Origin of the sequence: Pseudomonas sp. 43(2021) (genome assembly GCF_017490805.1) — a bacterium.
In the GTDB taxonomy this organism is placed as follows: Bacteria; Pseudomonadota; Gammaproteobacteria; order Pseudomonadales; family Pseudomonadaceae; genus Aquipseudomonas.
The window spans coordinates 56221-113891 of sequence record NZ_JAFGYJ010000019.1 but is presented as its reverse complement, the minus strand read 5'-3'; the positions used below and the strand labels follow the sequence as shown (position 1 = coordinate 113891).

The following is a 57671-nucleotide window of genomic DNA, read 5'->3' as shown; positions in this document are numbered from 1 at the left end:
GACCAGGTGATCGAGCAGATTCGCCAGCGCCTGCCTGGCCTGTAAGCTCAGCGTTTTCCTGGGCCGGCCTCATCGCGGGTGAACCCGCTCCCACAAGGTTATCTGCAAGCCTCACGACTGACGCAGTACCTGTGGGAGCGGGCAAGCCCGCGAAGAGGCCGGCACAGGACATCTCGTCGCCCCCGATGGCAAAAGGCCGCGCATTTCCTAACCCCCGCTACACTCCTCTCTGACCTGCTCGCGATTTATCCCCCAATCCCCGTTCAGCCATCGCAAGGAGGCTCGATGAACGATGAATTGCAGCATCTGAAGAACCTTGGCAAGACCTCTGCGCAGTGGCTGCATGCAGCCGGCATCCACAGCGCATCGGATCTGCGCCGCCTGGGCGCGGTGGGTGCGTACCAGGCCGTGAAGACACGAGGGTTCCGCGCATCGAAGGTGCTGTTGTATGCCATTGAAGGCGCCCTGCTGGACATGCACTGGAACGATTTGCCGCTCGAACGCAAAGAAGCGCTCAACCAACAACTGGATGCGAAAAGCCCTGCGCAAAAAAATAAAAAATAATCACAGGAAAGGGATTGACGCCGAAATGAGAATCGTTATGATTATCATAACTGGTCGCGAGACTGGTTGGATAAGCTAAGAGCCCCTGGTTCGGACTCTCAGATTATCTCCTCATCAGGCTAATCACGGTTATTGACCCGGCAATTTGCCGGGTCTTTTTTTGCCCTTTGCAGCCCTGTCACCGCAGTTGCGCGCAATAGTCCTGCTCCGGCATCGCTGCTGTGTACCACACATAATCAGCCTCGCCCGTGTCGACCTGCTCACCCACCTCGGCCAGCAGCAGTACCTTGCTCTCCCCTTGTGCTTGCAGGTCAGCCAGGTGCAACGGCACCCCCAGGTCCTTGCGCACGTGATAAGCCCCGGCCAACAGCAGTGCCGGCTGCGGCGCCGCCAGCAAGCGCTCGGCCATTCGCCGGTCGCGCTGCTGCTGCACGGCCAGCATTGCCGGCAACTGGCTTTCTGGCAGCATCCCGCAATGCCCGACGCGCACCTGCTCCAGCAGGGCGGCCTTGACCGTCGGCGCATTGGACCGTTCGCCCGGTAACGAAGGCGGCTGTCGATAGGCCTGGCGCATCTCGCCGGGTGAGAGGTTGGCGGCCAGCAAAGGCACCCGCTGCTGCAAGGCTTCAGTCACGATTGGCCCGTACAGCTGCCAATCCCAGCCATCCTGCCAGGCCAGGGCCTTGGGCAGGTCTGCCGGCCAAGGTTGCCCCGCGAGCTTGTCCAGCAGCGGTTGCTGCTCGGGCTGCAGCATTTCCAGCAGCAGGCTGCCCTGCGCGCGTTGGCCTTGCAAGGCGCGCAGCAGCCATAGCTGCAGCGCGTGATGGTCGGGGTTGTCGTGTTTCTCGCCGACCAGCACCCGGGGGGCGGCAGACAGGTGCTGCACGAGCTGCTCAGGGCTGATCAGCTGGCCACTGGCAAGATCGACGATATGTCCCAGCTCGGCATGGCTGCGCCCTTCACTGCTCTGCCAAGCGGGCAGCGGTGGCAGGCTGGCCTGGCAGCCACCCAGTACCAGTACCAGGCCCAGCGAGAAAGCGGACAGCAGCGGATGTCGCATTGGGCAGTACCTCCATGTCATTCAACAATGTATAGGCCTGCACCAGCTCTTGAGGGAGCGCACGCCTCGGCGTCTTGAATACCCACATCAACGGGTGATGATCAGCGGATGGCCACGCTCCGGGTGCGCCTGAACCAGTACATCGATCCCGTATACCGCCTTCAACGCCGCCGGCGTCAGCACGGCTTCGGGCGCTGCAAAGGCATGGCAGCGCCCCTGCTCCAGCAGCAGGATACGGTCACAGTAGCGCGCCGCCAGGTTCAGGTCATGCAGGATCACCAGCACCGCGGCGCCACGGTCGGCAAAGCGGCGCACGGCTTCCAGGGTGGTGTGCTGGTGCAGCGGGTCGAGCATCGAGGTCGGCTCGTCGAGCAGCAGCGTAGTGCCTGCTTCGCCCGGCCACAGCTGCGCCAGCACCCTGGCCAGGTGCACCCTTTGCCGCTCGCCGCCAGACAATGCCAGGTAACTGCGCTCTACCAGGTGCCAGGCATCCGCCGCCCGCAAGGCCGCCTCGACGATTTCCGCGTCGCGCCGCTGCCCGGTGCCATGGGGCATGCGCCCCATGCCCACCACTTCCTCGACCCGGAACGAGAACCCCAGGCTGGACACCTGCGGCAACACCGCCAGGCGCCTGGCCCGTTCCGGCCCGGCCCAGTCGGCCAGTGGCCTGCCCTGTAGCGTCACCCGCCCGCGATCGGGCGCCAGCTCACCACACAGCACACCCAGCAGGCTGCTCTTGCCGGCACCGTTGGGGCCGAGCACGCCTACCACCTGCCCCGGGCTCAGCTGCAGATGAATGTCATGCAGCACTTCGTTGCTGCCCCGCCGCAAGTGCAGGCCCTCGGCTTGCAACATCAGCTGCGTCCTCGTATCAGCAAGAAAAGGAAGAACGGCGCACCGATAAAGGCCGTGACGATGCCAATCGGCAGCTCGGCAGGCGCCAGCAGCAGCCGCGCCGCCAAATCGGCGAACAGCATCAGCACGCCACCGGCCAACAAGGAAGCTGGCAGCACCACACGATGATCAGGCCCGGCCAGCAGGCGTACCAGGTGCGGCACCACCAGGCCGATGAAGCCGATCAGCCCGGCAGCGGCCACCGCCGCACCCACACCCAGCGCCGTGCAGAACACCAGCTCGCGCTTGAGTCGCTCCACATCGATGCCCAGGTGGCGCGCCTCCGACTCACCCAGCAGCATGGCATTCAGCGCCTTGGCCCGGCGTGGCAGCCATACCGCCACACCCGCTGCCACCAGCAGCAACGGCCATAGCCGCTGGTAACTGGCACCGTTGAGGCTGCCCAGGTTCCAGAAGGTCAGCGTACGCAGGGTGGCATCGTCGGCCAGGTAGGAAAACAACCCCACGGCAGCACCGCCCAGCGCGGTCATGGCCACACCGGCCAGCAGCATCGTGGCAACGTTGGTCTGGCCGTCGCGCCGCCCCAGGCGATAGACCAGCGCAGTCACACCCAGCCCGCCGATGAAAGCGCACAGCGACAACAGGTAAGGGGCAAGCATATCCGGCATGCCGCCCAGCCAGCTGCCGCCAACGATGGCCACCGCCGCGCCCACCGCCGCACCGGCGGCAACCCCTACCAGCCCGGGGTCGGCCAACGGGTTACGGAATAGCCCCTGCATGGCCACCCCGGACAACGCCAGCACCGCGCCCACCGCCAACCCCAGCAAGGTGCGCGGCAGGCGGATCTGGCCGAGGATCATCTCGGCCTGCTGCAGGCCATCAGCGGCGATGGGCAGCCCGAGCAGGCGCAGGCCGGCACGCAGGGTATCGAACAGCGGCAGGCTGACCGGCCCCAGGGCCAATGACAACCAGACCGCCAACAGGCACAACAGGCTCAGGCAGATTAACAGCGTGCGTGGCTGGACCCGCTGCTTCATTGAGCGAGGCTGGCCTTGGCAGCCGGGTAGAAGGTGGCCGCCAGCGACTGCAGGGTTGCCGGCAGGCGCGGCCCGAGCCCGCCGACCAGCAGCGTCGGGTCAAGCGACACCAGGCGCTTTTCGCGCACGGCGCGCGAGGCCGCCAGTGCGGGGTTCTCTTTCAGCAACGCCTGCAAGGCCTGCTCATCGGCCAGCGCCCGGTCGGAAAACACGATCACATCCGGGTCCAGCGCCGCCAGTGCTTCGCTGGAGAAATTCCTGTAGCCCTGATGTTCTGCCAGGTTGCGCCCGCCTGCCTGGCTCAGCAGCCAGTCACCGGCGGTGCCCTGCCCGGCGATCAGCGGCCTGGCCCCGGCATGCCCGACCAGTAGCAACACCCCTGGCGCCTTCTGTCCGGCCTGGGCCTGCCTGACCTTGGCCTGCAAGGCATCGAGCTTCTGGTGGTAGCCCGACGCCAACACCGCGGCTTGCTGTTCGGCGCCCAGCAACTGCCCCAGGTGCTTGAGGTTGTCATCCACCGCCGCCAGTTCGGCCTTGCTGGAGAACAGTTCGACCCGCACGCCAGCCTTGCGGATTTGCGCCAATACTGGTGGCGGGCCCATTTCCTCGGTGCCTACCAGCACATCCGGGCGCAGGCTGAGAATGCCTTCCGCCGACAGCTGCCGCTGGTAGCCAACGCTGGGCAGTGACTTGAGCGATGACGGGTGCTGGCTGGTGGTGTCCACCCCCACCAACCGCGCCTCACCGCCCAACGCGCTGATCCATTCGCTCAGTGCGCCACCAGCGCTGACCCAACGCTGCGGCGTCTCGGCCGCCAAGGCCTGGTTGGAGAGCACAAGGCTTGCGCACAGGACGAGCAAGGCGACAGGATGGCGCATCATCGGGTTCCTTCTGCAGGCGGGCCGCACGCCTTGTGGCGGGCGACGGAACTGCGCACCATAGGCAGCCGGGCGCAGCGAATGCGGGCAATTTGATAATTATTCGCATTGATGCGTCAAGCCACCCCTTGTTTCACGAGTCGTCGTTGCCATGCACTTCCTTTGTACCTCCCACGGCCTGGCCGAAGGCCAAGGCCGCGCCTTCAGCGTAGACGGCATCGAACTGTTCGGTGTGCGCCGCCAGGGCCAGGTGTACCTCTACCGCAACCGTTGCCCGCACCGTGGCATCCCGCTGAACTGGGCAGAGGATGCGTTTCTCGATGACAGCGCCAGCCTGATCCATTGCGCCCATCATGGCGCGCTGTTCCTGATCGAAAGCGGCGAATGCGTGGCCGGGCCGTGCGAGGGCGAGCAACTGCAGGCCCTGGGCTGCCACGAGGACAGCCAGGGCATCTGGTTCAAGGGGTCAGCAGCACCGGCAGGCGGCGGTCGATGACGATGCCTTCGGCGTCCAGGCGCGTACCGTAGGCCAGCACCTCCACCCCTTCCGCCACCGCCGCGCGCAGGGCCTGGGCATAGGCCGCATCGATTTCCTCGGCCGGGCGCACGGCGTCGACAGCGGTCAGGTTCACGCAATACAGCTGCACCGCCCGTACGCCCTGCCTGGCCAGCTTCGCCAGCTCGCGCAGGTGCTTGGCACCGCGCTGGGTCACCGCATCAGGGAAGGCCGCGACCGTGCTGTCGGGGTAACCCAGGGTCACGCTCTTGACCTCGACATAGGCCGGGGCACCGTCGAACTCCAGACGAAAGTCGATGCGGCTGCCCTCCTCACCGTAAGCCACCTCACGCCTGAGCGCGCTGAAACCGGCCAGTTCGGCGATGATGCCGGCACGCAGGGCCTCTTCGACCAGCGGATTGGCCCGCCCGGTATTCACACAGGCCAGCCGCCCCTGCGGGGTTTCGCTGATTTCCCAGGTGCCCGGCAATTTGCGCCTGGGGTCGTTGGAGCGGCTGAACCACACCTGCCCGCCTTCACGCATGCAGTTGAGCATGGAGCCGGTGTTCGGGCAGTGAATGGTCAGCTGCTCGCCGCCGGGCAGTTCGATATCCGCCAGAAAGCGCTTGTAGCGGCGCAGCAGGCGGCCCTGTTCGAGTGGGGGATGGAATTGCATCAGCCTTGCCAGCTCCGCAGGCCGCGGGCAATCCGCTGCACCGCCTCCTCCAGGCGCGGCAGGCTCTGGGTGTAGGCAAAACGCACATGGTGCCCGGCCAGGTGGCGGCCGAAGTCCAGGCCCGGGGTGAAGGCCAGGTGCTCGGTCTCCAGGAAGTGCCGGCAGAAGGCGAACGCGTCACCGCCAAAGGCACTGATGTCAGCATACAGGTAGAACGCCCCCTGCGGCTCGACGGCAATGCGGAAGCCCAGTTCGCGCAGGGCGGGCAACAGGTAGTCGCGACGGCGGGCGAACTCGGCGCGGCGCTCCTCGAAAATGGCCAGGGTTTCGGGCTGGAAACACGCCAGCGCGGCATGCTGGGCCATGCTTGGCGCACTGATGTACAGGTTTTGTGCCAGCTTCTCCAGGTCGGCCACCGCGCCAGGGGGCGCTACCAGCCAGCCGAGGCGCCAACCGGTCATGCCGAAATACTTGGAAAAACTATTCAGGACGAATGCCGAGTCGTCCACTTCCAGCACGCTGGGTGCGTCCATGCCATAGGTCAGCCCGTGGTAGATCTCGTCCACTACCAGGTGGCCATGCCGTTCGCGGGTAGCGTGGGACAGGCTGGCAAGCTCGTCACGCCCCAGCACGGTGCCGGTCGGGTTGGCCGGCGAGGCGACCAGGGCACCGACCGTGTCCTTGTCCCAGTAGCGGTCGACAAGGTCGGCGGTCAGCTGGTAGTTCACATCCGGGCCCACCGGCACCAACTGCGCCCCGCCCTCGACCAGACGCAGGAAGTGGCGGTTGCACGGGTAGCCCGGGTCGGCCAGCAGCCAGTGCTTGCCCGGGTCGACCAGCAGGCTGCTGGCCAGCAATAGCGCACCAGAGCCACCCGGGGTGATGAGGATGCGTTCAGGGTCGATACTCAGGCCATAACGCTGACCATAGAAGCCGGCAATGGCTTCGCGCAGCGCCGGCAGGCCGCGTGCGGCGGTGTAGCGGGTGTGCCCGGCGGCCAGTGCCGCCTGGCCCGCGGCAACGATGGGCGCGGCCGTGGTGAAGTCCGGTTCGCCGATTTCCAGGTGAATCACGTCGTGTCCGGCCGCCTGCAGCTCGTTGGCCCGGGCCAGCAACGCCATGACGTGGAAGGGTTCGATGGCGCGGCTGCGCGCACTGTAGGGGTGGGCCATGACCTTCTCTCAAATGGGTCTAAACTGGAGATTCTACCTCTGCACGCTACCGAACGTGCGGCTCACGCCGCTGTCAATTACCAGGATAGGGCGGGGTAGCGCACCCCTGATCTATCTGGTAAGTTCGGCGGCTCGCAGTCGCAGGGCCGGCGGGTGCCGGAGATGGAGCAGCCTGCGCATTGGATCAGATGAGTGAGAGGCGGTCTATTCATGTCCACCGTAGAAAAGCAAAAAGCCCAGACCATGTACGGTGTCGAGCCCTACGTAGAAACCAAGGGTGAAGAGTACATGGGCGAGCCCATGAAAAAGCACTTCACCAAGCTTCTCGGCGCCTGGAAGCAAGAGCTGATGAACAGTGTCGACCGCACTGTGGACCACATGAAGGACGAGGCAGCCAACTTCCCCGACCCGGCCGACCGCGCCAGCCAGGAAGAAGAATTCGCCCTGGAGCTGCGCAACCGCGATCGCGAGCGCAAGCTGATCAAGAAAATCGACAAGACCCTCGACAAGATCAAGGCCGACGAGTACGGCTGGTGCGAATCGTGCGGCATCGAGATCGGCCTGCGTCGCCTGGAGGCACGCCCTACCGCCGACCTGTGCTTCGACTGCAAGGAAATCGCCGAGAAAAAGGAAAAAACGGTCGGCAAAGGCTGATCTTTCTTTCCACCTGAACGGGGCGCATCATGCGCCCCGTTTCATTTATATGCCCAGCCTGACCATGACCGACTCCAGCTACATCGGGCGTTTTGCCCCCACCCCCAGCGGCTTCCTGCACTTCGGCTCGCTGGTCGCCGCCCTCGCCTCCTGGCTCGATGCCCGCGCCGTCAACGGCCGCTGGCTGCTGCGCATGGAAGACACCGACCCACCCCGGGAAATGCCCGGTGCCCGTGATGCGATCCTGCAGACCCTGGAGCGCTACGGCCTGGAGTGGGATGGCGAAGTGGTGTTCCAGAGCCAGCGGCACGATGCCTATGCCGCGGTGGTCGACCGCCTGTTCAACATGGGCCTGGCCTACGCCTGCACCTGCTCGCGCAAGCAGCTGGAGGGTTACAACGGTATCTACCCAGGCCTGTGCCGCAACGCCGGGCATGCCCGTGAAGGTGCGGCAATCCGCTTGCGCGTGCCGGAGCTGATCTACCGCTTTACCGACCGGGTGCAGGGCGAGTACCAGCAACACCTGGGGCGTGAGGTGGGCGACTTCGTCATCCAGCGCCGCGACGGGCTGTATGCCTACCAGCTGGCGGTGGTGCTGGACGATGCCTGGCAAGGTGTTACCGACATCGTGCGTGGCGCCGACCTGCTCGACAACACCCCGCGCCAGCTGTACCTGCAAGAGTTGCTGGGCTTCTCGCAGCCGCGTTACCTGCATATTCCGCTGATCGTGCAGCCGGACGGGCACAAGCTGGGCAAGTCGTACCGCTCGCCGCCGCTGCAGGCAGACCAGGCGACACCGCTGTTGCTGCGGGCGTTGCGGGCGCTGGGGCAGGAAGCAGACCCCGAGTTGTTGCTGGCAACGCCGGCTGAAGTGCTGGCGGTGGCGCGCAAGCAGTGGCGGCCCGAGGCGATTGCGCAGCGGACCACGGTGCCAGAGGCTGATTTGCGCTGAGGCAGGCCCGGCCCTTTCGCGGGTAAACCCGCTCCCACAGGGTCCTCACCAAACCTGAGGAAAGCGCATTACCTGTGGGAGCGGGTTCACCCGCGAAGAGGCCGGCACAGGTAGCCCACCCCTCAAAAACAAAAGCCCAATAAATTCAACCTCTTGGCGAACCCCATGGATTCCCGCTAGCATCCCCCCAGCCATTTGCGCCAATAATAAGTCCAAGCCCGCAGCGCCCAACCATCGAGGCCAGCATGTACATCTATCGTTTGGTCCTGCTTCTGGTCGTGGGGATCTACCTGTTCTCCCCGGCCATCATGGACTGGTGGATCGAACCGACCGGAGCCTGGTATCGCCCTTACCTGCTCTGGCTGATCCTGATCGTCGTCACCTTCATCCTGCAGAGCCAACGAGATGCCGATGAGCTTTAGCCTGACCCAGATGATCCTGATCAGCGCCGCGTACCTCATGGTGCTGTTCGGCGTGGCCTGGATCAGCGAGCGGGGGCTGATCCCGCGTTCTATCATTCGCCACCCGCTGACCTACACCCTGTCGTTGGGCGTGTACGCCAGCGCCTGGGCCTTCTATGGTTCGGTGGGCCTGGCCTACCAGTACGGCTACGGCTTCCTTGCCTGTTACCTGGGGGTGTCCGGCGCGTTCCTGCTGGCGCCAGTGCTGCTCTACCCGATCCTCAAGATCACCCGTACCTACCAGCTCTCCTCGCTGGCCGACCTGCTGGCGTTCCGCTTCCGCAGCACCTGGGCCGGGGCGCTGACCACCATCATCATGCTGATCGGCGTGCTGCCCTTGCTGGCCCTGCAGATCCAGGCGGTGGCCGATTCGATCAGCATCCTCACCGGCGAGCCGGTCAAGGCCCGGGTGGCCTTCGCCTTCTGTACGCTGATCATCCTGTTCACCATCTTCTTCGGCTCGCGGCACATCGCCACACGCGAAAAGCACGAAGGGCTGGTGTTCGCCATTGCCTTCGAGTCGGTGATCAAGCTGCTGGCCCTGGGCGGTATCGGCCTGTACGCCTTGTATGGCGTGTTTGGCGGCCCGCACGAACTGGAAGTGTGGCTGTTGCAGAACCAGACCGCCCTGGCTGCCCTGCATACCCCACTGCAGGAAGGCCCATGGCGCACCCTGCTGCTGGTGTTCTTCGCCTCGGCCATCGTCATGCCGCACATGTACCACATGGCCTTCACCGAAAACCTCAACCCGCGCTCGCTGGTCAGCGCCAGCTGGGGCCTGCCGCTGTTCCTGCTGCTGATGAGCCTGGCCGTGCCGCTGGTGCTGTGGGCCGGCCTGCGCCTGGGCGCCAGCACCAACCCCGAGTACTTCACCCTGGGCCTGGGCATTGCCGCCAACAACCAGGCACTGGCACTGCTGGCCTACATCGGCGGCTTGTCGGCCGCCAGCGGGTTGATCATCGTCACCACCCTGGCGCTGTCAGGCATGGCCCTCAACCACCTGGTGCTGCCGCTGTACCAGCCGCCGGCCGAAGGCAACATCTACCGCTGGCTGAAGTGGACCCGCCGTGCGCTGATCGTCGCCATCATCACCGCCGGGTTCATGTTCTACCTGACCCAGAACAACCACCAGAGCCTGGCCAACCTGGGCATCGTCGCCTTCGTCGCCACGTTGCAGTTCCTGCCGGGCGTGCTGTCGGTGCTGTACTGGCCGACTGCCAATCGCCGCGGCTTCATCGCCGGCCTGCTGGCCGGCACCCTGGTGTGGATGGTGACCATGCTGCTGCCGCTGCTGGGCAACCTGCAGGGCTTCTACATCCCGCTGCTGGACATGATCTACGTGCTGGACGACACCAGCTGGCACATGGCGGCCATCGCCTCGCTGGCGGCCAACGTGCTGTTGTTCACCCTGATTTCGCTGTTCACCAACGCCAGCAACGAAGAGGTCAGCGCCGCCGAAGCCTGCGCGGTGGACAACGTGCGCCGCCCGCAACGCCGCGAGCTGCATGCCGCCTCGCCACAGGAGTTCGCCACCCAGCTGGCCAAGCCGCTGGGCGCCAAGGCCGCGCAGAAGGAAGTGGAGCAGGCCCTGCGCGATCTCTACCTGCCGTTCGACGAGCGCCGCCCCTATGCCTTGCGCCGCCTGCGCGACCGCATCGAGGCCAACCTGTCCGGCCTGATGGGGCCAAGCGTGGCCCAGGACATGGTCGAGACCTTCCTGCCGTACAAGTCCGGTAACGAAAACTACGTGACCGAGGACATCCACTTCATCGAAAGCCGCCTGGAAGACTACCACTCGCGCCTGACCGGCCTGGCCGCCGAGCTCGACGCCCTGCGCCGCTACCACCGCCAGACCCTGCAGGAACTGCCCATGGGCGTCTGCTCGCTGGCCAAGGACCAGGAAATCCTGATGTGGAACAAGGCCATGGAAGAGCTCACCGGCATCGCCGCCAAGCACGTGGTCGGCTCGCGCCTGGTCACCATCGACGAACCTTGGCGCGGCCTGCTGCAAGGCTTCATCAACGTGCCCGACGAGCACCTGCACAAGCAGCGCCTGGCGCTGGACGGCCAGCCGCGTTGGCTGAACCTGCACAAGGCCGCTATCGACGAGCCGCTGGCCCCGGGTAACAGCGGCCTGGTGCTGCTGGTGGAGGACCTTACCGAAACCCAGGCGCTGGAGGACAAGCTGGTGCACTCCGAGCGCCTGGCCAGCATCGGCCGCCTGGCCGCCGGCGTGGCCCACGAGATCGGCAACCCGATCACCGGCATCGCCTGCCTGGCGCAGAACCTGCGCGAGGAGCGTGAGGGCGATGGCGAAATCATCGAGCTATCCAGCCAGATTCTCGAACAGACCAAGCGGGTATCGCGCATCGTCCAGTCGCTGATGAGCTTCGCCCATGCCGGCGGCAGCCACCAGAACAGCGAAGAGCCGGTATGCCTGGCCGAAGTGGCGCAGGACGCCATCGGTCTGCTGGCGTTGAACCGGCGCAATTTCGAAGTACAGTTCTTCAACCTCTGCGACCCGGAGCACTGGGCCGAAGGGGACCCGCAGCGCCTGGCCCAGGTGCTGATCAATCTGCTCTCCAACGCCCGCGATGCCTCGCCGCCCGGCAGCGCCGTGCGCGTGCGCAGCGAAGTCAGCGAACACACCGTCGACCTGATCGTCGAGGATGAGGGCAGCGGGATACCGAAGAACATCATGGACCGCCTGTTCGAACCCTTCTTCACCACCAAGGACCCGGGCGAAGGAACCGGACTGGGGCTCGCTCTGGTCTATTCCATCGTGGAAGAGCATTATGGGCAAATCACCATCGACAGCCCGGCCGATATCGAACGGCAACGTGGCACCCGGATCCGCGTGACCCTGCCCCGGCATGTCGTAGCGACGTCCCCTGAAATTCGAGACCGTCGAGAGAATTGAATCAATGCCGCACATTCTGATCGTCGAAGACGAAACCATCATCCGCTCGGCCTTGCGTCGTCTGCTCGAGCGGAACCAGTACCAGGTCAGCGAAGCCGGCTCGGTGCAGGAAGCCCAGGAACGCTTCAGCATTGCCACCTTCGACCTGATCGTCAGCGACCTGCGCCTGCCAGGCGCGCCCGGCACCGAACTGATCAAGCTCGGCCAAGGCACCCCGGTGCTGATCATGACCAGCTACGCCAGCCTGCGCTCGGCGGTAGACTCGATGAAAATGGGCGCGGTGGACTACATTGCCAAGCCCTTCGACCACGACGAGATGTTGCAAGCCGTGGCGCGCATCCTGCGCGATCGGCAGAATGCCCCGGCCACCGCACCGGCGGCCGAGCCACGCGCCACCAATGGCAAGGCCGCCCCGGCCGACAAAGGCAGCGCGGCAGCCGCCAATGGCGAAATCGGCATCATCGGCTCGTGCCCGCCGATGCAGGACATGTACAGCAAGATCCGCAAAGTCGCGCCCACCGACTCCAACGTGCTGATCCAGGGTGAGTCGGGCACAGGTAAAGAGCTGGTCGCACGCGCCCTGCACAACCTGTCGCGCCGGGCCAAGGCACCGATGATTTCGGTGAACTGCGCGGCTATCCCCGAGACACTCATCGAGTCCGAACTGTTCGGCCACGAAAAAGGCGCGTTCACCGGCGCCAGCGCCGGGCGTGCCGGCCTGGTGGAGGCCGCCGATGGCGGTACGCTGTTCCTCGACGAAATCGGCGAACTGCCGCTGGAAGCCCAGGCCCGCCTGCTGCGCGTGCTGCAGGAAGGCGAGATTCGCCGGGTAGGTTCGGTACAGTCGCAAAAGGTCGATGTGCGCCTGATTGCCGCGACCCACCGTGACCTGAAGAACCTGGCCAAGGCCGGCCAGTTCCGTGAAGACCTGTATTACCGCCTGCACGTGATCGCCCTGAAACTGCCTGCACTGCGCGAGCGCGGCAGCGACGTAAACGAGATCGCCAGCGCCTTCCTCGCACGCCAGAGTGCGCGCATCGGCCGCGACGACCTGCACTTCTCGGCCGAAGCCGAGCAGGCCATTCGTCACTACAGCTGGCCGGGTAACGTGCGAGAGCTGGAAAACGCCGTTGAGCGTGCGGTGATCCTCAGCGAGAGCGCAGAAATTTCCGCCGACCTGCTGGGCATCGACATCGAACTGGGCGACCTGGAGGACGACGAAATCCTCGACAACGCCCTGGCCGTGGCCAGTGCGGCCAATGCCAGCCATGAGCCGACCGAGGACTTGTCGCTGGAGGACTACTTCCAGCACTTCGTGCTCGAGCACCAGGACCACATGACCGAGACCGAGCTGGCCCGCAAGCTCGGGGTCAGCCGCAAGTGCCTGTGGGAACGTCGCCAGCGCCTGGGCATCCCGCGGCGCAAGAGCAACGCTACCAGCGAGTAACTCAACCTGCCCGCCACCGTACGCCGCAGCCTATGTGGCGCCTGTGAGATCGAGCGCCGCCCGCGCGGCGCTTCGCGGGGCAAGCCCGCTCCCACATCTGTTTCGGGCCAATCATTCCTGTGCCAGATGGGTTGCAGCCTTGGTGCATGGCTGAAGATTGATGAAGAGCTGTCGCGCCCCCCCCTTGATATCGAATGGAACAGACAAGGCGGGCAGAGGAGACCTCACAGGAGTGACTGGCCCGAAACAGATGTGGGAGCGGCCTTGTGCCGCGAAGCGCCGCGCGGGCGGCGCTCGATCTCACAGGCGCTGAACGTGTCACGGCGAACACCCAGGTAACACCTCAGTCCCCGCAAAAATCTGTTACCCACCCTTTCCGCCGTAACAGTTCCCGAGGCGTACGGTAACGAAATTTCGACATTTTCGACCCCTGAAAAACTGTTCACCACCTCCAACCCATTGATTTTACTGGGCTTGTAAAAGTTGGCACGGCACCTGCTATATGTCTGGTACAAGAACAATAACAAGCACTGCAACTCAGAATAAGAACAAGACGAAACGGCTCACGCACAATAAAAACAAGACGGCGGAGGCGCAGCTAACTGATTCTTTTGGAGAGGATGCGTGTTTGGGGCTTGCCCCACAACCAGGCAGAGAACAACAAAAACTGCACTAAAAAGCAGCGCCTGAACTGGTTGGATCGACAGATCAACGTGACATCAGCGACCAAAGCAATCCGTTTGCTCTTAACCCCTGGATTGGGGGTCGTCCACAAGCTTCGAGATTTGTGGACAGGGCACTCAACAAAAACAAGAAGCCCAGCAAAAAAACAATAAGAGCACGCAACGACTTCTTGGGGAGCTTAGGCTCCCCTTGTCGTTTCTACCCTTCCGGCAGGCATCCCGCTACCCGCCTACACCATTCCTTGAGTAAATGCTAGAATCCCCGCCCATCATGCGGCCATTCTCCTATTCTTGGCCGAACATTCCTTCAAACAGTGCATCCCATGCTGAAGAAGCTGTTCCAGTCGTTTCGCCCGCCCGTACCGGGCCCGCACCACAGGCGCACCACGCCTGAGGTGATCAACAAGAGCCAGCACTCGCTGCAGCGCCACCAGTTCAGCCGCCACGCGGTGAACATCGTGGAGCGCCTGCAGAGCGCCGGCTACCAGGCTTACCTGGTCGGTGGCTGTGTCCGCGACCTGATGCTGGGCATCACGCCGAAAGACTTCGACGTCGCCACCAGTGCCACCCCCGAACAGGTCCGTGCCGAGTTCCGCAACGCGCGCATCATTGGTCGCCGCTTCAAGCTGGTCCACGTGCATTTCGGCCGTGAGATCATCGAAGTCGCCACCTTCCGCGCCCACCATTCGGAAGACGACCAGGGCGACAGCCACCGTTCGTCGCACAATGCCAGTGGCCGCATCCTGCGTGACAACGTATACGGCACCCTGGAAGAAGACGCGCAACGTCGCGACTTCACCATCAATGCCCTGTACTACGACCCGGTCAGCGAGCGCATCCTCGACTACGCCAATGGCGTGCACGATATCCGCAACCGTCTGCTGCGCCTGATCGGTGACCCTACCCACCGCTACCAGGAAGACCCGGTGCGCATGCTGCGCGCGGTGCGTTTCGCCGCCAAGCTCGACTTCGGCATCGAAAAGCACACGGTCCAGCCGATTCGCGAACTGGCCCCGCTGTTGCGCGAGATTCCGCCAGCGCGCCTGTTCGAAGAGAGCCTCAAGCTGTTCCTTTCCGGCCAGGGCGCCATCGTTTTCGAAATGCTGGTCGACCTGCAGTTGTTCGAGCCGCTGTTCCCGGCCAGTTCGCATGCCCTGGACGAGCGCCCGACCTACACCCACACGCTGATCAGCCAGGCGCTGAACAACACCGACCTGCGCGTGAAGCAAGGCAAACCGGTAACTCCGGCGTTCCTCTTCGCCGCGCTGCTGTGGCCAGCCCTGCCGGCCCGCGTGCTGCACCTGCAGAACCAGGGCGTGCCGCCGATCCCGGCCATGAACGGTGCGGCCCACGACCTGATCGCCGAGCAATGCGCGCGCATCGCCATCCCCAAGCGCTTCACCCTGCCGATCCGCGAGATCTGGGACATGCAGGAGCGCCTGCCACGCCGCAGCGGCAAGCGCGCCGACGTGCTGCTGGACAACCCGCGCTTCCGTGCCGGTTACGACTTCCTGCTGCTGCGGGAAAGCGCCGGGGAAGAAACCGACGACCTCGGCCAGTGGTGGACCGACTACCAGGATGCCAACGACAGCGAGCGCCGCGAGATGATCCGCGAGCTGGGCAGCCGCGACGAAGGCACCGGCGCCGGCCCGCGCAAACGCAAGCGTAGCGGTGGCAAACGCAAGCGCAGTGGCGACGAGGCGTTCGAGTGAGTACCCGCGCCTATATCGGCCTGGGCAGCAACCTGGACGCACCTGCCGAGCAGCTGCGCAGCGCCTTGCAGGCCCTCGACCAGGTCGAAGCCACGCGGCTGGTGGCTGCCTCGGCCCTGTACACCAGCGATTCGCTGCTGCCCGGCCAGCCGCGCTATACCAACGCCGTCGCTGCGCTGGACACTGCCCTGCCGCCGCTGGCCCTGCTCGATGCACTGCAGGCCATCGAGAACGGTCAGGGCCGCGTGCGCAAGGAGCGCTGGGGCCCGCGCACACTGGACCTGGACATCCTGCTGTTCGGCGACCAGGTGCTCGACGAGCCGCGCCTGAAAGTGCCGCATTACCACATGCATGCCCGGCCTTTCGTGCTGTACCCACTGGCCGAACTGGTACCGGGCGATTTCCGTCTGGCCGATGGCCGCGCCCTCGCGCAACTGCTCGACAACTGCCCGTTCGTCGGCCTGGAACGCCTGTAAACCGGGCGTTCCAGCCTTGCACACTGCCGCGGTAACGCCAGTAACACCCTGATCGTAACAATGCGGTAACAGGGTGATTGACTTCCCCCACCTCGCTCACGACTATAGGCGTCCCGTGTGGCACCAAAGTGCCGCATACCCGTATTTAGGCCCGGACGGACCTGTGCCCGAACATCACGCGCGATGATGTGCCGCTCCGGAAGATGACTACACGCGTTGAATGCAGTCGTTTTTTACAGCGCCTGAACGAGGAATTTCCTACATGCCTGAAGTAACCCTGACCACCCTCAATGGCCTCAAGGCCAAGGGTGAAAAAATCACCATGCTGACCTGCTACGACGCGACCTTCGCCAGGGCCGCCAGCCAGGCCGGTGTCGAAGTGTTGCTGGTGGGCGACTCGCTGGGAATGGTCCTGCAAGGCCACGACAGCACACTGCCGGTGACCACCGCGGACATGGCCTACCACACCGCCAGCGTCAAACGTGGCAACGACGGCGCACTGATCCTCGCCGACCTGCCGTTCATGGCGCATGCCACCCCGGAGCAAGCCTTTGCCAACAGCGCCACGCTGATGCAGGCTGGCGCCCACATGATCAAGATCGAAGGCGCTGCCTGGCTGGCCGAGACCATCCGCCTGCTGGCCGAGCGTGGCGTGCCGGTGTGCGCACACATGGGCCTGACCCCGCAAACTGTCAACGTGCTGGGCGGCTACAAGGTCCAGGGTCGCCAGGAAGCCCAGGCCCGGCAGATGCGCGCCGACGCCATCGCCCTGGAACAAGCCGGAGCGGCCATGCTGCTGCTCGAATGCGTACCCAGCGAACTGGCGGCGGAAATCACCAATGCCGTGGGCATCCCGGTGATCGGCATTGGCGCCGGCAGCGGCACCGATGGCCAGGTACTGGTCCTGCACGACATGCTCGGCCTGTCGCTGAGCGGCCGGGTACCGAAGTTCGTGAAGAACTTCATGCAAGGCCAGCCGGATATCCACAGCGCCCTCGTCGCTTACGTCGAGGCAGTCAAGCAGGTCAGCTTCCCAGGCAGCGAACACGGGTTCAGTGCATGAATACAGTCAAGACCGTCCGCGAACTGCGCGCCGCAGTCGCCCGCGCCCGCGGTGAAGGCAAGCGCATCGGCTTCGTACCGACCATGGGCAACCTGCACAGCGGCCATGCCGCCCTGGTGACCAAGGCCGCGCAGCGCGCCGATTTCGTGGTCGCCAGCATCTTCGTCAACCCGCTGCAGTTCGGCCCCAACGAAGACCTCGACAAGTACCCGCGCACCCTGGCCGCCGACCAGGAGCGCCTGCTTCAGGCCGGCTGCAATTTGCTGTTCGCGCCTACCGTCGAAGAGATGTACCCCGACGGCATGAGCGTGCAAACCCGCGTCAGCGTGCCCCACCTTTCCGAAGGCCTGTGCGGCGCCAGCCGGCCCGGGCATTTCGAGGGCGTGGCCACCGTGGTCAGCAAGCTGTTCAACATGGTCCAGCCCGACCTTGCCGTGTTCGGCGAAAAGGACTTCCAGCAGCTGGCGGTGATCCGTGCCATGGTGCGCGACCTGAACATGCCGATCCAGATCATCGGCGAGCCCACCGTGCGGGCCGAGGACGGCCTCGCGCTGTCGTCGCGCAATGGTTACCTCACGCCTGAACAGCGTGCTACGGCGCCAGTGGTGTACCGCACCTTGCAGCAGATCGGCGAGGCTATCGGCCATGGCCAGGTTGATTTCCCGGCGCTGACCGAGCAAGGCAAGGCGCAGCTGACCGCTGCCGGCCTACGCCCGGACTACCTGGAAATTCGCCATGCGTTGACCCTGCGCCCGGCAAGCTTTGGCGACCGCGACCTGGTGATCCTGGTGGCGGCCTACCTGGGTAACACACGGTTGATCGACAACCTGTACCTGCATCTGGAAGAGAAGACCGCGTAACGGCCTGGGGCTGCCTTGCAGCCCATTCGCCGGCAAGCCAGCGTCCACCTCGAGCGCATCGGTCTCGAACCATGCGCTATCCCTGTGGGAGCTGGCTTGCCAGCGATGAGGCCAGTACCGGTAACACAAAGACCACTGCGCCCCCCAAATTCCCCCGCCTACCCATTCCCTGCAAGTGGCCTTTGCCTATAATGGTGCCAGCCTGAACCCGGCAATGGCTGCCGTGTCCAAGGCCTCATCACGCACCAAGGGAACCCCGCGCAATGGCGTATTACCGTACACCCCACGATGTGACGGCCCTGCCCGCCTGGCAGGCGCTCCAGCAACACCGCGACGCCATGCAAGGTTTCAGCATGCGCGAAGCCTTCGCCGCCGATGCCAAGCGCTTCGACCAGTTCTCCCTGAGCTGCTGCGGCCTGTTCCTCGACTATTCGAAAAACCTGATCACCGAACAAAGCCGCGACCTGCTGGTCAACCTGGCCAACGAAGTGGGCCTGCAGGACGCCATCAAGTCGATGTTCAGCGGCGAAATCATCAACGCCTCCGAAGGTCGCCCGGTACTGCACACCGCCCTGCGCCGGCCGGTAGGCGACAAGCTCAGCGTCAACGGCGTGAACGTCATGCCGGAAGTGCACAAGGTGCTCAACCAGATCACTGAACTGGTCGGCCGCATCCACGACGGCCTGTGGCGCGGCTACAGCGAAAAACCGATCACCGACGTGGTCAACATCGGCATCGGTGGCTCGTTCCTCGGCCCCGAGCTGGTCTCCGAGGCGCTGCTGCCCTACGCCCAGCGCGGCGTGCGCTGCCACTACCTGGCGAACATCGACGGCAGTGAGTTCCACGAGCTGTCGGCCAACCTGCGCGCCGAAACCACCCTGTTCATCGTCTCGTCGAAGTCGTTCAACACCCTCGAGACCCTGAAGAACGCCATGGCCGCGCGTACCTGGTACCTGGCCCAGGGCGGCTCGGAAGCCGAGCTGTACCGCCACTTCATCGCCGTCTCCAGCAACAAGGCCGCCGCCGTGGCCTTCGGCATCCGCGAAGAAAACATCTTCCCGATGTGGGACTGGGTGGGCGGGCGCTACTCGCTGTGGTCGGCGATCGGCCTGCCGATCGCCCTGGCCATCGGTACCGCCAACTTCAAGGAACTGCTGTCCGGTGCCTACACCATGGACCAGCACTTCCAGACTGCGCCGTTCGACAAGAACATGCCGGTGCTGCTGGCCCTGCTGGGCGTGTGGTACGGCAACTTCTGGGGCGCCCAGAGCCACGCGATCCTGCCGTACGACCACTACCTGCGCAACATCACCAAGCACCTGCAACAGCTGGACATGGAGTCCAACGGCAAGAGCGTGCTGCAGGACGGCACCCCGGTGAAGACCGATACCGGCCCGGTGATCTGGGGCGGCGTCGGCTGCAACGGCCAGCACGCCTACCACCAGTTGCTGCACCAGGGTACCCAACTGATTCCGGCCGATTTCATCGTGCCGGTGGTGAGCTTCAACCCGGTGGCCGACCATCATCAGTGGCTGTACGCAAACTGCCTGTCGCAGAGCCAGGCGCTGATGCTGGGCAAAACCCGCGAGGAAGCCGAAGCCGAGCTGCGTGGCAAAGGCCTGAACGAAGCGGACATCGAAAAGCTCGCCCCGCACAAGGTGATCCCGGGCAACCGCCCGAGCAACACCCTGGTGGTGGAACGCATCAGCCCGCGCCGCCTGGGCGCGCTGGTGGCGATGTACGAGCACAAGGTCTTCGTACAGAGCGTGATCTGGGGCATCAACGCCTTCGACCAGTGGGGCGTGGAACTGGGCAAGGAACTGGGCAAGGGCGTTTACCAGCGTCTTGTAGGAAGCCTGGAAGACAGCGCCGAAGACGGTTCCACCCAAGGCCTGATCAACTACTTCCGCGGCCGTCACCGCGGTTGATCTGAAACCTTCGACAGCTTCTTCGCGGGCTTGCCCGCTCCCACAGATACTGCACAGGCCTCAAGAACTGTTCAGTACCTGTGGGAGCGGGCAGGCCCGCGAAGAGGCCGGCACAGGTTGAACACCTCTCCCAGCTACACTGTCCTATCGAATAGCCGTTGCAGTCCATCGCCCCTTACAAGAGCAGGACCACCCGCCATGTTCGATATCCGCAACTACCCCCAGGCCCTGGCCGTCAGCCAGTCCGCCGCCCTCACTCCCGACGAGTACCGCCGCCTCTACCGCCAGTCGGTGGACGACCCCGATACCTTCTGGGCCGAACAAGCCAAACGCCTGGACTGGATCAAGCCCTGGTCGAGCGTGCAGCAATGCGACCTGAAGACCGGCAACGCCCGCTGGTTCGATGGCGGCCAGCTCAACGTCAGCTACAACTGCATCGACCGCCACCTGGCCCGACGCGGCGAACAGACCGCCCTGCTGTGGGAAGGCGACGACCCCAAGGATTCCAAGGCCATCACCTACCGCGAACTGCATCGCCAGGTCTGCCGCCTGGCCAATGCGCTGAAAGCACGCGGGGTGAAGAAAGGCGACCGGGTGTGCATCTACATGCCGATGATCCCCGAGGCTGCCTTCGCCATGCTTGCCTGCACCCGTATCGGTGCCATCCACTCGGTGGTGTTCGGCGGCTTCTCGCCCGACGCCCTGCGCGACCGCATCCTGGATGCCGACTGCCGCACGGTAATCACCGCCGATGAAGGCGTGCGCGGCGGCAAGCGCATCCCGCTGAAACAGAACGTCGACAAGGCCCTGGCCAGTTGCCCTGCGGTCAGCAGCGTATTCGTGGTGCGCCGCACCGGTGGCGATGTTGCCTGGGCCGAGGGCCGTGACCTCTGGTACCACGAGGCAACGGAAAAGGCCGGCGACGACTGCGCTGCCGAGCCAATGGGCGCCGAAGACCCGCTGTTCATCCTCTACACCTCCGGCAGCACCGGCAAACCCAAGGGCGTGCTGCACACCACCGGCGGCTACCTGCTGCAGGCAACCCTCACCTTCAAGGTGGTGTTCGACTACCGTGAAGGCGAGGTGTTCTGGTGCACTGCCGATGTCGGCTGGGTCACCGGCCACAGCTACATCGTCTATGGCCCGCTGGCCAATGGTGCGATCTCGCTGATGTTCGAAGGCGTGCCCAACTACCCGGATACCTCGCGCTTCTGGCAGGTGGTGGACAAGCATCAGGTGAACATCTTCTACACCGCCCCGACCGCCCTGCGTGCCTTGATGCGCGAAGGCGACGGGCCACTGCAAGGCACCTCACGGCAGAGCCTGCGCCTGCTGGGCAGCGTCGGCGAGCCGATCAACCCCGAAGCCTGGGAGTGGTACTTCGAGGCTGTCGGGCAGCAGCGCTGCCCCATCGTCGATACCTGGTGGCAGACCGAAACCGGCGGCATCATGATCACCCCGCTGCCCGGCGCGCAGGTGCTCAAGCCCGGCTGTGCCACCCAACCCATGTTCGGCGTGCAACCGGTGCTGCTGGACGAAAAGGGCAAACTCATCGAAGGCCCCGGTGCCGGCCTGCTGGTCATCAAGGCCAGCTGGCCCGGGCAGATCCGTAGCGTCTATGGCGACCATCAGCGCATGGTCGACACCTACTTCAAGCCGATGCCCGGCTATTACTTCACCGGCGACGGTGCCCGCCGCGATGCCGATGGTGACTACTGGATCACCGGGCGTATCGATGACGTGATCAACGTTTCCGGCCACCGCATCGGTACCGCCGAAGTGGAAAGCGCGCTGGTGCTGCATGACAGCGTCGCCGAAGCGGCCGTGGTCGGTTACCCCCACGACCTCAAGGGCCAGGGCGTGTATGCCTTCGTCACGCCCATGAATGGCGTAACGCCGGACGACGCGCTCAAGGCCGAGCTGCTGGCGCTGGTCAGCAAGGAAATCGGCAGTTTTGCCAAGCCCGAGCTGATCCAGTGGGCCCCGGCGCTGCCCAAGACACGCTCTGGCAAGATCATGCGGCGTATACTGCGCAAAATCGCCTGCAACGAGCTGGAAAACCTGGGCGATACCTCGACCCTGGCCGACCCCAGCGTGGTGCAGGGCCTGATCGACAAACGCCTCAACCAGTAACCGGCGGCCGCTGTTCATGGCCGCCCTGAACCACAGGTCGCCATGGAAGCCCTTCGCCGTCGCATCGAAACCCAGGTCATGAGCCTCACCGGGCTGGCCCTCGGCCAGCTCGACCTGGAATCGCCCAAGGGCGACCCCGGCCTGTTCGGCCCGCACAGCATCAGCTGGCAGGTACATGGCGACTTCCCGAGCATGCTGGTCGGTGGCATCAGTGCCCTCATGCTGCAGTTGCTGCACCCGCTGGCACTGGCCGGGGTGTGGGACCATTCCAACTTCCGTGAAGACCTGCTCGGCCGCCTGCGCCGCACCAGCCAGTTCATCTCTGGCACCACCTTCGGCGCCACCCGCGATGCCGAGTGGCTGATCGACAAGGTGCGCACCATCCACCTGCAGGTGACCGGCACCGCGCCGGACGGCCGCCCGTATGCGGCCAGCGACCCGGACCTGCTGACCTGGGTGCATGTGGCGGAAGTCAGCAGCTTCCTCGCCGCCCACCTGCGTTACCGCAACCCGCACCTTGCGCGTGCCGAGCAGGATGCCTACTACGCCGAGATCGCGCTGATCGCCGAGCGCCTTGGTGCCCGCGACGTGCCGCGCTCGTGCCAGCAGGTCGAGGACTACCTGCAGCGCATGCGCCCGCAGTTGCAATGCGATGCCCGTAGTCACCAAGTGGTCGACATCCTGCTCGACGCCCCGGCTCCCAGCCGCCTGGCACAGCCAGTGGGCAAGCTGATGCTGCACGCCGGCATCGACCTGCTGCCGGCCTGGGCCCAGGCCATGCTCGGCCTGCAGCACGGCCCTTTGCAGCGGCGCATGATCCGCCTGGGCCTGCAACGCACCGCACCGATACTGCGCTGGGCGATGCGCGACGGCTCGGCACACCGGGCCAAACGGCGCATGGGTATCGAATGAGATCAAATGGTCGCCTCAGCGGAACTGATTTAACGTGCCATACTCCAAGCTCTCCTGCTTAGACAGACGAAGCGACACATGTACAAAGGATTGACTCGCGCCGCTGGCGCACTTCTGGCCCTCGTAGCCCTCTACAGCCTTCTTGGCTTTCTCATACTCCCCGGTGTCGCGCTGCGCATCGCCAACCAGCAGTTGGCCCAGTACGCAACCGTGCCTGCCCACCTCGAACGGATCGAGCTCAACCCCTTCAGCCTCGAGCTGACGCTGTGGGGCCTGCAGATCGGCGAGCCGGGCAAGGAGCAGGTCGGCTTCGACCGGCTGTACGCCAACCTCTCGCTCGACAGCCTGTGGAGCGGTGCCCTGCACCTGGACGCAGTGGAACTGGTCAAACCACGCAACGAAGTGCTGTTCGCCAAGGACGGTACCCTCAACCTGACCCGCCTGTTCAAGTTGCCCCCAAGCGAAGCCAAGCCCGACGAGCCGCCCAGCGACCCGTTCCCGCTGCGCATCGGCAGCATCAAGCTCAGCGACGGTTACCTGCACTTCGAGGACCTGCGCCCGAGCGAGCCGATCGAGTTCCTCTACGACAACATGAACCTGGAGCTGAATAACCTCAGTACCTTGCCCAACGACAATGCCGACATGAACCTGGTGGCCATCGGCCCCAACGGCGGGCGCATCGACTGGAAAGGCACCCTGAGCCTGGCGCCGATCGCCTCTGAAGGCACACTGAAGGTCACCGACGGCAACATGAAGGCGTTCTGGCCCTATGTACGCGATGCCGTACCACTGGTGCTGGAAAACGGCGTGGTCAGCCTCGACACCCACTACAAGCTCAACCTCGCCAAGCAGACCGAACTGTTGCTGGACAACGCGTCGGTGCGCATTGCCCCGTTCGCCATCAAGGCTCCGGATGGTCGCCCGCTGGCGCGCCTGGCCAGCCTGGAAGTGAGCGAGACCTCCGTCGACCTGGTCAAGCAACTGGTCACCGTGGGCAAGCTCCGCAGCGAAAAACTGGAAACCTGGGCCGCACTGGAAAAGGACGGCCAGCTCGATTGGCAGAAGCTGTTCGCCAGCCAGCCGGCCAAGGCCACACCGAAGGAAAAGGCCGAGCCGGCCGCCGCCGAGCCCACACCGGAACAGCAAGCCGCCAAGGAGCCGGGCAAGCCCTGGCAGGTGCTGCTCAAGGACGTGCAACTGCGTAACTATCTGGTGCACCTGGCAGACCGCACCCAGAAAGAGCCGGTGGCCCTCGACGTCGGTCCGCTCAACGCCGACCTGCAAGGTTTCGACAGCCTCAACCAGTCGCCCTTCACCCTCAAGCTCGATACCGGCGTGGGCAAGCAGGGCAAACTGCAGGCGGCCGGCCAGGTCAACCTGGCACCCATATGGGCCAAGCTGGACGTGAGCAGCCGCGACATCGACCTGCGGGTGGCCCAGGCCTATATCAGCCCGTTCATCCTGCTGGAGCTGCGCAGCGGCATGCTCGCCAGCGACCTCAAGGTCGACCTGAAGAACACCGCACCGCTGGCCTTCAGCATCACCGGCAAGGCGCAGGTCAGCCAGTTGCACACCCTCGACACCATCAAGAGCCGCGACTTCGTCAAATGGCAGCAGGTGAACGTCGATGGCCTGTCCTACGTGCACGGCGATGCGCTGTCGATCGACAAGGTAACCCTGCTGCAGCCCTATGCGCGCTTCATCATCAATGAAGACCGCACCACCAACATCAATGACCTGCTGATCCCGCAGCCGGCCGGCGCCCCGGCGACCAGCCAGGCCAGGCCGACCGCAGCCAGCAACGACAAGCCGCTGGGTATCCACATCGGCCAGATCGACATCAACGACGGCTCGGCCAACTTCGCCGACCTGTCCCTTACCCCCAACTTCGCCACGGCCATCCAGCAGCTCAACGGCCAGATCGGCACCATCGACAACCGCAAGCCGGTGCCGGCCAAGGTCAACGTCAAGGGCAAGGTCGACCGCTATGCGCCGGTCACCATCAAAGGCGCCCTCAACCCGTTCAACCCGCTGGCCAGCCTGGACATCGCCACCAGCTTCAAGCGGGTCGAGCTGACCACACTGACACCCTACTCCGGCAAGTTCGCCGGCTTCCGTATCCGCAAGGGCCGGCTCAACCTCGACCTGCACTACCTGATCACCAACGGCCAGCTGAAGGCCGAGAACAAGGTGGTGGTGGAGCAGTTGCAGTTGGGCGAGAAGGTCGACAGCCCGGACGCTGTGGACTTGCCGATCCGCCTGGCGGTGGCGCTGCTGAAGGATACCGAAGGCAAGATCTCGATCGAGCTGCCGGTGTCCGGCGACCTCAACAACCCGCAGTTCAGCGTGATGCCGATCGTCTGGCAAACCCTGCGCAACCTGGTGTTGCGCGCGGCACAGGCGCCGTTCAAGTTCATTGGCGGGCTGGTTGCCGGCAGTGGCTCGGAAGACCTGGGCAACGTGGCCTTCGCCCCAGGCTCCAGCGAGCTCAGTGGCGACGCCCAGGCATCGCTGGACAAACTGGCATCGGCCCTGAAGGAGCGCCCGGAACTGCGCCTGGAAATCGAAGGCACCAGCGCCCAGGCCAGCGATGGCCCGCTGATCGCCCAGCAGCGCCTGGAGCGTGAGTACCAGGCCACCTGGTACAAGATCCTGCAACGTCGCGGTGACAAAGTGCCGGCCAATGCCTCGATGCTGGTGGTCGACGACAGCGACAAACCGGCGATGCTCGAAGGCATCTACCGTAACCGCCTGAAGCAGCAGCCGCCTGCCGAATGGGAGCAACTGGGCCGCGACGAGCGCACCGCCAAGCTGCGCGAGGCGGTGATCAAGTCCTGGGCCGAGAGTACCGCGCTGCTGCGCACACTGGGCCAGGAGCGGGCCAGCAGCATCAAGGACTACCTGGTGGACAAGGGCCAGCTGGAAGATGACCGGGTGTACTTCATCGATACCAACCTGGGCCAGGCCGAGAGCGATGGGCGGGTGGTGACGCCGATGCATCTGGATGCCGAATAATCTCTACCAGCAGGTCTGGCCTCTTCGCGGGTAAACCCGCTCCCACAGGGAATGCGCCCGCCTTGAGCTGTGCGCTATCCCGGTGGGAGCGGGTTCATCGGGGCGCCGAACCGCCGCGAATAGGCCGGTACAGGCTTCACACCAACCGCTGCCCCGACACCGCCGGGTGATACAACGGCTGCACCTTGTTCCCCGCCGGGTCCAGCAGGTGGAAGCTGCGCGCCCCGTCACCATGGTTGAACGGCCGGTCCAGCAAGGTCACGCCGTGCGCCTTGAAGTACTGGTACCAGGCCTCCAGCTCCTCCACGCTATCGACGATGAACCCATAGTGGTCCAGGGTCTGCAAACCATTGGCCGCCCCTGCCCCGCGCCCCAGCGACAGGTTGTCGTTACCACAAGTGAGATACACCAGGTCTTCGTTGGCGCGGTTCAGCACCTCCATGCCCAGCACATCGACATAGAAGCGTTCGCACTCCTCGAGGTTGGGCACCAACAAGGCAATATGACGCAGGCCATTCAGGCGACCAGGGCGTGCAGGCAATTCGGACATTGGCGAGGCTCCATTTTTGTATACAATTCGCAATAGAATTTAAAACAAAAGGAGAGCCTTGTGTATAGCCTGTTCATCAAGACCCGTGTGAAGCCCGGTTGCGCCGAGGGTTTTCTGACCGCGATCAAGGTCAATGCCGCTGCATCCGTCGCCACCGAACCTGGCTGCCTGGTGTTCGATGTGTCGCAGGACCGGGTCGACCCGGAGGTGATCTACCTGTACGAGATCTACCGTGATGATGCGGCGTACGAAGCGCATACCCAGACCGCGCATTTCCGCGACAGTCGGCCGTTGGTTGAGCCCTTGATCCTTGAGCAGGAATGCTTCGAGAGTGATGTGATTGCGCGGAATCCGGTGTTTTAAGTGAAGAGGGGCTGCTGTGCAGCCCCTTTTTGAATGGGTGGCCAAATCCGTTTGGCCGACGGGACATTCCTTATTCGGACTTCAGGCCATCAGCCGACACGGCCTGCACGCCCTTGATCTTCTTGGCGATGGCAATGGCCGCCTCTTTCTGTGCTGCGGTCACCGCCGTGTCAGAAGACAGCGACACGACACCCTTGTTGGTTTCGACCTTGATATCGCCACCAGGCACACCTTTCTCGGTCATCAGGTCAGCCTTTACCTTGGTAGTGATCCAGGTATCGGAGGCTGCTTCCTTGGTCTTGGTCACCTCACCGGCCGCCAGCGTCATCGGGGCCTGGGTGGACTGCTGGGCGAATGCCGCGTTAGCCATGGTCAGGGTCAGAGCGGTAGCAGTAGCGGCAGCAATGGCGAACTTCTTCATAGGGATCACTCCTGTTTTTCGAAAGGTCTGCGCCGTACATCCTGGCGACAGGTATGAGGATAGCTGCATGCGCTATGCCAGCTATTCCGTTTAGTCTTTTTCCTTTCAAATCAATTACTTAGCAAACAGCCAGCATTCCCGGAGTCGTGCATTTTGCAATCCGCACGATAATCCTGCATGCAAGATGCAAGTCCGCAAAAGGTTCCCTTTCACCCATGAAAAAAGGGCCCCGAAGGGCCCTTTTCCTGTTGCGTGGCAGTCGCTTAGACGCCCGAGGCCTTGGCCGCGGCAACGTCCTTGATCGACAGCTTGATACGGCCGCGGTTGTCCACGTCCAGTACCAGTACTTCGACTTCCTGGCCTTCCTTGAGGATGTCGGTGACTTTCTCAACGCGAGCATCGCTCAGCATGGAGATGTGCACCAGGCCGTCCTTGCCAGGCAGGATGTTGACGAAGGCACCGAAGTCGACGATGCGCTCGACCTTGCCGACGTAGATCTTGCCGATCTCGGCCTCGGCGGTGATGCCCAGGATGCGCTGCTTGGCAGCATCTGCCGCTTCCTTGGTTTCGCCGAAGATCTTGATCGAACCGTCGTCTTCGATGTCGATCGAAGCCTTGGTCTCTTCGCAGATGGCGCGAATGGTGGCGCCGCCTTTACCGATGACGTCACGGATCTTGTCGGTGTCGATCTTCATCGCGATCATGGTCGGCGCGTTGGCCGACAGCTCGCTACGCGACTGGGCGATGATCTGGTTCATCTGGCCGAGGATGTTCAGGCGCGCTTCCAGGGCCTGGCCCAGGGCGATTTCCATGATCTCTTCGGTGATGCCGTTGATCTTGATGTCCATCTGCAGCGCGGTAACACCCTTGGCGGTACCGGCTACCTTGAAGTCCATGTCGCCCAGGTGGTCTTCGTCACCCAGGATGTCGGTCAGAACGGCGAACTTGTCACCTTCCTTGACCAGGCCCATGGCGATACCGGCAACCGGTGCCTTCATCGGTACACCGGCGTCCATCAGGGCCAGGGAAGCACCGCAGACCGAAGCCATGGAGCTGGAACCGTTGGACTCGGTGATTTCCGAGACCACGCGGATGGTGTACGGGAAGTCGCTGTCGCTCGGCAGCATGGCCTGCACGCCACGACGGGCCAGGCGGCCGTGGCCGATTTCACGACGGCCGGCGCCGCCCATGCGGCCGCACTCACCCACCGAGAACGGCGGGAAGTTGTAGTGCAGCATGAACGGGTCTTTCTTCTCGCCTTCCAGGGTGTCCAACAGCTGGGCGTCACGGGCAGTACCCAGGGTCGCGACGACCAGGGCCTGGGTTTCGCCGCGGGTGAACAGCGCCGAGCCGTGGGTCTTCGGCAATACGCCAACTTCGATGTTCAGCGGGCGCACGGTGCGGGTGTCACGGCCGTCGATACGCGGTTTGCCGTTGACGATGTTCTCGCGGACGGTGCGGTATTCCAGCTCGCCGAAGATCTCTTTGATGGCACCGGCGGACGGGCCGGTCTCTTCGTTGCTCAGACGGGCAACGGCCTCGTCACGCAGCTGGCCCAGGCGGTTGTAGCGGTCAGCCTTCTGGGTGATGGTGTAGGCCTGCGAAACGGCTTCGCCGAACTCGGCGCGCACCAGGTTCATCAGCTCGACGTTGGCCGGGGCTGGCTGCCAGTCCCAGGTCGGCTTGCCGGCTTCGGCGGCCAGTTCCTTGACCGCCTGGATCACGGCCTGGAATTCGTCGTGGGCGAACAATACGGCGCCCAGCATCTGGTCTTCGGTCAGCTCTTTGGCTTCCGATTCAACCATCAGTACAGCCGATTCGGTACCGGCAACGACCATGTCCAGGCTCGAGGCAGCCAGTTGCTCGTAGGTCGGGTTCAGCAGGTAGCCGGTGCTTTCGTGGAAGGCAACGCGAGCGGCGCCGATCGGGCCTTCGAACGGAATGCCGGAGATGGCCAGGGCAGCCGAGGTACCGATCATCGCAGCGATGTCCGGGTCGGTCTTCTTGCTGGTGGAAACCACGGTGCAGACGACCTGCACTTCGTTCATGAAGCCTTCCGGGAACAGCGGACGGATCGGACGGTCGATCAGGCGCGAGGTCAGCGTCTCTTTCTCGGAAGGACGGCCTTCACGCTTGAAGAAGCCACCCGGGATCTTGCCGGCGGCGTAGGTCTTTTCCTGGTAGTGAACCGACAGCGGGAAGAAACCCTTGCCTGGATCAGCCTGTTTGGCACCTACCACAGTCACCAGCACGGTGACGTCGTTGTCGACGGTAACCAGCACGGCGCCGGTTGCCTGACGGGCAATGCGGCCCGTTTCGAGAGTAACGGTCGATTGACCGAACTGGAAAGTCTTGATTACCGGGTTCACGGTTTCCTACCTTTTTCAGTGGCTCTTGGGGGAACTGGTTTCTTGCGAATTCTTGGGCAGAACGGGGAATCGGCCCCATTGACCGTCCAGATACAACACGAGGCTGGGAGCCTGGCACCAAGCGGAAAAACCGCTCAGCATTGCCAGGCTGCCAACCTCGAAGATACGCGTGGCGTGTCCAACGGCAGCACTGCAAAACAGCCCTGTCGAAGCCTGCGACACGCCATGCACACCACTGACCAGGCCGCTATTAGCGACGCAGGCCCAGGCGACCGATCAGGGCGCTGTAACGAGTGGTGTCTTTGCCCTTCAGGTAGTCCAGCAGCTTACGACGCTGGTTGACCATACGGATCAGACCACGACGGGAGTGGTGGTCTTTGTCGTTGGCCTTGAAGTGGCCTTGCAGCTTGTTGATGTTGGCGGTCAGCAGAGCAACCTGCACTTCCGGGCTACCGGTATCGCCGGCGGCTTGCTGGTATTCGGCAACGATCTGAGCTTTTTCTTCAACGCTGAGGGCCATGTGGCTTCTCCTGATAACGGATCCCGCATGCGGGGTCCAATAGGCCAGGGACTGATCCCTGTATTAATAAAAAAGGTGTGACCGTGCCTACTGACAGCCACCCTTGGTGCCGTGGGGTTCGGCAACTGCCTGGCCCCCCGGTTTCGGTCATTCCGACCGAATCAGCCGACGCGGCGCAATGCGCCCGTCTTCGCTCACTTCACCGATACCGATGAAGCGTGCATTGTGATCCTGTACCCGGACCATGCCAAATTGTGGCGCGTCCGGTGCGCGTACCGCCTGCCCATGCAGCCAGTAGAACGCGCTGTGCTCGGACAGGCACACCAGCGGCCAGTCCTGCAGGCCGCTGTCCGAGGGCATCAGGAAGCGGTCGAGCGCTTCATTGCCGCCTTCGGCGTGGGCCTGTTCAAGTTCCTCGAGGGTGACCGTCTGTGCCAGCGCGAAAGGCCCGGCCTGGGTCCTGCGCAGCTCGGCAACATAGGCGCCGCAGCCAAGGGCCTCGCCAATATCCTCCACCAGGGTACGGATATAGGTGCCTTTGCTGCATCCTACGCTCAACCGTGCACGGGTGCCTTCGCACTCGAGCAACTCCAAGCGGCCAATAGTAACAGAACGCGCCTCGCGCTCCACTACCTCTCCTGCACGTGCCAGCTTGTACAGCGGCTGGCCGTCACGCTTGAGCGCCGAGTACATCGGCGGTATCTGGCTGATCTGGCCACGAAAACGTGGCAGCAGGGCCTCGATGTCGGCGCGACCAACGGTCACCTCGCGGGTCTGCAGCACCTCACCTTCGGCATCGCCGGTGTTGGTCGTCTGCCCCATCTGCATGACCGTTTCGTAGCCCTTGTCGGAATCGAGCAGGTACTGCGAAAACTTGGTCGCTTCGCCAAAGCACAGCGGCAGCACGCCGGTTGCCAACGGGTCGAGGCTGCCGGTGTGACCAGCTTTTTCCGCATTGAGCAGCCAGCGCACCTTTTGCAGGGCGGCGTTGGAGGTGAAGCCCAGCGGCTTGTCGAGCAGGATGATGCCGCTGACGTTGCGGCGGATACGTTTGACCTGGGCCACCGCTTACTCCTCGGCGTCCGGCTGGTCGGCATCCTTGTGCTGACGGTCTTCAGCGACCGCGCGCTCGATCAGTGCCGACAGGTGGGCACCACGGCTGACGCTCTCGTCGAAGTGGAAATGCAGTTGCGGCACGCTGCGCAGTTGCATCACACGGCCCAGGTGCAGGCGCAGGAAGCTCGCGGCGCTGGTCAGGGCCTTGAGGGTCTGCGGTACGGCGTCGGCGCCGTCCTGGCCCATCACGGTGATGAATACCTTGGCGTGGCCAAGGTCGCGGCTGACGTCGACGGCAGTGATGGTCACCAGGCCGACGCGCGGGTCTTTGACTTCACGGCGGATCAGCTCCGACAGCTCGCGCTGCATCTGGTCGCCGATGCGTTGGGTACGGCTATATTCTTTTGCCATTCTTGCTACCTGTAACTTAAAGCGGCAAACGCCCGGTCAAGCTGAAGCCTGACCGGGCGCTACCTTCAGAGGCGCTGCCAGCCGCCCTGGGGCGGGGCCTGCACCACGCTCGCCCCTTACAGGGTACGAGCCACCTGGACTTTCTCGAAGACTTCGATCTTGTCGCCGACCTTGACGTCGTTGTAGCTCTTCACGCCAATACCGCACTCCATGCCGTTACGCACTTCGGAGGCGTCGTCCTTGAAGCGACGCAGCGACTCCAGCTCGCCTTCGAAGATCACAACGTCTTCGCGCAGTACACGGATCGGACGGTTGCGGTACACGGTACCCTCGATGACCATACAGCCAGCGATGGCGCCGAACTTCGGCGAACGGAACACGTCACGCACTTCGGCGACACCCAGGATGTTCTCGCGAACATCGCTGCCGAGCATGCCGGTCAGGGCCTTCTTGACGTCTTCGATGATGTCGTAGATCACGTTGTAGTAACGCATATCCAGACCTTCCTGCTCGACGATCTTGCGCGCGCCGGCATCGGCACGCACGTTGAAGCCGAACAGTACTGCATTCGAAGCCAGCGCCAGGTTGGCGTCGCTTTCGGTGATACCACCGACGCCGCCACCGATCACGCGCACCTGAACTTCGTCGTTGCCCAGACCCGACAGCGAACCCTGCAGTGCTTCCAGGGAACCACGCACGTCGGTCTTGAGGACGATGTTGAGGGTCTTCTTCTCTTCCTGACCCATGGTCTCGAAGATGTTTTCCAGCTTGCCGGCGTGAGCACGGGCCAGCTTGACCTCGCGGTACTTGCCTTGACGGAACAGGGCAACTTCACGGGCCTTCTTCTCGTCAGCAACCACGGACAGCTCGTCACCGGCTTCCGGGGTACCGTCCAGGCCGAGGATTTCGACCGGGATCGACGGGCCGGCTTCCTTCACAGGCTTGCCGTTCTCGTCGAGCATGGCACGCACGCGGCCATAGTTGGAACCGCACAGGACCATGTCGCCCTGACGCAGGGTACCGTCCTGAACCAGGATGGTCGCCACCGGGCCACGGCCCTTGTCCAGGCGCGATTCGACAACCACACCACGACCTGGGGCGGTCGGGGTAGCGGTCAGCTCGAGGATCTCGGCCTGCAGCAGGACCGCTTCGAGCAGTTCGTCGACGCCGGTACCCATCTTCGCCGAAACCTTGACGAACGGAGTGTCACCACCCCAATCCTCGGAAGTGACGCCTTCGACGGCCAGCTCGTTGCGGATGCGGTCGATGTCGGCACCCGGCTTGTCGATCTTGTTCACCGCGACCACCAGCGGAACGCCAGCTGCCTTGGCATGCTGAACGGCTTCGCGGGTTTGCGGCATCACGCCGTCGTCCGCCGCCACCACCAGGATGACGATGTCGGTAGCCTTGGCACCACGGGCACGCATTGCGGTGAACGCAGCGTGGCCTGGAGTATCGAGGAAGGTGACCATGCCGCGGTCGGTTTCCACGTGGTAGGCACCGATGTGCTGGGTAATACCACCGGCTTCGCCAGCGGCAACCTTGGCACGACGGATGTAGTCGAGCAGCGAGGTCTTACCATGGTCAACGTGACCCATGACGGTAACGACCGGCGCACGCGATTCCACTTCACCTTCGAACTTCAGCGATTCGGCCAGGGAGTCTTCCAGGGCGGTATCGCTGACCAGGGTCACCTTGTGGCCCAGTTCTTCGGCGACCAGCTGAGCGGTTTCCTGGTCGAGCACCTGGTTGATGGTGACCGGGGTACCCAGCTTGAACATGAACTTGACCACTTCAGCGGCCTTGACCGACATCTGCTGGGCCAGTTCCGAGACGGTAATGGTCTCGCCGATGGTCACGTCACGGATGACTGGACCGGTCGGGTTCTGGAAGCCGTGCTGGTTGCGCTTCTTCAGCTTGCTCTTGCCACCGCGGCCACGGCGTACGCCATCGCTCTCTTCATCGGTGGTGCGCGGCGCGGCACGTGGAGTCGGGGCCTTTTCCTTCTCCTTGACCTTGACCTTGATCGACACGCGCGGGGCCTCGCCACGACGCTCGCCACCACGACGGTCTTCGTCACGGGTGCGGCCTTCGTTGCGACGGGCTTCGTCCTTCTTGCGCTCGGCAGCACGGGCAGCGGCATCTTCGGAGGCCGGGGCGTCGGCAACTACCGGAGCCGGGGCAGCGGCAGGCGCCGCCGCTGGCTTGGCGGCAGGCGCAGGGGCTACAGCAGCGGTTTCGGCAGCCTGACGGCGAGCCTGCTCTTCGTTACGCTGGCGAACTTCGGCCTCGACCTTCTCGCGAGCGGCATTTTCAGCCGCGCGGCGCTCTTCCAGCTCACGCTTCTGCTCAGCCTGGATTTCTTCCGGGCTGCGCTGCACGAATACTTTCTTCTTGCGTACTTCTACGCTGATGCTCTTGCTACCGGCGACACGCAGGGTGCTGGTGGTTTTGCGCTGCAAGGTAATCTTGCGCGGCTCTTCCGCCTTGCTCTTGTGGCTGCTCTTCAAATGAGTCAGCAGGGTCTGCTTCTCATTGTCGGTCACTACCTGACCGGCGTCGGTGTGCGGCAGACCTGCCTCACGCATCTGCTGCAGCAGGCGCTCTACCGGTGCCTCGACCTCTTGGGCCAGTTCTTTCACCGTGACTTGCGTCATGCACTTCTCTCCTCAGGCCGCGCCTAATTACTCGAACCAGTGGGCTCGGGCGGCCATGATCAACTTGCCGGCACGCTCTTCGTCGATGCCGTCGATGTCGAGCAGATCGTCTATCGACTGCTCGGCCAGGTCTTCGCGGTTAACCACGCCGCGCACCGCCAGTTCCGCCGCCAAGTCCTTGTCCATGCCCTCAAGGGAGAGCAGGTCTTCAGCCGGATGGGCGTCTGCCAGTTTTTCTTCGGTAGCGATGGCCTTGGTCAACAAACGGTCCTTGGCTCGAGCGCGGAGCTCGTTGACGATATCTTCGTCAAAGCCATCGATGTTGAGCATTTCTTCCAACGGTACGTAGGCAATTTCTTCGAGGCTGGTGAAGCCTTCGTCGACCAGCACTTGGGCCAGCTCCTCGTCGACTTCCAGTTCATCGATGAAATTGCGCAGGATGTCACCGGTTTCGGCCTGCTGCTTGGCCTGGATGTCCTTCTCGGTCATCACGTTCAGGGTCCAGCCGGTCAGCTGACTGGCCAGGCGAACGTTCTGACCGCCACGACCAATGGCCTGGGCCAGGTTGTCCTCGGCAACGGCGATGTCCATGGCATGGGCATCTTCATCAACGATGATCGCCGCGACTTCAGCCGGCGACATGGCGTTGATGACAAACTGCGCCGGGTTATCGTCCCACAGGACAATATCCACACGCTCACCACCCAACTCCCCGGATACAGCCTGGACGCGCGAACCACGCATGCCGATACAGGCGCCTTGCGGGTCGATGCGCTTGTCCTTGGAGCGGACGGCGATCTTGGCTCGCGAACCCGGATCACGGGAGGCAGCCATGACTTCGATGAGGCCCTCGGCAATTTCCGGCACTTCGATGCGGAAAAGCTCGATCAGCATCTGTGGCGCGGTGCGCGACAGGATCAGCTGAGGACCACGGTTTTCGGTGCGAATTTCCTTGAGCAGCGCACGCAGGCGCACGCCAACACGGAAAGTCTCGCGCGGAATGATGTCTTCGCGAGCCAGCAGGGCCTCGGCGTTGTTGCCCAGGTCAACGATGACGTTGTCGCGGGTAACCTTCTTGACGGTACCGGAGATGATCTCGCCAACGCGCTCGCGGTAGGCATCGACCACCTGGGCACGCTCGGCCTCTCGGACCTTCTGCACGATGACCTGCTTGGCGGTCTGGGCGGCGATACGACCGAACTCGATGGACTCGATCTTCTCTTCGATCACGTCACCAACCTTGGCATCAGGGTGGGTTTCGTGAATCTTGCTCAACCAGGTCTCGATCGCCGGATCATCAAGATCAGCTTCGTCGACCACGGTCCAGCGACGGAAGGTTTCGTAGCTACCGGTGTGGCGGTTGATTTCCACACGCAGGTCGACTTCGTCTTCAAAACGTTTTTTGGTTGCAGTGGCCAGTGCCACTTCCAGCGCTTCGAAAATGACGCCGGGTGGTACACCTTTTTCGTTGGATACCGATTCAACAACCAGCAGTACTTCTTTGCTCATCGTACGCCTCGCCTTGCGCAAGCCATTGGGCCCGGATCGTCCGCCGGGCCCGGCACGTCTCAGTCAAAACTGGGAATAATATTGGCCTTGTCGATCGAGTCGATCGGCAACAGGAACTCTTGATTGTCCACCTGGACCACCACGTCCTGCTCCTCCACACCGCGGAGAAGGCCCTGGAAGTTACGACGACCCTCGAAGGGTGAGCGCAGCTTGATCTTCACTTGTTCGCCGGCATGCGAGGCAAACTGTTCCAGAGTGAACAGTGGGCGATCCATGCCTGGAGAAGACACCTCGAGGGTGTATTCACTGCTGATCGGATCTTCCACATCGAGAATTGCGCTGGCCTGACGGCTGACCGCTTCGCAGTCGTCCACCAGGATGCCGCCTTCCTTGTCGATGTAGATGCGCAGTACCGAATGCTTACCCTGGGAAACGTATTCGATCCCCCAGCACTGATAGCCCAGACCCTCGACAACCGGGGCCAACAAGGCCTGCAACTGTTCTAGCTTGCTCGACACCTGAACCCCCTCGTGCATGCTGTGCAAATAAAAAATGGGCGAAGCGCCCATCCCTGAAAGCGCCGTTGGACAACGACGCCGAAAACTGTTCGGTTAGCAAAAAGCCCCTGAAAAGGGGCTCCGCTGAAGCTGGTTGCGGGGGCTGGATTTGAACCAACGACCTTCGGGTTATGAGCCCGACGAGCTACCAAGCTGCTCCACCCCGCGACAAAGCTGGGGCAAAAGTATAAGACCGAACCCTGCTGAGGGTCAAATCCGAACCTTCACCTGCAAGAAAGCCCGCTAAAGCGGGCTCTCAAGCTTTAATTGGTACCGAGAAGGGGACTCGAACCCCTACACCCTATGGGCACAACCACCTCAAGGTTGCGTGTCTACCAATTCCACCACCTCGGCAATACTACTACTTGAAACCCGTTACTTCTGCTCTTGTGCCGGAGGAGGTACATCACCCGTGTTAGGAGTGGTTTCGCTCTTCTGCTGCTGGAGCACCGGTACATCATCATTAACTGCCGGTTTCTGCGGCTCTTTCACTTCTAGCACTGCTGGATCCGGAAGACCCGCTTGGCTAAGCTGGTGAGCTTGTTGCTTCGCGAAGTATCCTAACCCAAGTGCTGTCAAAAAGAAAGTGGCAGCGAGTATAGCAGTTAATTTACTCAGGAACGTTGCAGAGCCCTGACTCCCGAACACGGTATTTGAAGCACCCGCGCCGAAAGATGCACCTGCTTCCGCACCCTTACCCTGTTGCAACAGAACCAGCACTACAAGCGACAGCGCTGCCAACAGATGAAAAACAACGATGACTGTTTCCAGCATTTGTTCAGTTTCCTGCGGCGCGACAAATTGCACCGAATTCGTCTGCGTTCAGGGAAGCCCCACCAATGAGCCCCCCATCGATATCCGGCATGCCGAACAGTTCGGCCGCATTGGCCGCCTTCACGCTGCCGCCGTAGAGCAACTGCACCTTCGCAGCCACTTCAGCATCTTCTGCCGCCAGCTGGCCGCGGATGGCTGCGTGCACATCCTGGGCCTGCTGTGGCGTGGCCGTAAGGCCGGTGCCGATGGCCCATACAGGCTCATAGGCAATTACTGCATTGGCAAAAGCCTTAACACCGAATGCTTCGATGATACTGCTTAGTTGACGCCCGACAACTTCGAGCGTTTTGCCAGCCTCGCGCTCTTCAAGGGTTTCCCCGATGCAAAGCACTGGCTTCAAACCTTTGGCCTGGGCCGCTGCAAACTTGCGATTGAGCACTTCGTCGGTTTCACCAATTATCTGGCGACGCTCCGAATGACCAATCAACACCAACTTGCAACCTGCTTCAACCAGCTGTTCCGGAGCAACTTCTCCGGTCAGCGCACCCTGTTCGGGTTGTACTGCAGAATTCTGTGCGCCGACAGTAATTCCCTTACCTGCCAGACCATCGATCACTTGATTGATGAACAAGGCCGGTGGAAACACTGCGACTTCCACTCCGCTCGGCAAGGCTAGATTTCTCAAGCCTTCGGTCAGCTCAGCGACGCTAGCGCGGGTACCGTGCATCTTCCAGTTACCAGCTACCATAGGGCGACGCATGCTTTACCTCGTCGGTCAAAGTGGGCGCAGATAGTACCCAACCCTATCTGCGCTGGCAAGCGCCTTCAGACACAAACTTCGCCGACCAGTTTGGCCAGCGCTTCTGCATGCGCACGCACCTGGCTTTCGTCCTCGCCCTCGACCATCACCCGCACCAACGGCTCGGTACCGGATTTACGCAGCAGCACGCGGCCGCGGCCGGCCAAGGCCTCGGTCACCTTGGCACTGGCTTCCTTGACCGACGGGTGCTCCAGCGGGTCGACCTTGCTGGCGCCATAGCGCACGTTGATCAGCACCTGCGGGCACTTGCGCAGGGCCTGACGGGCCTGGGCCAGGGTTTCGCCACGGCGCTTGAGCGCCATCAGCACCTGCAGGGCAGCGATGATCGCGTCACCCGTGGTGGTGTGGTTGCAGCACACGACGTGACCGGAGTTTTCACCACCGACCAGCCACTCACGCTCCAGCAGTTCGGCCATGACGTAGCGGTCGCCGACCTTGGCCCGCACGAACGGGATATCCAGGTCCTTCAGCGCAAGCTCCAGGCCCAGGTTGCTCATCAGCGTGCCCACTACCCCGCCCTGCAGCTTGCCACGGTCCTGCAGGTCGCGGGCGATGATGAACAGCAGCTCGTCACCATCGACGATGGCACCGGTATGGTCGACCATCAACACGCGATCGCCGTCACCGTCGAAAGCGATGCCCAGGTCGGCATGGCCCACCAGCACGGCAGCCTGCAGCGATTCGATGTGGGTCGAGCCGCAGCCTTCGTTGATGTTCAGGCCGTCGGGCTGAGCGTGCAGCACGGTCACCTCGGCACCCAGCTCGCGGAACACGCTTGGCGCAACCTTGTAGGTGGCACCGTGGGCGCAATCGACAACCAGCTTGAGGCCGTCGAAGCTGGTGCTGGTCGGCACGCTGCTCTTGCAGAACTCGATATAGCGGCCGGCGGCATCGTTGATGCGCGAAACCTTGCCCAGCTTGCCCGACTCGACAACGGTCATCGGCTGGTCGAGCAACTCCTCGATCATCAGCTCGACTTCATCCGGCAACTTGGTCCCCTGGCCCGAGAAGAACTTGATGCCGTTGTCATCGTGCGGGTTGTGCGAGGCACTGATGACGATGCCGGCTTCGGCATGGAAGGTACGCGTCAGGTAGGCGATGGCCGGTGTCGGCATCGGCCCGAGCAGCATCACGTCGGCACCCGCCGCGGACAGGCCGGCTTCGAGTGCGGACTCGAACATGTAACCGGAGATACGCGTGTCCTTGCCCACCAGCACCCGGCAGTGGCCTTGCTTGCGGAAGGCCATGCCGGCCGCCCAGCCAAGCTTCAGCATGAAGTCAGGCGTGATCGGGTATTCGCCGACGCGGCCACGAATGCCGTCGGTACCAAAGTATTTTCTGCTCATAGGGGCTCCAATGTTCTTATTCGGCGTTTTGCACCGCAGCGATCATGCGCACTACATCAACGGTTTCGGCCACGTCATGGACACGAAGAATGCTCGCCCCCTTGGTCATGGCCAACGCCGCCAGCGCAAGGCTGCCGTACAAGCGCTCGCCGACCGGACGTTCCAGCGTCAGGCCGATCATGCTCTTTCGTGAAACACCCACCAGCAGCGGGCGCCCAAGGCGATAGAGCGCTTCCATGTGCTTGAACAGGCTCAGGTTGTGCGCCAGTGTCTTGGCGAAACCGAAGCCCGGATCAAGAATGATTCTGTTAGCGTCGATGCCCGCCGCTGCACAGGCGGCCATTCGCTGCTCAAGATAACGCGTAACCTCGACGGTCACATCTTCGTAATGCGGGTCGTCCTGCATGTTACCCGGCTCGCCGCGCATGTGCATGAGGCACACCGGCAGGCCGGTATCCGCGGCCGCGTCCAGGGCGCCATCGCGCTCCAGGGCTCGCACGTCGTTGATCAGCCCGGCACCGAGGCGCGCCGATTCACGCATGACCGCTGGCGTGGAGGTATCGACCGAGATGACCACATCGAGGCGGCTGTTGATCGCCTCGACCATGGGTGCCACCCGCTCCAGCTCCTCGGTCACCGATACCGCGCGCGCGCCCGGCCGCGTGGACTCGCCGCCGATATCGATCAGCGTGGCGCCTGCAGCAACCATCGCTTCGGCATGACGCAACGCCTCGTCGCGCTGATTGAAGCGCCCGCCATCGGAGAAGGAATCAGGGGTGATATTGAGAATACCCATGACATGGGTACGCGACAAATCAAGAACCCGGTTGCCGCAAGGCAACCGGGTCGGGTACTGCACTGAGCTCATAGATGCCCTTAGTGTTGAGCCGCTGGACCGCCGATCGGCGATTCTGGGCGATCACCCTGGGCGGCAGGCTTGCCCGAAGCAGAGTCATCATCCCAGTCGCGCGGTTCGCGCGGGGTACGGCCGGCCATGATATCGTCAATCTGCTCGGCATCGATGGTCTCGTACTTCATCAGCGCTTCGGCCATGGCATCGAGCTTGTCACGGTTGTCGGTGAGCAGCTGCTTGGCCGTGGCGTAGCACTGGTCGATGATGCTGCGCACTTCCGAGTCGATCAGCTTGGCGGTTTCACCGGAAACGCTGGCGTGCTGGCTGGCAGCACTGCGGCCCAGGAACACTTCGCCCTCTTCCTCGGCATACATCAGCGGGCCGAGTTTTTCGGAGAGGCCCCACTTGGTCACCATGTTGCGGGCGATCTGGCTGGCACGCATGATGTCGTTGGACGCACCGGTAGTGACACCGTCGAAGCCCAGGGTCATTTCCTCGGCAATACGGCCACCGTACAGCGAGCAAATCTGGCTGATCAGTGCGCGCTTGGACAGGCTGTAGCGGTCCTCTTCGGGCAGGAACATGGTCACGCCCAGGGCACGACCACGCGGAATGATCGAAACCTTGTAGACCGGATCGTGCTCAGGCACCAGGCGACCGACAATGGCGTGGCCAGCCTCGTGGTAGGCGGTGTTCTGCTTTTCTTTCTCGGACATGACCATGGTCTTGCGCTCGGCGCCCATCATGATCTTGTCCTTGGCCAGCTCGAACTCTTTCATTTCGACCAGGCGCTTGTTGGCGCGCGCGGCAAACAGCGAGGCCTCGTTGACCAGGTTGGCCAGGTCTGCGCCGGAGAAGCCAGGGGTACCGCGGGCGATGACCGCCGGATTGACGTTCTCGCCGACCGGTACCTTGCGCATGTGTACCTTGAGGATCTGTTCGCGACCACGAATGTCCGGCAGGCCAACCACCACCTGGCGGTCGAAGCGGCCGGGGCGCAGCAGCGCCGGGTCGAGCACGTCCGGACGGTTGGTAGCAGCGATGACGATGATGCCATCGTTCATCTCGAAGCCGTCCATCTCCACCAGCAGCTGGTTGAGGGTTTGCTCACGCTCGTCGTGACCGCCACCCATGCCGGCGCCACGGTGGCGACCAACGGCGTCGATCTCGTCGATGAAGATGATGCACGGGGCGTGCTTCTTGGCCTGCTCGAACATATCGCGCACACGGCTGGCACCGACACCGACGAACATTTCCACAAAGTCCGAACCGGAAATGGTGAAGAACGGCACCTTCGCCTCGCCGGCGATGGCCTTGGCCAGCAGGGTCTTACCGGTACCGGGCGGGCCGACCATCAGCACGCCACGCGGGATACGGCCACCCAGGCGCTGGAACTTGCCCGGATCGCGCAGGAACTCGACCAGCTCGCCAACCTCTTCCTTGGCTTCGTCGCAGCCTGCAACGTCGGCCAGGGTGGTCTTGACCTGGTCTTCGGACAGCAGACGCGCCTTGCTCTTGCCGAAGCTCATCGGCCCGCCTTTGCCGCCCGCACCGCCCTGCATCTGGCGCATGAAGAACATGAACACGGCAATGATCACCAGGATCGGGAAGCTGGCCACCAGCAGCTGGGTCCAGATGCTCTGCTGCTCAGGCTGCTTGCCTTCGATGATGACGTGGTTGTCGACCAGGTCGCCGATCAGGCCGTTGTCGGTAATGGCCGGGCGCACGGTCTTGAAGTTGTCGCCGTCGGCGCGCTTGCCGGTAATGATGTAGCCGTCGACGGTCACACGCTCGACCTTGCCATCCTTGACCTGCTGGATGAAGTCGGAATAGTTGAGGGTCTGCGGCTCGTTAGGGCTGGAGAAGTTGTTCATCACCGTCACCAGGACAGCTGCGATGATCAACCACAGGATCAGATTCTTTGCCATGTCGTTCAATTCGCTACCCTCTGAGGTCGGCGCACGACGCAGCCGTTCCTCGCATGATATTCATCGCCCTAACTTACTACATTACCTACGCAGCCGCAGGCACCGTCTGTAACCCTTTGTGAAAGCTAGACTACACGAAGTTCGGACGATCCTGACGCAGCGGCCGATTGGAAATAACTATCGGCCACCCCGCTTCACGCCTTTCACGCCCCTTTGAAACCCCTGCCCAGCAGGTACTGCTCGCGGGAACGGTCACGCGACGACGACGGTTTGCGCATCTGTACCTTGTCGAACTTGCTGCGCACGTCCTTGAGGTACACGTCAAAGCCTTCGCCCTGGAAAATCTTGATCAGGAAGTCGCCGCCGGGCTTTAGCACGCGGGTTGCCAGATCGAGGGCCAGCTCGCAGAGGAACATCGCACGCGGCATGTCCACTGCGGGCGTACCACTCATATTGGGGGCCATGTCGGAAATCACAAGGTCTACGTGCGAATCGCCGACCGCCTCGAGAATGCGCTGCAGCACCTCATCATGGGTGAAATCGCCCTGGATGAAGGTCACATCCGGGATCGAATCCATTTCCAGGATGTCGGACGCGATCAGGCGGCCCTGGCCACCAATCAGACGACTGGTCACCTGCGACCAGCCACCAGGAGCCGCACCGAGGTCGATCACGCTCATGCCTGGGCGGATCAGCCGGTCCTTTTCCTGGATCTCCAGCAATTTGTAGCTCGCACGCGAGCGGTAGCCATCCTTTTGTGCCTGTTTCACAAAAGGATCGTTGAAATGCTCTCGCAGCCAGTTTGCGCTGCTTTTGGAACGTTGTACCACGGGGCACCTCGATGATATGCGTCGTGATTGACTGGGCGGAGCCGGTGGCCCTCGGGTAAAATGCCGGTCAATTTTACAGAATCAGACGGAAAGGGTCAGATTATGCCGCTCAATAACGAGCAGAAGAAGCAATACAAGTCCATTGGTCATGACCTGAAGCCGGTCCTGATCGTTGCTGGCAACGGTTTGAATGAAGGCGTCATCGCCGAACTGGAGCGCGCCCTGGTCGACCATGAGCTGATCAAGGTCGAAATTCGCTCGGAAGACCGCGAAGAGCGGGCCGAGACCATTGCCGAACTGTGCAAGGCCGGCCGTGCCGAGCTGGTGCAGACCATCGGCAAGAAAGCGCTGATCTACCGCAAGAACCCACAGCCGAACAAGCAGCTGTCCAACATCCACCGTTACAAGTAACGGCAAAGGGGCTGCTGCGCAGCCCATCGCGACACAAGGCCGCTCCCACAGGGATTGCACCGACCTGCGGCACAACGCAATCCCTGTGGGAGCGGCCTTGTGTCGCGAAAGGGCCGCAAAGCGGCCCCAGCGATCTCGAGCCGTTTAGCGGCGCATCTTGACCGGCACCGGCTGGGCCACCAGCACGATGCCGGAAAAGCCCAGCACCAGGAAACAGAGCAGCTGCCAGCGTTCGCCAACGGATATTCCGTAGCGCAAGGTGTAATACCCCACGCAGGCACCGAAGCCGAGCAACAGCATCTGGCCACGGAACTGCCGCCACCAGGCCGCCAGGCCGTCCACCCTCGCCAGCACTGCCAGCTGGGTCAACAAACCAAGCAACGCCACGCCGATCAACCAGCGGTCGATCTGCCCGGCGATGTCCTGCACCAGCAGCGGTGCCAGGCCACTGACCTTGAGCGCGGGCACCAGCCCCACGTGAAACACCCACAGGCCACCGACCCAGAAAACCTGAGCCAGCTGCCAGAGGATCCCCTCGAGGGATGGCGCCCGCAGGCGCCGGTCAGATGTGCTTGACTTCGACAATCTCGTACTCGACCGTGCCGCTAGGCGTCTTGACGACGACAGTATCACCTTCTTCCTTGCCGATGATGGCACGGGCAATCGGTGCTCCGCTCGAGAGCTTGCCCTGTTTCACGTCGGCTTCATCCTCGCCGACGATCTGGTAGCTCACCTCTTCATCGGTTTCGGTGTTGGCCAGTACCACGGTGGTACCGAAAATCACCTTGCCGGTGTGAGGGATAGTGGTCACGTCGATCACCACCGAGTTCTGCAGGCGGCCTTCGATATCACGGATACGCGCCTCGACCATGCCCTGCTCCTCACGGGCAGCATGGTATTCGGCGTTTTCCTTGAGGTCGCCCAGCTCGCGCGCTTCACCGATGGCCTGGCTCAGGCGCGGGCGCTCGGTCTTGCTCAGGAACAGGTGCTCCTCTTCCAGGGCGCGGGCGCCCTGGACGGTCATCGGGTACTTGGTAATGCTCATGCTTTCAGTCCTGCATGCAGATCCTGCAGGCGACGAACGGTCTTTTCCGGACCGAATTTCAACGCCTCGCAGATGGCTTCACCGGCCGCAATGGTGGTAGTGCAGTAAATCTTGTGCTGCAGCGCATTGCGACGAATCGAGTAGGAATCGGCGATCGACTGGCGGCCTTCGGTGGTGTTGATGATCAGCGACACTTCGTCGTTCTTGATCATGTCGACCACGTGCGGGCGACCTTCGGTCACCTTGTTCACACGGCGCACTTTCAGGCCAGCCGCTTCGATAACCTTGGCGGTGCCGGCAGTTGCAACCACTTCGAAGCCCAGGGCGATCAGGTCGCGGGCAACGCCAGCCACTTGCGGCTTGTCGTCGTCACGCACGCTGATGAACGCGGTACCGCCGGTTGGCAGCACTTCGCTGGCACCCATCTGGGCCTTGGCGAAGGCTTCACCGAAGCTGTCACCAACACCCATGACTTCACCAGTCGATTTCATCTCAGGGCCGAGGATCGGGTCAACCCCCGGGAACTTGGCGAACGGGAAGACGGCTTCCTTGACGCTGTAGAAGTTCGGGATGATTTCCTGGGTGAAGCCCAGCTCTTTCAGGGTTTTGCCGGCCATGACGCGAGCCGCGATCATCGCCAGGGAGGTGCCGATGCACTTGGACACGAACGGTACGGTACGCGAGGCGCGCGGGTTGACTTCGATCACGTAGATCTTGTCGCCCTGCAGGGCCAGCTGCACGTTCATCAGGCCGACCACGCCCAGTTCCAGGGCCATTTTCTTGACCTGTACGCGGACTTCGTCCTGCACTTCCTTGCTCAGCGAGTAAGGTGGCAGCGAGCACGCCGAGTCACCGGAGTGAACGCCGGCCTGTTCGATGTGCTGCATGATCGCGCCGATCACCACGTCGGTGCCGTCGCACACCGCATCCACGTCCATCTCGATGGCGCAGTTGAGGAAGTGGTCCAGCAGTACCGGGCTGTCGTTGGACACCTGTACGGCTTCACGCAGGTAGCGCTTGAGCTCGTCCAGTTCGTAGACGATTTCCATGGCACGGCCGCCCAGTACGTAGGACGGGCGCACGACCAGCGGGTAGCCGATGCCGCCAGCAGCGCTGATGGCTTCTTCTTCGCTGCGCACGGTAGCGTTTGGCGGCTGCAGCAGGCTCAGGCGCTGAACCATCTGCTGGAAGCGCTCACGGTCTTCGGCGCGGTCGATGGCATCCGGGCTGGTACCGATGATCGGTACGCCGGCTTCTTCCAGGGCGCGGGCCAGTTTCAGCGGGGTCTGGCCGCCGTAGTGGACGATCACGCCTTTCGGCTTCTCGACGCGGCACACTTCCAGCACGTCTTCCAGGGTCAGCGGCTCGAAGTACAGGCGGTCGGAGGTGTCGTAGTCGGTGGAGACGGTTTCCGGGTTGCAGTTGACCATGATGGTCTCGTAACCGTCTTCACGCAGCGCCAGTGCGGCGTGTACGCAGCAGTAGTCGAACTCGATACCCTGGCCGATACGGTTAGGGCCGCCACCCAGGATCATGATCTTGTCGCGGGTCGACGGGTTGGCCTCGCACTCTTCCTCGTAGGTGGAGTACAGGTAGGCGGTATCGGTGGCGAACTCGGCAGCGCAGGTGTCGACGCGCTTGTACACCGGGAACACTTCCAGCTTGTGGCGGTGACGGCGCAGGTTCTTGTCGGTGATACCCAGCAGCTTGGCCAGGCGCTGGTCAGAGAAGCCCTTGCGCTTGAGGCGCAGCATGTAGTCCTTGTCGATCGACGACAGGGCCAGGGTCTTGACCTTCTCTTCTTCCTTGATCAGGTCTTCCATCTGCACCAGGAACCACATGTCGATGCCGGTCAGGTCGAAGATCTGCTCGCAGGTCATGCCGGCGCGCATGGCGTCAGCCACGTACCAGATACGCTCGGCGCCCGGTACGGTCAGCTCGCGCTTGAGGATGCTGTTGGCTTCCGGGCTGGCCAGGTCGACTTTCGGGTCGAGGCCGCAGGCGCCGACTTCCAGGCCGCGCAGGGCTTTCTGCAGGGACTCCTGGAAGGTACGGCCGATGGCCATGACTTCACCCACGGATTTCATCTGGGTGGTCAGGCGGGCGTCGGCTTTCGGGAATTTCTCGAAGGCGAAACGCGGCAACTTGGTGACGACGTAGTCGATCGACGGCTCGAAGGACGCCGGGGTGCGGCCGCCGGTGATGTCGTTCTGCAGCTCGTCGAGGGTGTAGCCGACAGCCAGCTTGGCAGCGATCTTGGCGATCGGGAAGCCGGTGGCCTTGGAGGCCAGCGCCGAGGAACGCGAAACGCGCGGGTTCATCTCGATCACGACCATGCGGCCAGTGTTCGGGCAGATACCGAACTGCACGTTGGAACCGCCGGTTTCAACACCGATTTCACGCAGCACCGCCAGCGAGGCGTTGCGCATGATCTGGTATTCCTTGTCGGTCAGGGTCTGTGCCGGGGCAACGGTGATCGAGTCACCGGTGTGCACGCCCATCGGGTCGAAGTTCTCGATCGAGCAGACGATGATGCAGTTGTCCTTCTTGTCGCGGACCACCTCCATCTCGTATTCCTTCCAACCGATCAGCGATTCGTCGATCAGCAGTTCCTTGGTCGGCGACAGGTCCAGGCCGCGGGCGCAGATTTCTTCGAATTCTTCACGGTTGTAGGCGATACCACCACCAGTGCCGCCCATGGTGAACGACGGACGGATGATGCACGGGAAGCCCAGGCGCTCGAGGACGGCGTTGGCTTCTTCCATGCTGTGGGCGATACCGGAGCGCGGGCACTCCAGGCCGATGTCCTTCATCGCCTTGTCAAAGCGCGAGCGGTCTTCGGCCTTGTCGATGGTATCGGCGTTGGCGCCGATCATTTCCACGCCGAACTTTTCCAGAACGCCGTGGCGCTCCAGGTCCAGGGCGCAGTTCAGTGCGGTCTGGCCACCCATGGTCGGCAGCAGTGCGTCCGGGCGCTCTTTCTCGATGATCTTGGCCACCGACTGCCACTTGATCGGCTCGATGTAGGTGGCGTCGGCCATGGCCGGGTCGGTCATGATGGTGGCCGGGTTGGAGTTCACCAGGATGACGCGGAAACCTTCCTCGCGCAGGGCCTTGCAGGCCTGGGCGCCGGAGTAGTCGAATTCGCAGGCCTGGCCGATCACGATCGGGCCAGCGCCGAGAATCAGGATGCTTTTGATGTCTGTACGTTTTGGCATGGTTGTCACTCAAATCCGGGGTCAGTCGGCAAGCCGCTTTGAACAATCTGGGTCAGGCGCTTCCGGGCGCGGCGCAAGCCGGCCCGGGGCCTTGAAGCAGGATGCTCAGCGGCGCTTGGCCATGGCATCGATGAAACGATCGAACAGTGGCGCGACGTCGGTCGGGCCTGGGCTCGCTTCAGGGTGGCCCTGGAAGCTGAACGCGCTCTTGTCGGTACGCTCGATACCCTGCAGGGTGCCGTCGAACAGCGACTTGTGGATGGCGCGAACGTTGCCCGGCAGGGTGGCCTCGTCAACGGCAAAGCCGTGGTTCTGGCTGGTGATCATGACCACACCGGTGTCCAGGTCCTGGACCGGGTGGTTGGCACCGTGGTGGCCGTGGCCCATTTTCACGGTCTTGGCGCCAGAAGCCAGGGCCAGCAGCTGGTGGCCGAGGCAGATGCCGAATACCGGGATCTCGGTGTCGAGGATTTCCTTGATCGCCTGGATGGCGTAGTCGCACGGCTCGGGGTCACCAGGGCCGTTGGACAGGAACACGCCGTCCGGGTTGAGTGCCAGCACTTCGCTGGCCGGGGTCTGGGCCGGCACCACGGTCACACGGCAGCCACGGGCAACCAGCATGCGCAGGATGTTCAGCTTGACGCCGTAGTCGAAGGCGACCACGTGGTACGGCAGGTCAGCGGCTTCGATGGTCGGGTGGCTGTCGGTCTTCAGCTCCCACACGCTGGAGCGCCACTCGTAGCGTTCCTTGGTGGAAACGACCTTGGCCAGGTCCATGCCCTTCAGGCCCGGGAAGGCGCGGGCAGCGGCGATGGCGGCTTCTTCGCTGATGTTGTCACCGGCGAGGATGCAACCGTTCTGAGCGCCCTTTTCACGCAGGATTCGGGTCAGGCGACGGGTGTCGATGCCAGCGATGGCGACGACGTTGTTGGCCTTGAGGTACTCAGGCAGCGACTGGGTATTACGCCAGTTGCTGGCCAGCAGCGGCAGGTCACGGATGACCAGGCCAGCGGACCAGACGCGGTTCGACTCGGCGTCTTCCGGGGTAGTACCGGTATTGCCGATGTGCGGATAGGTCAGGGTAACGATTTGCTGCGCGTAGGAAGGGTCTGTAAGGATTTCCTGGTAGCCGGTCATAGCGGTGTTGAATACCACCTCACCAACGGTCTGACCGTCGGCACCGATAGCTTCACCGCGGAAAATACTGCCGTCGGCAAGGGCGAGTATGGCTGGCTTTGTCAAGAAGACCTCCCGTAAATCAAGCATGAAAGGGCGATCGCAGGTTGCAAAAAAGCGGAGTGACGTATGGACACGTCACCCCGCTTTCATGTGCTGAATTCAATTCGCTGCGCGCTTTTAGTGGACACACTAAAGCTGTAGCTTACAGAAAAGTGCGTTTTCGGTCTACCGCAGATGTGTCTCTAAAACATATCAATGCGACAGGCTGACATCCGCGGCGCCTGCTTCGCGGGTAAACCCGCTCCCACAGGGACCGCGCAAAGCCTGAGCCCTGCATAATTCCTGTGGGAGCGGGTTCACCCGCGAAGAAGCCAGCACCGCTACAACGGCTCAGCGCAGCTCGAGCACATCCTGCATGTCGTAGAGGCCAGGCTCGCGCCCGTCCAGCCACAGCGCCGCTCGCACGGCCCCCTTGGCAAAGGTCATGCGGCTGGAGGCCTTGTGGGTGATCTCCACGCGCTCGCCTTCGGCGGCGAACAGCACGGTATGGTCACCCACCACATCACCGGCACGCACGGTGGCAAAGCCGATGGTCTGACGCTCACGCGCACCGGTCTGCCCTTCACGACCGTACACGGCCACTTCCTGCAGATTACGGCCCAGCGCCTGGGCAACCACTTCACCCATGCGCAGCGCAGTGCCCGACGGCGCATCGACTTTGTGCCGGTGGTGCGCCTCGAGGATCTCGATATCCACATCGTCACCCAGCACGCGCGCTGCGGTATCCAGCAGCTTCAGGCACAGGTTGACGCCGACACTGAAGTTGGCGGCGAAGACGATCGGGATTTCCTTGCCGGCTTCGGCCAGTTGCTGCTTCTCTTCCGGAGTGAAGCCAGTGGTGCCGATAACCATGGCCTTGCCGGCCTTGCGGCAGAACGCCAGGTTCTTCAGGGTCACCGAAGGGTGGGTGAAGTCGATCAGCACGTCGAACTCGTCGACCACCTTGGCCAGGTCGTCGGAAATCAGCACACCGATACGGCCCAGGGCCGCCAGCTCACCGGCATCAGCCCCCACCAGCGAGCTGTCCGGGCGGTCGATCGCCGCCGTCAGGCCCGCCTGAGGTGCCTGTTGCTGCACGGCTTCGACGAGGGTCTTGCCCATCCGCCCTGCCGCACCCATCACTGCAATACGTCGCATAGCCATTTCCTTGTCAGAGATCGCCGAAGAAGCGCTTCACGCCATCGAACCAGCCACTGGCCTTGGGCGAGTGGGAGCTGTCGCCTTCCAGCGAATCACGCAGCTCTTCGAGCAGCTCGCGCTGGCGGCGGCTGAGGTTGACCGGGGTTTCCACCGCCACACGGCACAGCAGGTCACCCGCACCACCACCGCGCACCGGGGCAACACCCTTGCCGCGCAGGCGGAACTGCTTGCCAGTCTGGGTGCCTTCCGGGATCTTCAGCTTCACCCGACCATCGAGGGTCGGCACTTCCAGCTCGCCACCCAGGGCGGCATCGGTGTAGCTGATCGGCACTTCGCAGTACAGGTGCTTGCCATCACGCTGGAAGATCTCGTGCTCACGCACGCTGATCACCACATACAGGTCGCCAGTCGGGCCACCATGGGTACCGGCCTCGCCCTCGCCCGACAAGCGAATGCGGTCGCCAGTATCGACACCCGCCGGCACCTTGACCGACAGCGTCTTGTATTCCTCGACACGGCCTTCGCCGTGGCACGAGGTGCAGGGGTCGGTAATGATCTTGCCCTGGCCGTGGCAGCGCGGGCAGGTTTGCTGCACCGAGAAGAAGCCCTGCTGCATGCGCACCTGGCCAATACCACCGCACGTCGGGCAGGTGGACGGGGTCGAGCCCTTCTTGGCACCGGAGCCGTCGCATGGCTGGCAGTTGACCAGCGTGGGTACGCGGATGCTGACCGTGGTGCCACGCACCGCTTCTTCCAGATTCAGCTCCAGGGTATAGCGCAGGTCGCTGCCACGCTGGGCGCCGCCACGCGAACCACCACGGCCACCACCGAAGAAGTCGCTGAACACATCGCCGAAGATGTCGGAGAAGTTGGCACCGCCGAAACCGGCACCACCGCCCCCCATGCTCGGGTCTACACCCGCATGACCGTACTGGTCGAACGCCGCACGCTTGCTGGCGTCAGACAGCACTTCGTAGGCCTCGTTGGCCTCCTTGAACTTGTCTTCCGACTCTTTGTCGCCCGGGTTGCGGTCCGGGTGGTACTTCATCGCCAGGCGACGGTAAGCCTTCTTGAGGTCTGATTCGCTGGCGCCGCGCTCGACACCCAGTACCTCATAATAATCACGCTTGGACATAGGTCATTTGCACCTTGTTGGGCGTCTGGCATCTACGCCGCGCCATCAGCACCCGCCGCTTGCCCACCCGGGCCACTGACAGATGCTGTAAAAATTCTCGAATTCCAGATACGCCAACGCGGGAGCAAGCCCCCGCGCGGCGACATCCTACCAGCTCACCGCCAAACGACGGTGAACCGGCCGACAACATGCAGGGATTACTGCTTGTTGTTGTCTTTTACTTCTTCGAACTCAGCGTCAACCACGTCATCGTGCTTGGCTTCCGGTTCGGCCTGCTGTGCGCCGCCCTGAGGCTGTTCAGCCGACTGCTCGGCGTACATCTTCTGGGCAACCGGCGCCGACACCTTGGACAGCTCTTCGACCTTGGCGTCGATGGCAGCCTTGTCGTCGCCCTTGACAGCGGCTTCCAGGGCGACAACGGCAGCCTCGATGGCGGTTTTCTCTTCAGCGGTAACCTTGTCACCAGCGTCAGCGACCATCTTGCGGGTCGAGTGAACCAGCGCGTCACCCTGGTTACGGGCAGCGGCCAGCTCTTCGAACTTGCGGTCTTCCTCGGCGTTGGCCTCGGCGTCACGCACCATGCGCTCGATTTCTTCGTCCGACAGGCCGGAGTTGGCCTTGATCACGATCGACTGCGACTTGCCGGTGGCCTTGTCTTTGGCGCTGACGTGCAGGATGCCGTTGGCGTCGATGTCGAAGGTTACTTCGATCTGCGGCACACCACGCGGAGCCGGCGGAATGTCAGCCAGGTCGAACTTGCCCAGCGACTTGTTCTGTGCAGCCTGCTTACGCTCACCCTGCAGCACGTGAATGGTCACGGCGCCCTGGTTGTCGTCGGCAGTCGAGAATACCTGCGACTTCTTGGTCGGGATGGTGGTGTTCTTCTCGATCAGCGAAGTCATCACGCCACCCATGGTTTCGATACCCAGGGTCAGCGGGCTGACGTCCAGCAGCAGTACGTCCTTCACGTCACCAGCCAGCACGGCACCCTGGATGGCAGCACCCATGGCCACGGCTTCGTCCGGGTTGACGTCCTTGCGCGCTTCTTTACCGAAGAAGTCGGCAACGGCTTTCTGCACCAGCGGCATACGGGTCTGACCGCCGACCAGGATCACGTCGTCGATCTTGCTGGCATCGATGCCAGCGTCTTTCAGGGCGATGCGGCAAGGCTCGATGGTACGGTTGACCAGGTCTTCGACCAGCGACTCCAGCTTGGCGCGGGAGATCTTCACGTTCAGGTGCTTCGGACCGGTAGCGTCTGCAGTGATGTACGGCAGGTTGACGTCGGTCGACTGGGCAGAGGACAGCTCGATCTTGGCCTTTTCAGCGGCTTCTTTCAGACGCTGCAGTGCCAGCGGATCGTTCTTCAGGTCCATGCCGGACTCTTTCTTGAACTCGTCGACGAGGTAGTCGATCAGGCGCATGTCGAAGTCTTCGCCACCCAGGAAGGTGTCGCCGTTGGTTGCCAGTACTTCGAACTGGTGCTCACCGTCGACTTCGGCGATTTCGATGACCGAAACGTCGAAGGTACCGCCACCCAGGTCATAAACGATGACAGTGTGGTCGCCCTTGGCCTTGTCCATGCCGTAAGCCAGTGCAGCGGCAGTCGGCTCGTTGATGATACGTTTTACGTCCAGGCCAGCGATGCGACCGGCATCTTTGGTGGCCTGACGCTGGCTGTCGTTGAAGTAGGCCGGAACGGTGATGACCGCTTCGGTAACTGGCTCGCCGAGGTAGTCTTCGGCAGTCTTCTTCATTTTCTTCAGGACTTCAGCGCTGATCTGCGGTGGCGCCATGTCCTTGCCGCTGGCCTGCACCCAGGCGTCGCCGTTGCTGGCCTTGACGATCTTGTAAGGCACCAGCTTGATGTCTTTCTGCACCACGTCTTCTTCGAAGCGGCGGCCGATCAGGCGCTTCACTGCGAACAGAGTGTTGTGCGGGTTGGTGACCGCCTGACGCTTGGCCGACTGACCAACCAGGATTTCGCCATCGTTGGCGTAGGCCACGATCGACGGGGTGGTACGCGCACCCTCGGCGTTTTCGATGACTTTGACGTTACCGTTTTCCAGCACAGAGACGCACGAGTTGGTGGTCCCCAGGTCGATACCGATGATTTTACCCATGTTAACTCTCCCGAAACTTGAATTTGGTAGCAGCGACTACTTTGGCCAACTGCGGTAATACTTGAAGGCTTGACACCTAGATGGGGATGCCCCGAAAGATTTCAAGCCTTCTCATTGATCGAGGGTTGTGGCGCGCTCGGCGCCTTGCTGACCACCACCATGGCGGGGCGCAGCAGACGGCCGTTGAGCAGGTAGCCCTTCTGGAACACGTTCAGCACGCTGTTAGGCTCTACTTCGGCGTTTTCCTGCATGGCCATGGCCTGGTGGTGCTCCGGGTTGAACGGCTGGCCGTGCGGGTCGACTGCTTCGAGGTTGTAGCGCTTGAGGGTGTCCTGGAACATCTTCAGGGTCAGCTCGACGCCTTCGCGGATCTGCTTGACGTGTTCATCGTCGGCACTGGAGTGCGCCAGGGCCAGTTCCAGGCTGTCGATCACCGGCAGCAGGTCGCCCGAGAACTTCTCGAGGGCGAACTTGTGGGCTTTCTCGACATCCTGTTCGGCGCGACGGCGCGCGTTCTGCACGTCGGCAACGGCGCGCAGCGCCTGGTCCTTGGCGGCGGCCAGCTGCTCCTCGAGTTCCAGGACACGGGCGTCGGCAGCGTTACCTGCACCGGTCTCTTCGACGTTAAGGTCTTTCTCGTTCAGCTGTTCGTCAGCCATGGGGTCTCTCCTGCGCAATTTTGTGGACTGCGAGCCAGGCTCGCCTTGGATGTCGGCTATATGGGGCCGGAAAAACCAGCTTCAAGGGGCAAGGTGGATTTCCCGGCCGCAACAGAATCTGCCGAGGGGCATTGGCAGGCCTGAAAAAAGTACTGTATAAATAACCAGACCTGACTTTCGGGAGCCGCCCCATGCTGGTGCACCTGTCCATTCACAACTACGCCATCGTCGAGCATCTCGACCTCGAGATCGCCCGCGGCATGTCCGTCATCACCGGCGAGACCGGCGCCGGTAAATCGATCATGCTCGACGCCCTCGGCCTGGCCCTGGGTGACCGGGCCGACAGCGGCGTGGTGCGCCCCGGCACGGACAAGGCAGACATCCTCGCCACCTTCGACCTGGTGGATATCCCCGAGGCGCATGCCTGGCTGGCCGAGCGCGACCTGGACAACGACGGCCTGTGCATCCTGCGCCGGGTGATTACTGCCGAAGGCCGCAGCCGCGGCTACATCAATGGCACGCCCTGCCCGCTCGGCGACCTCAAGGCGCTGGGCGAACTGCTGATCGACATCCACAGCCAGCACGAGCACCAGTCACTGCTCAAGACTGATACTCACCGCCGCCTGCTCGACGAGTACGCCGGTGCCGTCGACCTGGCCCGCCAGGTGCAGCTGGCGGCCAAGCGCTGGAACCAGACCCGCCTGGAGCTGGAGCGCCTGTCCAACTCCGGCGATGAGCAGCGCGCCCGCCATCAGTTGCTGAGCTACCAACTGGAAGAACTGGACAACCTCGGCCTGGGCGAACACGAGCTGGAGCAACTGGAGCAGGAACACAAGAACCTGACCAGCGCCGAAGCCCTGTTCAGCATTTGCCGCCAGGTCATCGACCAGTGCAGCGAAAGCGATTCGGGCAATGTGCTCAGTGCCCTCACTGCCAGCCTCAACCGCCTGGGTGCCGCCACCAACTCACCAAAGGCACTGGGCGAAGCGGCCAACCTGATCGCCAGTGCGCAGATCCAAGTCGAGGAAGCCGTGGGCGAACTCAATCGCTTCCTCGACAACTTCGACGCCGACCCCATGCGCCTGCAGGCACTGGAAGAACGCCTCGACACTATCTACACGCTGGCGCGCAAACACCGCGTGCACCCCACCGAACTGCCCCATCTGCAGCAGCAACTGATGGAAGAGCTGGAAGGCCTGAACGCCAGTGACGAGTCAATCGAGCGCCTGGGTGAAGAACTGTCGGCCTTTGCCCAGCACTATAAAGAGAAGGCTCGCGAGCTGAGCGCACTGCGCCAGCAGGCTGCCCAGCAGTTGGCGGTGGCCGTCGAGCAGGAGATCCAGCGCCTGGGCATGCCCGGCGGGCGCTTCTGTATCGCGCTCACGCCCAACGAGGGTGCCGACCTGTCGCCTCATGGCCTGGAGCAGATCGAGCTACTGGTCAGCGCCAACCCCGGCCAACCACTCAAGGGCCTGGCCAAGGTGGCGTCAGGCGGCGAACTGTCGCGCATCAGCCTGGCGATCCAGGTGATTACCGCTCAGACCTCGCGCATCCCCACCCTGGTGTTCGACGAGGTCGACGTCGGTATCGGCGGGCCTACTGCCGAAATCGTCGGCCAACTGCTGCGCCGCCTGGGCGAACGCGGCCAGGTGCTGACCGTAACTCACCTGCCGCAGGTCGCGGCACAGGGGCATCACCATCTGTTCGTGCACAAGGTGCGCAACAGCGACACCACTCACACCGCCGTGGCCAGTCTGGGCAAACGCGAACGGGTCGAAGAGGTGGCGCGGATGCTGGGTGGCATCGACCTGACCAAGGAATCCCTGGCGCATGCGCGCAAGATGGTTGTAAGCGGCAAGGCCTGAGCCCTCCATTTTCAGGCCTCTTCGCGGGTAAACCCGCTCCCACAGGATATTCACCGGCCCCGAAACCTGTGCAGCACCTGTGGGAGCGGGTTTACCCGCGAAGAGGCCTGCACAAACGACACACCTCTCAGCCCCAGAAAGCACAAAGGCGACCCGAAGGTCGCCTTTGCTATCCATAACGATAAGAATCGTTACTTCTTTTTACGCACGTACAGGACCAGGTTGTGGTCCACCAGCTCGTAGCCATGCTCGGCCACGATTTCGCGCTGGCGTTTCTCGATTTCGGCATCCATGAACTCGATGACTTCACTGGTCTCCACGTTGACCATATGGTCGTGGTGACCGCCATCGGCCAGTTCAAACACCGCATGACCGCCGTCGAAGTTGTGGCGAACCACCAGACCCGCTGCTTCGAACTGGGTCAGTACGCGATAGACGGTGGCCAGGCCCACGTCCTCGCCAGCTTCCATCAGCGCCTTGTAGACATCCTCGGCGCTCATGTGACGCTGCTCGGTGGAGTCGAGCATCTGAAGGATCTTGACTCGAGGCAGGGTCACCTTGAGGCCGGCTTTGCGCAATTCGCTATTTTCAACCATGGTCAGCTTTCTCGCCGATGCTGCTTCGCAGCTTCTCTTAATACGGGTATGATCGGGGTTTACGTTGTCCAGCCAAGATAGTGGAAGTCGCCCACCGATGCAAAACACCAAGCTCTTGCTAACCAGCCTCACCCTAGTGGGACTGCTCGCACTCGCCGGTTGCTCGTTTCCCGGGGTTTACAAAATCGACATCCAGCAGGGCAATGTCGTTACGCAAGACATGATAGACCAATTGCGCCCCGGAATGACCCGCCGGCAAGTAAGGTTTATCATGGGCAACCCGCTGATCCAGGACACCTTCAACACCAACCGTTGGGATTACCTGTACAGCCTGCAGCCAGGCGGCGGCAAACGCCAGCAAGAACGCATGAGCGTGTTCTTCAACGAAAGCGACCAACTGGTCAGCCTGTCTGGCGACTTCATGCCAGGCGTCAGCCGCGACCAGGAAATCCTCGGTGGCAGCAGCGACACCACGGTCAGCCCGGCCAACCAGGCAGAGCAGCCAACCGTGCAGCCTGAAGAAAAACCGGCCAAGCCAGGCTCGGTCGAAGAATCCATCCAGCGCGAGATCGACACCATCGAGACCACCCCGGTCCCGACGCCGGCTCCGCTGGAAACCTCGCCTCAGTAAGCGGCGAGCAGATACAAAAAAGCCCGGACCTGGTCCGGGCTTTTTGTTGCCGCTTTTTCAGTCAGGCATTCAGCTGCTTGGCACGCTGGCAGAACGCATCCACCAGCGTATTGGCCGCCTGGTTGAACAGTGGCCCAAGGGTTGCGCGCACCAGCGGACCGGCGTAGTCGAACGACAGGTCCAGGCTGATCTTGCAGGCCTTGTCACCCAGCGGTTTGAACACCCACAGGCCATGCAACTGGGTGAACGGCCCCTCCTCCAGGTTCATCTCAATGGACTGCCCCGGCACCAGTACGTTGCGCGTGACAAAGTGCTGGCTCATGCCGCCCTTGGCCACTTCAAGCTTGGCGCGCATGTGCGTGTCACTGGCTTCGATCACCGTCGAGGCCGAGCACCAAGGCAGGAACTGCGGGTAGCTGGCCACATCGTTGACCAGATCGTAGAGCGCCTGGGCAGGGTATGGCAGCAGGGCGGAGCGTTGAATATGGGTAGTCATCCAGGCGTCACTTCCAAGGCTGGGTGGCGGCGCTTCACAGCGTGCCGAAAACAGGTACTGTCCCCAAGACAGGGGCTGTATTGTCCGGTATTCATTGCAGTGGCTCAAGCACACCGAAATCCCGTAGCCGACAACGCGGCGACTGCCTATAATGCCGCCCCTATGGCTAAGCAAAAGAAACATCCGACCGGGACC

At 62.8% G+C, this 57671-nt stretch carries 52 protein-coding genes and 2 tRNA genes (2 of these 54 only partly in view); 21 read left to right on the top strand and 33 right to left on the bottom strand.

Translation table 11 applies throughout. From position 1 onward, the window contains the following. Nucleotides 1-45, top strand: the 3' portion of a protein-coding gene (locus J5M71_RS17545) for a bifunctional aminoglycoside phosphotransferase/ATP-binding protein (RefSeq protein ID WP_207834410.1). The gene continues 1518 nt to the left of window position 1, outside the view; only the last 45 of its 1563 coding nucleotides appear in the window; the start codon falls outside the window, past its left edge; its stop codon occupies nucleotides 43-45. Nucleotides 46-285: 240 nt separating this feature from the next. Next, on the top strand, nucleotides 286-564 hold the full coding sequence (locus J5M71_RS17540) for a TfoX/Sxy family protein (RefSeq protein ID WP_207834408.1): 279 nt from the start codon (nucleotides 286-288) through the stop codon (nucleotides 562-564). A 178-nt stretch (nucleotides 565-742) separates the two neighbouring features. Here the strand turns inward: J5M71_RS17540 and J5M71_RS17535 are convergent, their stop codons facing one another. The 4 genes from J5M71_RS17535 to J5M71_RS17520 all read right to left on the bottom strand — a co-directional run bounded on the left by J5M71_RS17535 (nucleotide 743) and on the right by J5M71_RS17520 (nucleotide 4397). Further along, nucleotides 743-1624, bottom strand: coding sequence for a ChaN family lipoprotein (locus J5M71_RS17535; RefSeq protein WP_207834406.1), 882 nt, complete (start codon nucleotides 1622-1624; stop codon nucleotides 743-745). A gap of 87 nt (nucleotides 1625-1711) precedes the next feature. Beyond that, nucleotides 1712-2479, bottom strand: coding sequence for a heme ABC transporter ATP-binding protein (locus J5M71_RS17530; protein WP_207834396.1), 768 nt, complete (start codon nucleotides 2477-2479; stop codon nucleotides 1712-1714). Further along, a complete protein-coding gene (locus tag J5M71_RS17525) occupies nucleotides 2479-3462 on the bottom strand; it encodes an iron ABC transporter permease (protein WP_207834452.1) in 984 nt (327 codons plus the stop codon). Before J5M71_RS17525 ends, J5M71_RS17530 begins: the two co-directional genes overlap by 1 nt. Before the next feature lie 50 nt (nucleotides 3463-3512). After that, entirely contained in the window at nucleotides 3513-4397 is an 885-nt protein-coding gene (locus J5M71_RS17520) for an ABC transporter substrate-binding protein (protein ID WP_207834394.1), read from the bottom strand. A gap of 148 nt (nucleotides 4398-4545) precedes the next feature. On the opposite strand from J5M71_RS17520, the gene J5M71_RS17515 reads away from it, so the two are divergent. Continuing rightward, nucleotides 4546-4890, top strand: a complete 345-nt coding sequence (locus J5M71_RS17515) for a Rieske (2Fe-2S) protein (RefSeq protein WP_207834384.1) — start codon at nucleotides 4546-4548, stop codon at nucleotides 4888-4890. Here J5M71_RS17515 and sfsA read toward each other — a convergent pair. Beyond that, on the bottom strand, nucleotides 4853-5566 hold the full coding sequence (gene sfsA, locus J5M71_RS17510; protein ID WP_207834381.1) for a DNA/RNA nuclease SfsA: 714 nt from the start codon (nucleotides 5564-5566) through the stop codon (nucleotides 4853-4855). The genes J5M71_RS17515 and sfsA overlap by 38 nt on opposite strands. Next, the gene (locus tag J5M71_RS17505) at nucleotides 5566-6738 is read right to left on the bottom strand and encodes a pyridoxal phosphate-dependent aminotransferase (protein WP_063911773.1); all 1173 of its coding nucleotides are present in this window, start codon (nucleotides 6736-6738) and stop codon (nucleotides 5566-5568) included. The genes sfsA and J5M71_RS17505 overlap by 1 nt, the downstream gene beginning before the upstream one ends. A 210-nt stretch (nucleotides 6739-6948) precedes the next feature. Here J5M71_RS17505 and dksA point away from each other — a divergent pair, with 210 nt between their 5' ends. From dksA to J5M71_RS17440, 13 genes are all read left to right on the top strand, one after another. After that, entirely contained in the window at nucleotides 6949-7392 is a 444-nt protein-coding gene (gene dksA, locus J5M71_RS17500; RefSeq protein ID WP_025340685.1) for an RNA polymerase-binding protein DksA, read from the top strand. A 64-nt stretch (nucleotides 7393-7456) separates the two neighbouring features. After that, nucleotides 7457-8344, top strand: coding sequence for a tRNA glutamyl-Q(34) synthetase GluQRS (gluQRS, locus tag J5M71_RS17495; protein WP_207834450.1), 888 nt, complete (start codon nucleotides 7457-7459; stop codon nucleotides 8342-8344). A gap of 245 nt (nucleotides 8345-8589) precedes the next feature. Then, on the top strand, nucleotides 8590-8766 hold the full coding sequence (locus tag J5M71_RS17490) for a hypothetical protein (RefSeq protein ID WP_003250005.1): 177 nt from the start codon (nucleotides 8590-8592) through the stop codon (nucleotides 8764-8766). After that, nucleotides 8750-11725 carry a sensor histidine kinase gene (locus J5M71_RS17485; protein WP_207834379.1) on the top strand — a complete coding sequence of 992 codons (2976 nt, stop codon included), beginning with the start codon at nucleotides 8750-8752 and terminating at the stop codon, nucleotides 11723-11725. The genes J5M71_RS17490 and J5M71_RS17485 overlap by 17 nt, the downstream gene beginning before the upstream one ends. A 4-nt stretch (nucleotides 11726-11729) precedes the next feature. After that, entirely contained in the window at nucleotides 11730-13172 is a 1443-nt protein-coding gene (locus J5M71_RS17480) for a sigma-54 dependent transcriptional regulator (protein ID WP_063911775.1), read from the top strand. A 1006-nt stretch (nucleotides 13173-14178) separates the two neighbouring features. Further along, the gene (locus tag J5M71_RS17475) at nucleotides 14179-15567 is read left to right on the top strand and encodes a polynucleotide adenylyltransferase PcnB (protein WP_039615244.1); all 1389 of its coding nucleotides are present in this window, start codon (nucleotides 14179-14181) and stop codon (nucleotides 15565-15567) included. After that, nucleotides 15564-16043, top strand: coding sequence for a 2-amino-4-hydroxy-6-hydroxymethyldihydropteridine diphosphokinase (gene folK / locus J5M71_RS17470; RefSeq protein WP_207834378.1), 480 nt, complete (start codon nucleotides 15564-15566; stop codon nucleotides 16041-16043). Before J5M71_RS17475 ends, folK begins: the two co-directional genes overlap by 4 nt. 262 nt (nucleotides 16044-16305) lie before the next feature. Continuing rightward, entirely contained in the window at nucleotides 16306-17106 is an 801-nt protein-coding gene (gene panB, locus J5M71_RS17465) for a 3-methyl-2-oxobutanoate hydroxymethyltransferase (protein WP_063911778.1), read from the top strand. Further along, nucleotides 17103-17966 carry a pantoate--beta-alanine ligase gene (gene panC, locus J5M71_RS17460; RefSeq protein ID WP_207834375.1) on the top strand — a complete coding sequence of 288 codons (864 nt, stop codon included), beginning with the start codon at nucleotides 17103-17105 and terminating at the stop codon, nucleotides 17964-17966. Before panB ends, panC begins: the two co-directional genes overlap by 4 nt. A 263-nt stretch (nucleotides 17967-18229) precedes the next feature. Beyond that, nucleotides 18230-19894, top strand: a complete 1665-nt coding sequence (pgi, locus tag J5M71_RS17455) for a glucose-6-phosphate isomerase (protein ID WP_063911780.1) — start codon at nucleotides 18230-18232, stop codon at nucleotides 19892-19894. A 198-nt stretch (nucleotides 19895-20092) separates the two neighbouring features. After that, nucleotides 20093-22027, top strand: a complete 1935-nt coding sequence (acs, locus tag J5M71_RS17450) for an acetate--CoA ligase (RefSeq protein WP_207834366.1) — start codon at nucleotides 20093-20095, stop codon at nucleotides 22025-22027. A 42-nt stretch (nucleotides 22028-22069) separates the two neighbouring features. Then, nucleotides 22070-22939, top strand: a complete 870-nt coding sequence (locus tag J5M71_RS17445; RefSeq protein ID WP_207834358.1) for an oxygenase MpaB family protein — start codon at nucleotides 22070-22072, stop codon at nucleotides 22937-22939. 78 nt (nucleotides 22940-23017) lie between these two features. Beyond that, the gene (locus J5M71_RS17440) at nucleotides 23018-25954 is read left to right on the top strand and encodes a DUF748 domain-containing protein (protein WP_207834356.1); all 2937 of its coding nucleotides are present in this window, start codon (nucleotides 23018-23020) and stop codon (nucleotides 25952-25954) included. 136 nt (nucleotides 25955-26090) lie between these two features. On the opposite strand, the gene J5M71_RS17435 is transcribed toward J5M71_RS17440, so the two are convergent. Then, the gene (locus tag J5M71_RS17435) at nucleotides 26091-26504 is read right to left on the bottom strand and encodes a VOC family protein (protein WP_010955354.1); all 414 of its coding nucleotides are present in this window, start codon (nucleotides 26502-26504) and stop codon (nucleotides 26091-26093) included. A 60-nt stretch (nucleotides 26505-26564) separates the two neighbouring features. Between J5M71_RS17435 and J5M71_RS17430 the strand changes: the two genes are divergently transcribed. After that, on the top strand, nucleotides 26565-26867 hold the full coding sequence (locus J5M71_RS17430) for a putative quinol monooxygenase (protein ID WP_207834355.1): 303 nt from the start codon (nucleotides 26565-26567) through the stop codon (nucleotides 26865-26867). 70 nt (nucleotides 26868-26937) lie between these two features. Here J5M71_RS17430 and J5M71_RS17425 read toward each other — a convergent pair whose 3' ends face one another. The 16 genes from J5M71_RS17425 to rlmE form a co-directional block, all read right to left on the bottom strand. Further along, the gene (locus tag J5M71_RS17425; RefSeq protein ID WP_063911786.1) at nucleotides 26938-27288 is read right to left on the bottom strand and encodes a BON domain-containing protein; all 351 of its coding nucleotides are present in this window, start codon (nucleotides 27286-27288) and stop codon (nucleotides 26938-26940) included. Between the two features lie 263 nt (nucleotides 27289-27551). Further along, complete coding sequence (pnp, locus tag J5M71_RS17420) at nucleotides 27552-29657, bottom strand: polyribonucleotide nucleotidyltransferase (protein ID WP_207834354.1); 2106 nt, start codon at nucleotides 29655-29657, stop codon at nucleotides 27552-27554. 250 nt (nucleotides 29658-29907) lie between these two features. Further along, nucleotides 29908-30177 carry a 30S ribosomal protein S15 gene (gene rpsO / locus J5M71_RS17415; protein WP_003249971.1) on the bottom strand — a complete coding sequence of 90 codons (270 nt, stop codon included), beginning with the start codon at nucleotides 30175-30177 and terminating at the stop codon, nucleotides 29908-29910. A 147-nt stretch (nucleotides 30178-30324) separates the two neighbouring features. After that, on the bottom strand, nucleotides 30325-31242 hold the full coding sequence (truB, locus tag J5M71_RS17410; protein ID WP_013974284.1) for a tRNA pseudouridine(55) synthase TruB: 918 nt from the start codon (nucleotides 31240-31242) through the stop codon (nucleotides 30325-30327). A gap of 3 nt (nucleotides 31243-31245) precedes the next feature. Then, nucleotides 31246-31644: a 30S ribosome-binding factor RbfA gene (gene rbfA / locus J5M71_RS17405; protein ID WP_063911788.1), complete on the bottom strand. Its 399-nt coding sequence runs from the start codon at nucleotides 31642-31644 to the stop codon at nucleotides 31246-31248. 116 nt (nucleotides 31645-31760) lie between these two features. Continuing rightward, nucleotides 31761-34301 carry a translation initiation factor IF-2 gene (gene infB / locus J5M71_RS17400; RefSeq protein WP_207834352.1) on the bottom strand — a complete coding sequence of 847 codons (2541 nt, stop codon included), beginning with the start codon at nucleotides 34299-34301 and terminating at the stop codon, nucleotides 31761-31763. A gap of 27 nt (nucleotides 34302-34328) precedes the next feature. Next, on the bottom strand, nucleotides 34329-35810 hold the full coding sequence (gene nusA, locus J5M71_RS17395) for a transcription termination factor NusA (RefSeq protein WP_063911790.1): 1482 nt from the start codon (nucleotides 35808-35810) through the stop codon (nucleotides 34329-34331). Nucleotides 35811-35869: 59 nt separating this feature from the next. After that, entirely contained in the window at nucleotides 35870-36328 is a 459-nt protein-coding gene (gene rimP, locus J5M71_RS17390) for a ribosome maturation factor RimP (RefSeq protein ID WP_003249960.1), read from the bottom strand. Between the two features lie 130 nt (nucleotides 36329-36458). Next, nucleotides 36459-36535, bottom strand: a tRNA-Met gene (locus tag J5M71_RS17385). A 100-nt stretch (nucleotides 36536-36635) separates the two neighbouring features. After that, nucleotides 36636-36721: transfer RNA gene (locus J5M71_RS17380), tRNA-Leu, on the bottom strand. A 21-nt stretch (nucleotides 36722-36742) separates the two neighbouring features. Next, nucleotides 36743-37141 (bottom strand): preprotein translocase subunit SecG, encoded by a 399-nt coding sequence (secG, locus tag J5M71_RS17375; protein WP_015271857.1) that lies wholly within the window; start codon nucleotides 37139-37141, stop codon nucleotides 36743-36745. Nucleotides 37142-37145: 4 nt separating this feature from the next. After that, a complete protein-coding gene (gene tpiA / locus J5M71_RS17370) occupies nucleotides 37146-37901 on the bottom strand; it encodes a triose-phosphate isomerase (protein ID WP_063911791.1) in 756 nt (251 codons plus the stop codon). Between the two features lie 65 nt (nucleotides 37902-37966). After that, nucleotides 37967-39307 carry a phosphoglucosamine mutase gene (glmM, locus tag J5M71_RS17365; RefSeq protein ID WP_063911792.1) on the bottom strand — a complete coding sequence of 447 codons (1341 nt, stop codon included), beginning with the start codon at nucleotides 39305-39307 and terminating at the stop codon, nucleotides 37967-37969. A 16-nt stretch (nucleotides 39308-39323) separates the two neighbouring features. After that, nucleotides 39324-40175, bottom strand: a complete 852-nt coding sequence (gene folP / locus J5M71_RS17360) for a dihydropteroate synthase (RefSeq protein ID WP_207834350.1) — start codon at nucleotides 40173-40175, stop codon at nucleotides 39324-39326. Nucleotides 40176-40183: 8 nt separating this feature from the next. After that, nucleotides 40184-42088: an ATP-dependent zinc metalloprotease FtsH gene (gene ftsH, locus J5M71_RS17355; RefSeq protein WP_015271861.1), complete on the bottom strand. Its 1905-nt coding sequence runs from the start codon at nucleotides 42086-42088 to the stop codon at nucleotides 40184-40186. A 203-nt stretch (nucleotides 42089-42291) separates the two neighbouring features. After that, complete coding sequence (gene rlmE / locus J5M71_RS17350) at nucleotides 42292-42918, bottom strand: 23S rRNA (uridine(2552)-2'-O)-methyltransferase RlmE (protein ID WP_025340705.1); 627 nt, start codon at nucleotides 42916-42918, stop codon at nucleotides 42292-42294. A gap of 102 nt (nucleotides 42919-43020) precedes the next feature. On the opposite strand from rlmE, the gene yhbY reads away from it, so the two are divergent. Further along, the gene (gene yhbY, locus J5M71_RS17345; protein WP_003249945.1) at nucleotides 43021-43329 is read left to right on the top strand and encodes a ribosome assembly RNA-binding protein YhbY; all 309 of its coding nucleotides are present in this window, start codon (nucleotides 43021-43023) and stop codon (nucleotides 43327-43329) included. A gap of 144 nt (nucleotides 43330-43473) precedes the next feature. Here yhbY and J5M71_RS17340 read toward each other — a convergent pair whose 3' ends face one another. The 8 genes from J5M71_RS17340 to grpE all read right to left on the bottom strand — a co-directional run bounded on the left by J5M71_RS17340 (nucleotide 43474) and on the right by grpE (nucleotide 53888). Then, nucleotides 43474-43914 (bottom strand): MFS transporter, encoded by a 441-nt coding sequence (locus tag J5M71_RS17340; protein WP_207834348.1) that lies wholly within the window; start codon nucleotides 43912-43914, stop codon nucleotides 43474-43476. Next, the gene (gene greA / locus J5M71_RS17335) at nucleotides 43892-44374 is read right to left on the bottom strand and encodes a transcription elongation factor GreA (RefSeq protein WP_013974292.1); all 483 of its coding nucleotides are present in this window, start codon (nucleotides 44372-44374) and stop codon (nucleotides 43892-43894) included. Before greA ends, J5M71_RS17340 begins: the two co-directional genes overlap by 23 nt. Next, the gene (gene carB, locus J5M71_RS17330) at nucleotides 44371-47592 is read right to left on the bottom strand and encodes a carbamoyl-phosphate synthase large subunit (protein WP_207834346.1); all 3222 of its coding nucleotides are present in this window, start codon (nucleotides 47590-47592) and stop codon (nucleotides 44371-44373) included. Before carB ends, greA begins: the two co-directional genes overlap by 4 nt. A gap of 105 nt (nucleotides 47593-47697) precedes the next feature. Further along, a complete protein-coding gene (gene carA / locus J5M71_RS17325) occupies nucleotides 47698-48834 on the bottom strand; it encodes a glutamine-hydrolyzing carbamoyl-phosphate synthase small subunit (protein ID WP_063911795.1) in 1137 nt (378 codons plus the stop codon). A gap of 327 nt (nucleotides 48835-49161) precedes the next feature. Next, on the bottom strand, nucleotides 49162-49968 hold the full coding sequence (gene dapB / locus J5M71_RS17320) for a 4-hydroxy-tetrahydrodipicolinate reductase (protein ID WP_207834336.1): 807 nt from the start codon (nucleotides 49966-49968) through the stop codon (nucleotides 49162-49164). A gap of 13 nt (nucleotides 49969-49981) precedes the next feature. Then, nucleotides 49982-51106 carry a molecular chaperone DnaJ gene (gene dnaJ, locus J5M71_RS17315; protein WP_063911797.1) on the bottom strand — a complete coding sequence of 375 codons (1125 nt, stop codon included), beginning with the start codon at nucleotides 51104-51106 and terminating at the stop codon, nucleotides 49982-49984. 197 nt (nucleotides 51107-51303) lie between these two features. After that, on the bottom strand, nucleotides 51304-53229 hold the full coding sequence (dnaK, locus tag J5M71_RS17310; RefSeq protein WP_207834334.1) for a molecular chaperone DnaK: 1926 nt from the start codon (nucleotides 53227-53229) through the stop codon (nucleotides 51304-51306). 101 nt (nucleotides 53230-53330) lie between these two features. After that, on the bottom strand, nucleotides 53331-53888 hold the full coding sequence (gene grpE, locus J5M71_RS17305) for a nucleotide exchange factor GrpE (protein ID WP_207834322.1): 558 nt from the start codon (nucleotides 53886-53888) through the stop codon (nucleotides 53331-53333). A gap of 191 nt (nucleotides 53889-54079) precedes the next feature. Between grpE and recN the strand changes: the two genes are divergently transcribed. Further along, nucleotides 54080-55753, top strand: a complete 1674-nt coding sequence (gene recN, locus J5M71_RS17300; protein WP_207834321.1) for a DNA repair protein RecN — start codon at nucleotides 54080-54082, stop codon at nucleotides 55751-55753. A 191-nt stretch (nucleotides 55754-55944) separates the two neighbouring features. On the opposite strand, the gene fur is transcribed toward recN, so the two are convergent. Further along, nucleotides 55945-56349 carry a ferric iron uptake transcriptional regulator gene (gene fur, locus J5M71_RS17295; RefSeq protein ID WP_015271870.1) on the bottom strand — a complete coding sequence of 135 codons (405 nt, stop codon included), beginning with the start codon at nucleotides 56347-56349 and terminating at the stop codon, nucleotides 55945-55947. Nucleotides 56350-56446: 97 nt separating this feature from the next. Between fur and bamE the strand changes: the two genes are divergently transcribed. Next, nucleotides 56447-56980 carry an outer membrane protein assembly factor BamE gene (gene bamE, locus J5M71_RS17290; protein ID WP_085599585.1) on the top strand — a complete coding sequence of 178 codons (534 nt, stop codon included), beginning with the start codon at nucleotides 56447-56449 and terminating at the stop codon, nucleotides 56978-56980. Nucleotides 56981-57041: 61 nt separating this feature from the next. On the opposite strand, the gene J5M71_RS17285 is transcribed toward bamE, so the two are convergent. Then, nucleotides 57042-57476 (bottom strand): type II toxin-antitoxin system RatA family toxin, encoded by a 435-nt coding sequence (locus tag J5M71_RS17285; RefSeq protein WP_046613141.1) that lies wholly within the window; start codon nucleotides 57474-57476, stop codon nucleotides 57042-57044. Between the two features lie 162 nt (nucleotides 57477-57638). On the opposite strand from J5M71_RS17285, the gene smpB reads away from it, so the two are divergent. Further along, on the top strand, nucleotides 57639-57671 hold the beginning of the coding sequence (smpB, locus tag J5M71_RS17280; RefSeq protein WP_013974300.1) for an SsrA-binding protein SmpB. The gene runs 450 nt beyond the window's last position; only the first 33 of its 483 coding nucleotides appear in the window; the start codon lies at nucleotides 57639-57641; its stop codon lies off the right edge, out of view.

Coding starts and splice junctions, on each gene's coding strand:
- J5M71_RS17540 (WP_207834408.1), top strand. CDS start 286: ATGAACGATGAATTGCAGCATCTGAAGAACCTTGGCAAGACCTCTGCG.
- J5M71_RS17535 (WP_207834406.1), bottom strand. CDS start 1,624: ATGCGACATCCGCTGCTGTCCGCTTTCTCGCTGGGCCTGGTACTGGTA.
- J5M71_RS17530 (WP_207834396.1), bottom strand. CDS start 2,479: ATGTTGCAAGCCGAGGGCCTGCACTTGCGGCGGGGCAGCAACGAAGTG.
- J5M71_RS17520 (WP_207834394.1), bottom strand. CDS start 4,397: ATGATGCGCCATCCTGTCGCCTTGCTCGTCCTGTGCGCAAGCCTTGTG.
- J5M71_RS17515 (WP_207834384.1), top strand. CDS start 4,546: ATGCACTTCCTTTGTACCTCCCACGGCCTGGCCGAAGGCCAAGGCCGC.
- sfsA (WP_207834381.1), bottom strand. CDS start 5,566: ATGCAATTCCATCCCCCACTCGAACAGGGCCGCCTGCTGCGCCGCTAC.
- J5M71_RS17505 (WP_063911773.1), bottom strand. CDS start 6,738: ATGGCCCACCCCTACAGTGCGCGCAGCCGCGCCATCGAACCCTTCCAC.
- dksA (WP_025340685.1), top strand. CDS start 6,949: ATGTCCACCGTAGAAAAGCAAAAAGCCCAGACCATGTACGGTGTCGAG.
- gluQRS (WP_207834450.1), top strand. CDS start 7,457: ATGACCGACTCCAGCTACATCGGGCGTTTTGCCCCCACCCCCAGCGGC.
- J5M71_RS17490 (WP_003250005.1), top strand. CDS start 8,590: ATGTACATCTATCGTTTGGTCCTGCTTCTGGTCGTGGGGATCTACCTG.
- J5M71_RS17485 (WP_207834379.1), top strand. CDS start 8,750: ATGCCGATGAGCTTTAGCCTGACCCAGATGATCCTGATCAGCGCCGCG.
- J5M71_RS17480 (WP_063911775.1), top strand. CDS start 11,730: ATGCCGCACATTCTGATCGTCGAAGACGAAACCATCATCCGCTCGGCC.
- J5M71_RS17475 (WP_039615244.1), top strand. CDS start 14,179: ATGCTGAAGAAGCTGTTCCAGTCGTTTCGCCCGCCCGTACCGGGCCCG.
- panB (WP_063911778.1), top strand. CDS start 16,306: ATGCCTGAAGTAACCCTGACCACCCTCAATGGCCTCAAGGCCAAGGGT.
- panC (WP_207834375.1), top strand. CDS start 17,103: ATGAATACAGTCAAGACCGTCCGCGAACTGCGCGCCGCAGTCGCCCGC.
- pgi (WP_063911780.1), top strand. CDS start 18,230: ATGGCGTATTACCGTACACCCCACGATGTGACGGCCCTGCCCGCCTGG.
- acs (WP_207834366.1), top strand. CDS start 20,093: ATGTTCGATATCCGCAACTACCCCCAGGCCCTGGCCGTCAGCCAGTCC.
- J5M71_RS17445 (WP_207834358.1), top strand. CDS start 22,070: ATGGAAGCCCTTCGCCGTCGCATCGAAACCCAGGTCATGAGCCTCACC.
- J5M71_RS17440 (WP_207834356.1), top strand. CDS start 23,018: ATGTACAAAGGATTGACTCGCGCCGCTGGCGCACTTCTGGCCCTCGTA.
- J5M71_RS17435 (WP_010955354.1), bottom strand. CDS start 26,504: ATGTCCGAATTGCCTGCACGCCCTGGTCGCCTGAATGGCCTGCGTCAT.
- J5M71_RS17425 (WP_063911786.1), bottom strand. CDS start 27,288: ATGAAGAAGTTCGCCATTGCTGCCGCTACTGCTACCGCTCTGACCCTG.
- rpsO (WP_003249971.1), bottom strand. CDS start 30,177: ATGGCCCTCAGCGTTGAAGAAAAAGCTCAGATCGTTGCCGAATACCAG.
- rbfA (WP_063911788.1), bottom strand. CDS start 31,644: ATGGCAAAAGAATATAGCCGTACCCAACGCATCGGCGACCAGATGCAG.
- infB (WP_207834352.1), bottom strand. CDS start 34,301: ATGACGCAAGTCACGGTGAAAGAACTGGCCCAAGAGGTCGAGGCACCG.
- nusA (WP_063911790.1), bottom strand. CDS start 35,810: ATGAGCAAAGAAGTACTGCTGGTTGTTGAATCGGTATCCAACGAAAAA.
- secG (WP_015271857.1), bottom strand. CDS start 37,141: ATGCTGGAAACAGTCATCGTTGTTTTTCATCTGTTGGCAGCGCTGTCG.
- tpiA (WP_063911791.1), bottom strand. CDS start 37,901: ATGCGTCGCCCTATGGTAGCTGGTAACTGGAAGATGCACGGTACCCGC.
- glmM (WP_063911792.1), bottom strand. CDS start 39,307: ATGAGCAGAAAATACTTTGGTACCGACGGCATTCGTGGCCGCGTCGGC.
- folP (WP_207834350.1), bottom strand. CDS start 40,175: ATGAGCTCAGTGCAGTACCCGACCCGGTTGCCTTGCGGCAACCGGGTT.
- ftsH (WP_015271861.1), bottom strand. CDS start 42,088: ATGGCAAAGAATCTGATCCTGTGGTTGATCATCGCAGCTGTCCTGGTG.
- yhbY (WP_003249945.1), top strand. CDS start 43,021: ATGCCGCTCAATAACGAGCAGAAGAAGCAATACAAGTCCATTGGTCAT.
- greA (WP_013974292.1), bottom strand. CDS start 44,374: ATGAGCATTACCAAGTACCCGATGACCGTCCAGGGCGCCCGCGCCCTG.
- carB (WP_207834346.1), bottom strand. CDS start 47,592: ATGCCAAAACGTACAGACATCAAAAGCATCCTGATTCTCGGCGCTGGC.
- dapB (WP_207834336.1), bottom strand. CDS start 49,968: ATGCGACGTATTGCAGTGATGGGTGCGGCAGGGCGGATGGGCAAGACC.
- dnaJ (WP_063911797.1), bottom strand. CDS start 51,106: ATGTCCAAGCGTGATTATTATGAGGTACTGGGTGTCGAGCGCGGCGCC.
- dnaK (WP_207834334.1), bottom strand. CDS start 53,229: ATGGGTAAAATCATCGGTATCGACCTGGGGACCACCAACTCGTGCGTC.
- grpE (WP_207834322.1), bottom strand. CDS start 53,888: ATGGCTGACGAACAGCTGAACGAGAAAGACCTTAACGTCGAAGAGACC.
- recN (WP_207834321.1), top strand. CDS start 54,080: ATGCTGGTGCACCTGTCCATTCACAACTACGCCATCGTCGAGCATCTC.
- fur (WP_015271870.1), bottom strand. CDS start 56,349: ATGGTTGAAAATAGCGAATTGCGCAAAGCCGGCCTCAAGGTGACCCTG.
- bamE (WP_085599585.1), top strand. CDS start 56,447: ATGCAAAACACCAAGCTCTTGCTAACCAGCCTCACCCTAGTGGGACTG.
- J5M71_RS17285 (WP_046613141.1), bottom strand. CDS start 57,476: ATGACTACCCATATTCAACGCTCCGCCCTGCTGCCATACCCTGCCCAG.